The organism is Paenibacillus sp. (assembly GCF_048976745.1).
GTDB lineage: Bacteria > Bacillota > Bacilli > Paenibacillales > Paenibacillaceae > Paenibacillus.
In genome coordinates this window covers 57,672-112,562 of sequence record NZ_JBHGUU010000001.1, presented here as the reverse complement: position 1 = coordinate 112,562, position 54,891 = coordinate 57,672, and the positions used below count along the sequence as shown (strand labels likewise).

Sequence of the window (54,891 nt, the reverse complement as noted above, 5' to 3'; positions counted from 1 at the left end):
CGCGTTTGGTGGCGATGGCGGAGGGGTTCCACACGTACCCATCCCGAACACGACCGTTAAGCCCTCTAGCGCCGATGGTACTTGGACCGCAGGGTCCTGGGAGAGTAGGACGCCGCCAAGCAATTGAAAGACACACTTGATGATATCGAGTGTGTCTTTTTTTGTGTTACTATTTTCTGCCGACAAATAAGACTTCTGATTCTTAACTCCTTCAGCAACCTTTCAGTTGAATTTAACGTATGTTTCAGTGCGATAGGGTATAGTGAAGCCATGTAAAGAGGAGGAGAACTATAATGAATATATCTTCTGCAGCCAGCTCCACAACATCATACATATCCACATCTTCGAGTTCGGACAATTCAAGTAGCTTGGAGAAACAAAAGACGAAACTTGAAGCTCAACTGGAGAAAGTGCAATCTAGCAAGGACGATGAGCAAACCAAGGAGACAAAGACTAAACAGCTTGAACAGCAGATCAAGCAGATTGAGTCACAGATTGCACAGCAAAGCTCCCAAGGTGCCAGTACAACCGTTGCTAAGGAGGCACCATCTGCCCAACCTCCATCCAATGGAAAGGGCGTAGCTACCCCTAAGGAAATTGTGAATGCAACAACAGATAGCAATGGTCGATTTGATATACGCATCTAATTACTCTAACGTAGGATAAATACAAGCCCTGAAGATCTATATTGATCGTGCAGGGCTTGTTTTTTTGTCTGTTAGATTATTTATGAGGTCTACTTGGATGCTACCTTCGTATCATTTATCTGTTATCTGAAACCGCTATAACATCTGTTAATGTTATTCAGCCTGTAACGCGTTTATTCGATCCGTAAGGGATCGTTTTCTATAGTACACCGCTATGGTTGCGAGAACCAGCATTTCGGACAGCGGTACGGCAAGCCACACACCCGTGACACCAAAGAAGTAAGGCAGGATTGCAATCAATGCAATCATAATGATCATCTCACGTGCAGCGGTAATCCAGATGGCCATTTTGGCATTACCTACAGATTGGAAATAGGTACTCATGACAAAGTTAACACCCATGAACACATAGGCAAATGTAAATATGCGTAGTCCGTATACGGCATTATCTGTTACGCTGCTACTGAAGTTTCCAAAGATTTGAACGAAATAAGGTGCACCAATTTGAACAATTAGTAATAAAAGTAGACCGCATGCCAGAGCTGTTTTGGTGGCTAAACGTAACGTTTGTTGTACCCGTTGAATCTTTTTCGCACCGTGATAATAGCTAACCAGAGGTTGGGCAGCAGACGCCAGGCCCAGGAACGCTAATAGTACAACACCATGGATATAGTTCAACACGGTAAAGGATGCTACGCCATCTGTACCCGCTATGCGGTCCATCGAGATGTTATGGGAGACAGAGAAGACTGACATGCCAAGTTCAGCCAGAAAGCTGGGGAAGCCAATGAGCAGCAGGGAGGCCAGCAGTTTGTTATTCCATTTGAACCGGGTGAACGTGAGATTATTTGTTTTTTTGAAAAAGTGAGTGAACAGGACAAGCAGTGCAAGAGATGCCGATACGATTGTACCGATGGCTACACCGCGGACCCCCCACTCGAGTACATACAATGTTACATAGTTAATAATGATATTGGCTACAGCGAAGGTAATCTGAGCGTACATGGATGTGTTGGGATTCCCATCGTTTCGTACAAAAATAGAGAGTGCATTCTCAATGGTGAAGACGAACCCAAACAACAACATGATATTCATGTAGTCTGAAGCAAACGGGAAGGTCTCAGCGTTAGCACCTAGGGAGTATACCAGCTTTTCTTTGAACGTATATGCAGTATATCCAATGGCTATCGTAACGAGTGTAATGAGCATAACGGATTTGGTGAAAATTTGTTTGGCTGATGTGATATCTTTTCTACCCATCGCGTTGGAGTACAAGGTTGCCCCGCCCATACCAATCCACAGCGACATGGCAACAAAAAGCGTGTAGACAGGAGAGGCAATGCCGATTCCGGCCATCGGGGTAGAGCCCAGTTTGTGCCCAACCATAATGCCGTCGATAATAAAATTAAAAGCAACTACCAGCATCCCCAATACGGAAGGCACAAGGTAACTTATAAAAGCTTTACCTACAGATTGTCCTTCCAGTGGATGCGTCCATTTCGTATTCATATTGACCTCCGTTAGTAAACTGAATGTTCATTCTGCATTAAATAATACTGAACGTTCGTTCTGTATGATAACACGGCTTGAATTCTCTTGGCAACTTTTGCGTTTAAATATCGTTTATGTGGTAAAGTAGGGTGGATATTTATTAGGCTGGAGGAATCGCTTCATGAAACAAAATAAATACGATGAAGTTGAGTTTTTTGATAGCTATAGTAAGATGGCCCGTTCTATTCAAGGACTGGATGCAGCTGGGGAATGGCATGAACTGCAGACCCTTTTGCCTGATTTGAAAGACAAACGTGTGCTGGATTTGGGATGTGGTTTTGGTTGGCACTGTCGGTATGCGCGCGAGCAACAAGCCAGTTCAGTAATCGGAGTAGATCTGTCTGAAAATATGCTCCAGCGCGCTCGTGAAATGACGGTTGACCCACAGATCCAGTACGAGAAGCTGGCGATTGAAGATATTGAATTTGCAGCTGGACAATTTGATGTTGTGATCAGTTCACTTGCCTTGCATTATATTGAACGGTTAGACACGGTGTACGCTAAGATCAACGATTGTCTTGTTGAAGGGGGCACATTTGTACTATCCTCCGAACATCCCATCTTCACCGCTCGCGCTGCGCAGGATTGGCATTACGGACCTGAAGGTGAGATCTTGCACTGGCCCGTGGATGATTACCACGATGAAGGGAAGCGTGTGGAAAACTTTCTGAATCAGGATGTGGTTAAATATCATCGTACACTGGCAACACATATGAATGAACTCATTAAGGCCGGGTTTGCCATTCAAAAGGTAGCTGAATCCAAGCCATCACCAGAAATGATTGAACAGGTTCCTGGCATGCGAGACGAGAATCGAAGACCCATGTTTCTAATGATTAAAGCCGTCAAAGTATGATATAGAAAGTGCCTTGTTAGACGAGATGTCTAATGAGGAAAATGCTTAAAGCGAACAGCGTGTTCAGCGAGGTTGAACACGCTGTTTTTTTATTTTGCTACAATAATTAAGAAATAATGTCCAAAACAGGGAACCAAACCACAGTGGATTCAGTCATATTAAGTGAGGTGAACAACAGTTGGACTATCAATTTCTGGCACAGGCTCAGACCATAGACAATTACACACTTTGCAGCATGATGGATGACTACGGAAACGATGTGTGGAATTACGCTTATTTTCTGACCAAAAGTGCCGAACAGGCAGATGAATTGTCACAGGAGGTATTTATTCGGGTATACTCGGGGATCGCCCAATATCGCGGTGAGTGCTCACTGAAAACATGGCTGTTGACGATTACTAGAAACACCACGTTTACATATCGAAAATCCAGATTCTTTCGTAGCAGTCTGTGGGGAGAGACACTTTCTATGGAGACAGAGCGGGAGCATTCAGGACAACGAGTAATGATCCAAGAGAAAACTTCACATCCTTCGGCCGAGATGGAAGTGATACGTAAGGAGCATGTCCATGAAATTTGGGATATTGTTCTAGCGTTGCCGAGGAAATTCCGGGAGATTCTTTTGCTCAACCTAAAGTATGAGCTCACGACGAGTGAGATTGCAGAGATGTTAAAAATTAGCTCAGGCACAGTGAAATCCAGACTTTCCCGAGGGAAAGATAAGGTACGGAAACAATGGGAGGAGCGAAGCCAATGACACACAAGGATGAGCAATGGGAAAAGGAGATCCGGAAGGGACCGTTTGCATCGTCTCCTTTTACAGATGATCACAAGCGGAATGTGCTTCAACTGGTGGAGTGGATGAAGAAGTCGGAAGAACGAAGCAAGGGAGATAGTTCAGAGGACAGTTCCAGGTCATCCAGGCCGTTTAGACCACAAGTAGGCAACGCTTCACATAAACGTCGCACTAGAAGAGGGCCTCTTGTTGCAGGCATGGGTGCGTTGGTTATTGCTGCGGGATTGTTCCTATGGATCTGGGATGATGGACAGCTGGTTAAGCCGGTGATTGAGCAGGTCTATCCGACAACAGCGTTACAGTTATCCGATAATCTGAGCACGGATCTGTTAACCGACAAAATGAAAAGAAATGTTGCCACGACGATGCGAGACGATCTGGGTAAACAGCTGAGGATTACAAAAGTGGAAGACTTGCCTGTGTCCGGCAGAATATATGTAGAGGCTGGAAAAGAAAGTGAGAAGGAGTACGCGCAGATATGGCTTGATGCGGCAACAGGCAATCTGCGAGAAGTGGAGATGAGAGGTGAGATGCGGCCCAGTGAGTTGGAGCACCGCTATCTGCGCCAGGTTCCATCGCTTTTGCAAAGTATAGGCAGTACTCCAACACTTAAACCTTTATCCGTTCAACGTTATGTGAGTATGAAGCAAGGCGAATTGGAGCCGATATCGTATACTACATTAGCGTTAGAGAATGAGACTGGTTATGGGGAGATTGTATGGCAGCAGGACCAAGCCGTATCCATCTCAGGCGAGCTAAGTGTTGATCAGGTATCTGTGACTGCTCTGGCGGATGCCAAGAAAGCGGTTGAAGCATTGTCGGGAAAAACCACACTTGATCTGGTAAGTGTGCATCGAACCAAGGATGATGAACTTGGGAAAGACACGGTATCTCTTAGTTTTGAGAATAACTATTTTGTGCAGATGACCGAAGGAAAAGAGGGCTTGGGTTACACGGTTGGGGATGCTAATCACTATGAGCAAGACTTTGCAGACTGGGAGGAAATAGAGGCTTATTATCAGAAATTATATAATATAGATGAATCTCTTCTTAGAGGAAAAGTGGAACCGATCATTAAACAAATATTTAAAATGGATCTTCAAGCATACAAACTTCACCGTAATCCTGATCATCCAGGCATGGTCACATTTGAACTGGAGTCGAGCAAGGATGTTTTTCAGGTTGAATACAGGGAAGATGGACGGATCAAGATGATCACCAGAGGCGAGATATAGGGCTTGATCTTATATGTTACAATTTATTTCATACGATGGAATGAGCATAAGGAGATAAGGATGAAATATTGTTGAGTTCATGTCTGGCGGGGGTAGCCTGCCGTTACAATGGAACAGCAAGCCAGGATGAGAAAATTCAGGAGCTTGTGGAGAAGCTGTCACCTCAGCATTGCTGCGACAAGAAGGATATACCGTCATTTCCGAAAATGAATGGGTGGAGCAATTATAAACTTCATGTGTGAGAATAAGCCGTCTAGGAGAAGATTTATGTCCTGCAGTGGCTATTTTCCTTGTTAGGATACAATACTTACTTATAGAAACTGAGAAACAATAATGTGCGTACTTTTCATTTTCGGATATAGATTCTAAACTAATACTTAAGCAAATCAAAAACTGGATACTGACGATTCAACATAAAAATATAAAAAAGAGGACGTGGAGCTTCATGGAAGTTACAGCAAAGTCAAAGACTAAAGAAGACATCATAAAGGCTTATCATTTCCGGCATGCAACGAAGATCTTTGATGATACCCGCAAAATCTCGGATGAGGATTTCCAATTTATATTGGAAACAGGCAGATTATCTCCAAGTTCCATTGGACTTGAACCGTGGAAGTTTCTGATTGTACAAAATCCGAACTTGCGTAAGCGTCTGTCCGAAGTCTCTTCTGGTGCTCAAAAGCAATTGGCTACAGCAAGTCATTTTGTTGTTATTTTGGCCCGGTCAGATGCCAGTTATAATTCTCCCTATGCAGAGTACATGCTGAAGGAAACCAAAGGAATGCCGGATGACGTATTTAAGTTAACAAGTGAGGCTTATGGAAAGTTCCAAAATAACCAGAGAATTCTGGAAAATCCACGATCATTATTCGACTGGGCATCCAAACAGACGTATATTGCACTCGGTAACATGATGACGGCGGCAGCTCAAATCGAGATTGATTCTTGTCCGATTGAAGGTTTCAGCCGTGTGGATGTTCATCGAATTTTGGAAGAAGAGGGCTTGCTGGAGGATGGGGCATGGGATGTCTCTATGATGGCAGCCTTTGGTTATCGGGTAGAGGAGCCTACGCGTGAGAAGTCCCGACAATCGGTTGAGAAAATTACCCAATGGATTAACTGAACTCAGCAAGAATTCAACATGAATCCAAAAATGATAATCTAAGATCTACATTATAAAACCCAGGATCAGTAAAACTAAGCAGGATCGAAACAGCCCGATATTTTCCACAGGTACAAGGATGGAAAGGGCTGTTTTGCTTTTTTAATAATAAGCACTTGAAAATACATAGATATCTATGTATAATGAGGTCATGCCAAAATACAACGCAATTGCACTGATTGCAAGAATCAGAGACCATGTTAACAAGCGGATTGTTCACGAATTGGAACAGCATGAAGTGACAGGCATTGTACCTTCTCACGGGGATGTATTGATGTTTTTGTACCGGGAAGAGACGCTGTCGATCAAGATGTTGGCTGAACGTATTCTACGAACGCAACCCACGGTAACGGTACTGGTCAACAAGCTGGAAAAGCTTGGATATGTTGAACGTAGCAAGAGTGCCGAAGATAGCCGGGTGACGATGATTCGCCTAACCGAACAGGGAAAGCGACTCGAACCGATCTTCCATCAGGTGTCAGAGCAGATTAATGACATCATCTATAGTGACCTGTCGGATGAACAGTCGGAGCAATTGGAGAGCTTGCTGTCCATTATTGTCCGAAAGTTATAATGAATGAACTCTTCTGTCTGCAACCCTTCCAGATTGGAATGGGTGAAGGCAGAGGAGACTAAATATTTTTTTAACCACATACATAGATATCTATGTATGTGGCGTATCAATGCAACCCCATTTTCGCAAGCTAACTCAAACCAAACCTGGAGGGATTAACACTATGAAACATCTTATCGTATATGCTCACCCGCACACAGACAGCTTGAATAACGCAATCCTCAATACTGCTGTAGAAGCTCTCGAAGCTCAAGGCCACGAAGTGGTTGTTCGTGATTTGTATAAGCTTGGATTCCAACCCGTACTGACAGAGGCCGATACAGCTTCCATGCGTGCAGGACAGACGCCACAGGATATCGCGACAGAGCAACAGTTCGTTACAGATGCAGAAGCCATTACATTCATCTATCCGATCTGGTGGACAGGTCTTCCTGCCATTATGAAAGGGTATGTTGACCGTGTATTTGCCTATGGTTTTGCATATGCAGCAGGTGAAGCGGGAATCGAGAAATTGCTGACAGGCAAAAAAGGACTTATCATCAACACACATGGTACACCAAGTGAAATTTACGATCAGATTGGCATGACTACTGGATTGAAATTAACTTCAGACGTAGGTATCTTCGATTTTGTAGGTATTGAAGCTGTGGATCATCTGCTCTTCGGTAGCATTGGATACCTGGATGCACCCGCATATCAAGCCATGTTGGACCAGGTTAAACAAACGGTTACAACCAAATTCTAATATGGATGTTGATTTCAGATCCGAATTCCATATGATTCCAGACCGACTCGATCATGAGTCGGTTTGTTTGTTCATGTGTTTGCAAAATGGTTGAAAGGGGGTATAATCGTACCCATGGAACCTATACTTATATTCAAAGCTTTATCGAACGAGACACGTAGGCAAATCTTGTTGTGGCTCAAAAACCCGGAGCAACACTTTCCACCGCTGGAACTATCTCAGCATCCTGATGGTGGCAAGAACGGTATCTGTGTTGGCACGATTCAACTGAAGGCTGGACTGGCTCAGTCGGTTATATCCAGTTATCTGCTGACTATGCTCAAGGCAGGGTTGTTGCTCTCCGAGCGCAGAGGACAATGGACGTATTATCGGCGCAACGAAGAGACGATCCGTCAGTTTGCCGAGTACGTGCAGAACGAGTTATAAGCCGGATGCCGGAACGGAAGCTAGGATGCACATGCAGGCAGGGATTCCGTCCGGATGCAAACGGCTAGTTTATCAACAACACCATATCCAATTTCGATTTAATTAATCTATATATCTGGATATACAAAAATATAATCATCGAGGAGATTAAACGATAATGACTACAGAAAATACGGCTTCATCCCATAAAGAACACATCAATGACGTTAAGCTTTCCATCCTGGATCTGGCTCCCGTCGTTGTAGGTGCAACACCAGCTGATGCTTTGCGCAACAGTCTGGATCTGGCACAGCATGCTGAGCGTTGGGGATACCACCGTTACTGGGTAGCTGAACATCACAACATGCCGGGGATTGCTTCTTCCGCAACTTCGGTTGTTATTGGATATCTGGCTGGTGGAACAAATACGATTCGTCTGGGTTCAGGAGGCATCATGCTGCCCAACCATGCACCGCTTGTCATCGCTGAGCAGTTCGGCACTCTAGAGTCCCTGTATCCTGGCAGAATCGATCTGGGTCTGGGTCGTGCACCCGGCAGTGACCGCCGTACATCGCTCGCGCTACGCAAAGATCTGAACAGCGGGGAAGATTTCCCGGAACTGTTGGCAGAGCTTAGAGCATACTTTGATGCTTCAGCGACATCTTATCATGCACCTGTTCGCGCAGTTCCCGGAGAAGGATTGAATATTCCAATCTATCTGCTGGGGTCCAGTGATTTCAGTGCACGTCTGGCAGGTCAGCTGGGATTGCCGTTTGCTTTTGCCAGCCACTTCTCGCCTGATTACACACGGATTGCACTGGAGACGTATCGAAACAATTTCCAACCATCTGACAGTTTGAAGGAACCACATGTGATTGTTGGGGTTAACGCTGTTGTTGCGGATACAGACGAGGAAGCAGCATGGCTGGGCACAACGATGCAACAGCAGTTTCTGAATATTATTCGCGGCACAACGGGATTGGTACAGCCTCCAGCAGAGATGGAAGGCAAATGGACGGACCGTGAGAAGGCTGGTGTGGAGCAGACGCTGAAGGCTGCCGTTAATGGTTCCCCGGAAACCGTACGTGGACAGCTGGAATCCTTCATTCGGCAGACACAAGCAGATGAGCTGATTATTACGTCAATGATCTATGATCATAAGGCACGCCTGCATTCCTATGAGTTAATCGCGCAACTGGCGGGTAAAGCTTAATCTTCATTTTCAGCATAAAAGCTGGCTTAATGGCAAGGTATAGCTACAAATTTCGGTTCGTCTCCCAGTGAGGCGGGCCGTTTTTGAATAGGGAGAATTTGCAAATAATTTGTGTGGGGCAGAAGACTCATTTTGGGGTAAAATGACTTTACCGTTTTAATTTGAAACGGTTAATCAGCACCATACGTATAAATCCAGAGTGTTATACATATGTTGGCTTGTACAAGGGATTTTATTTATTCGTGTGTAAGGGGCGTTTATCTAGATTTGAATTTTGATATTTGATTAAGGATACATAAGAGAGGACGACACGCCTATGGAGCAACCTGAGCAACCCCGCGTTTGGCCGGAGCGGTTCAAGCGATTTTTTCTTAATAACAAGTTTGTGTTATTTCTGCTAATTCTGCTGTTGGTGGGACTGAACGTCATGGTTCTGACCAAAGTATCCTTTGTTCTTCATCCGCTCGCAGTACTCATCAAAACCATTGTGTTACCTATTATTCTGTCAGGCATACTCTATTATCTGCTGAATCCGGTTGTGGATCTGATGGAGAGGTGGAAAATTAAACGCGGCTGGTCGATTCTGATCTTGTATCTTGCAATTGGAGGCATTCTGACGGTTGTAGTATTGGCGGTCATTCCGGTTGTACGTAACCAGATTGTGGGGCTGATTGAAAATTTCCCAACGTATAGTGAGACGGTGAAACAGCAGTTTGAGGAGCTTACGGGCAGTAAACTGTTCGGTCAGTTCCAGGAGACGGTGAATCTGAATTCTCAGGATTGGTGGGGAACAATCTCCCAAAAGGCTACTGAAATTCTGAACTCGACCTGGAACAAATTGGGCGGATTCCTCGGAGCGTTCACGGAGACCGTGCTGTCCATCGTAACAGTTCCGTTCATCCTGTTCTATTTGCTGAAAGATGGCAAGAAGCTTCCTTCGAAGATTTTGTCTTTCCTGCCAATCAAAAGTCGTACGGGTGCAATGCATGTGCTGGAAGACATCAATCACCAGATCAGTTCATTCATTCGTGGACAGATTATTGTCAGCTTCTGCATCGGTATCCTGCTCTACATCGGTTATATGGTCATTGGTCTGGATTATGCACTGATTCTTGCAATTATTGCATCGTTCACAAGTGTTGTTCCGTATCTGGGACCTGCAATTGCGATTACACCAGCATTGATCGTAGCACTCGTCACTTCGCCGGTAATGCTGCTGAAGATGGTCGCCGTATGGACGATCGTACAGTTAATCGAAGGTAAATTTATCTCGCCACAGATCATGGGTAAAACGCTGAAGATTCATCCCATCACGATTATCTTTGTCATTCTGACTTCCGGTAATCTGTTTGGAGTCGTAGGTATTCTGCTCGCTGTTCCAGGATACGCGGTGCTGAAAGTATGTGTATCGCATATCTTCAACTGGTTCAAGGACAGATCCGGCCTGTACGATCCAAACAAGAACAATCTTTTGTAACCGAAGTGTCAAGCTCCATTCGATCGGTAATCAGAAGGAATAGTCACGTTGTATTTTGTACAAAACGGTACCCTTACCAAGAAGAACCCCCGTCCATCGGCATATAGCCGAGAGGCGGGGGTTCTTCTTCATGAACAAGCTTGGCTGCTGCCTAGCTGTGTTTAATATGCTGGAGCGTTTGCAGGAAAATCTGCTCAATATGAGTATCATCCAGAGAGTAGTACACGGTCTTGCCTTCCTTGCGCCGCTTGACGATCCGCATGTTGCGGAGTGAACGCAGCTGGTGTGAAATGGCCGACTGTCCCATGTCGAGCAGAACCGTCAGGTCATGAACACATAATTCCTTCTGTAACAGCGCATCAATAATACGTAGACGTGTTGGGTCGCTGAATGCCTTGAACCAATCTGCCATCTCGGAAGAGGTCTCCCGATCTATGAGTGAAGTGCGAATCGTCTGCACATCCGCTTCAGTACCTGAGCAGGCTGCATCACATTCGCTTGGTGCTTTAACCGGTTGTTCCATTTCCTATCACCGCCTATGTTAACTCAACATTTTGCTATGCAAAAGTTTAACTATAGCTCTATTATATCCAAAACCCGCCTAAAGCGAAATAATTACTATTAGCATAATCTGTATGAAAAATCAACATCGATTGTTGACACTCATGTTTAGGCGTGCATATAATAGGGGTAACCAAACATATGAATGAGTGCTCATATATTGAAAGTAATTGGATGATAACATTGTTTTTGTACTGCAAAGGGGAGAATTCACATGGGAACCGGACAGGAACAGGTGAAAAGGGAACTGCTGCTTGATGGGTTGGACTGTGCGAACTGCGCATTAAAGATCGAGAATGGCGTCAAAAAAATTAAGGGCATTAACGAATGCTCCGTCAATTTTGTTACCAAAACATTATCGCTTCACACCACTTCGGATATGGATGAACAGGTAGTCGAAGAAGCGAAGCGCAAAGTGCTTCGGCTGGAGCCGCATATTCGCATCTCGGAAAAAGGAAAACAGGTAAACGGACATGTGCATACCCGTACAGGGAGTGCGGCTGGTTCACACGACCATGGTCATGACCATGCCGGACAAGATCATGGACATTCACATGGTAATCACTCGCACACTCATGATCATGGAGATTCGCAGGGTCAACTACACGAGCACGGAAGTCATGCTGGACATAATCACGATCATAGCCACACCGATGATCATGATGCTCATGCAGGCCATTCGCATGAACATGGTGCAGGCCAGACAAAAGTATTGCTTGCTCGTCTTGCTGCCGGTTCTGTATTGCTCGCAGCTGCGATCTGGTCGCCGCTGGAGGGCTGGGCACAGTTTACGCTGTATGCGCTCGCGTATCTGATTGCCGGGGGAGATATCGTGCTCCAGGCGTCCAAAAACATCCTCCGAGGTCAGGTGTTCGATGAATACTTCCTGATGTCCGTCGCTACCTTGGGTGCCTTTGCCATTGGAGAGTATCCGGAAGGGGTAGCGGTCATGCTTTTCTATCAGCTTGGAGAGCTGTTTCAGGGCATGGCGGTTAATCGGTCACGCAAGTCGATTCAGTCCCTGATGGATATTCGCCCGGACTACGCGAATATCTTGACGGGTTCGGGTGACGAGACCCGGCGTGTATCTCCGGAAGACGTACGGATTGGTGATCGTATTGTCGTGAAAGCAGGAGAGCGAGTGCCGCTGGATGGTATCGTTAGAACTGGGCGTTCCATGGTGGACACTTCTGCTCTGACAGGTGAATCGGTACCTCGTGAGCTGGAGCCCGGAAGTGATGTACTGAGTGGATTTGTGAACAAGAACGGCTTGCTGACAATTGAAGTTACCAAAACGTTTGGTGAATCAACGGTATCCAAGATTTTGGACCTGGTGCAGAACGCGAGCAGCCGGAAAGCGAAAACAGAACATTTTATTAGTAAATTTGCCCGTTATTACACGCCGGTTGTTGTGATCCTTGCAGCCGTGATAGCATTTGTTCCGCCGTTGATACTTAGTGGTGCAACATTTGCCGATTGGATCTATCGAGCATTGGTCTTCCTGGTTATCTCATGCCCTTGTGCGCTGGTGGTCTCTATTCCGCTTGGATTCTTTGGTGGTATCGGAGCGGCTTCACGTAACGGGATTCTTGTCAAAGGCAGTAATTATCTTGAAGCATTGAACGATGTGAAAGTCGTTGTTTTTGATAAAACGGGTACACTAACCAAAGGTGTATTCAAAGTAACAGCCATTCGTCCTGAAGGGGGACGAACGGAAGAAGAACTGATGAAACTCGCAGCTATTGCTGAAGCCAATTCCAATCATCCGATTGGCGAATCCATTCGCGCAGCTTGGGCCAAAGTTATTCCCACGCAAGGTGTGGAAGGTTATGATGAAGTTGCCGGACACGGGATCAAGGTGAGCGTGGATGGTCGGGAAGTGCTGGCAGGCAACGCCAAATTAATGAAGCGGGCAGGTATATCCTATACCACACCAGAGACGGCCGGAACGATAGTCCACGTGGCTGAAGCTGGCACGTATGTTGGTCATCTGATCATCGCCGATGAAGTGAAGGACGATGCAGCTGCTGCGATTCAGGCGTTGAAGAAGCTCGGCGTCCGCAAAACGGTCATGCTGACAGGTGATGCGAGAGCCGTGGGTGAAGCGGTAGGACGTGAGCTGGGTGTGGATGAGGTCTATGCTGAATTGCTGCCACAAGACAAAGTCGAACGGCTGGAGCAACTGGAAGCTGCCAAATCTCCGAAGGAGAAAATGGTGTTTGTCGGTGATGGCATCAACGATACCCCTGTGTTGGCACGCGCCGACGTGGGCGTGGCGATGGGGGGACTCGGCTCGGATGCTGCGATTGAAGCGGCAGATGTGGTTATCATGACCGATGAACCGTCAAAACTGGCGAGTGCAATCCGCATTGCAAAGCGTACACGAATGATTGTGTGGCAAAATATCGCGTTTGCTCTGGGGGTTAAGGCGATCTTCCTGCTACTCGGCGTGTTCGGCATAGCCACCATGTGGGAAGCGGTATTCTCCGATGTGGGTGTCACAGTGCTTGCTGTTCTGAACGCCATGCGTGTACTTCGTGTGAAGGATATTTAAGTTTACGAAACGATTCAGGAGGCTCTTCGTATATACGTAGAGCCGTTTTTATATTTTTTATGTAGAAAAGTCTTACTAGACATTTACACGAGAACGGAGAGGACAGAAATAACTTGGTATAACAGTGATCGGAAGGTTATTCTGTCATCGAAGTGCCAGTGTAAGCAGCGATGGAAGACAACAGTGAAGGGGAGAACATTTTGGCAGGAGCAATAGTTGGGATCATCATCGGAGTGTGTTATTTCATTCTGGGGTTCATGGTGTTCAAAAAACCACCGAAAATGATTAACGGAATATATGGATATCGTACTCCGCGCGCAATGAGTAATCCCGAGTTGTGGAACGAAGCGCAAAGTTATAGCGCCAATCTGATGATGCAATTTGGTGTGATTATCACAATATTCGGCATTATCGGTTTCTGGCTTACAGATGTACGAGCTTTGGTGCTGAGTCTGGTTGCTACAGGGTTTTATACGTTCAGACTGTTTACCAGAGTTGAAGGCCGGTTGAAGCAAATGCAGCGTGCTCAACAGCAACAGAATGAGCAGGACGTTTAAGGTAAAATGAATGAATCGTGTAGAGAGGAAGACTCGCGTGTGAAGCGGGTCTTTTTTTGTTGAAGATAGAGAAGTGGAGAGGCTGTAAAACTTTCTAGGACTAGAGGCGTGAAATCTAACGTTGACGTTAACGTTAATATTATATATAATTATATACATAACAATAAAGACATATGAGAGGGGTGAGGGAAATGAGTTTCTATAAAATCGATGACGTAGCCAAGGAATGTGGTTTGACCAAGCGAACCATTCGGTATTATGAAGAGATTGGTGTCATGCCTTCACCTCAGCGGACAGACGGTGGGACGCGGTTGTACACTCGGGAAGATATCGATTATCTGAAGAAGGTAGTTCGCGCCAAAGAGGTACTTGGTTTCTCCCTTCAGGAGCTACATACCTATGTGGCAACGGCAGATGCATTAAACGAACAACGTTTTGACTACCAGCAGACAACCGAAGTGAGAGAACGGATTGAGAAACTCACCACAATGGAAACAACGCTGGATGGTCAGCTGCAACTGATTGAGCAGAAACTTCAGAGCATACATGCGGTACAGACTGAACTGGAAGAGCTGCGTGAACGTGTTAGGAGTGGTATTCAGAAGTTACAGGCACATGATCCGCAGAGTGATGAAGACGGGTAAGCGTATTAGATCTAATGTTTAATAAACAAAACTGTATACACCTCATCGCTACATGGAATGAGCACCATAGTACCTGTGGCGATCCTGTACAAACACCGGATGTTTCGGTGTCATTTGTGCCGTTTTGTTACCTCTAATTATGAAAATGTATAGAACTTTTTCATTGTTTTCACTTCATTTTCAAATAAAAAGTTTCACCATATAAATTATTCACAGGAGGAATTACGTATGAAAAGAGAGCCATCCTTACCGGACGAATTGCCGTCATCCCGTGGGGGCCTGCTGTCTCAACCGAGAGCGGTATGGGCCGTCGCCTTTGCATGTATCATATCCTTTATGGGTCTGGGTCTGGTTGACCCGATCCTGCCGGCAATTGCAGATCAGCTGCATGCTTCCAAAAGCCAGGTGTCGCTGCTATTTACCAGTTATAACGCTGTAACCGGGGTAGCGATGCTGATTACAGGGGTCGTATCCAGCCGCATCGGTGTGAAATGGACATTGCTTAGCGGCATATTGTTGATTATTATCTTCTCGTTCCTCGGCGGTACCTCAGACACTGTAGGCGCACTGGTTGGTTACCGTGGCGGATGGGGACTTGGTAATGCCTTGTTCATCGCAACGGCGTTATCTGCCATTGTGGGACTGTCCACGTCGGGGACAGCCAAGGCCATTATTTTGTACGAAGCAGCACTTGGTCTCGGGATTGCGGTGGGTCCGCTGCTTGGTGGTGAGTTGGGTTCCATCTCTTGGCGTGGCCCGTTCTACGGGGTAGCTGTTCTGATGGCTATTGCATTTGTCAGCATTACATTTATGCTTCCCAAAATGGCCAAACCGAAAACACGCAGTTCGTTGTCCGATCCGTTCAAAGCTTTAAGTTATCCTTCACTGAAAACATTGGCGATTACTGCCTTCCTGTATAACTTTGGATTCTTTACTTTGATGGCTTATTCACCATATGTCATGAATCTGGATGAGCACGGCCTGGGATATGTATTCTTTGGTTGGGGATTGATGCTGGCAATTACGTCGGTATTTGTTGCACCAAGACTGCAACGCCGATTCGGATCGGTTCCGTCCATGAGTGTCATGCTTACATTGTTCGCGATTGATCTGGTTGTTATGGCGATAGGTACTGTAATGGGTTCGCCAACTACCGTTATTGTGGCAGTCATTGTGGCAGGGATTTTCCTCGGGATTAACAACACATTGATTACAACAGCGGTTATGGAAGCTGCACCTGTGGAGCGTTCGGTTGCTTCTGCTGCATACAGTTTCGTTCGTTTCCTGGGTGGTGCACTTGCTCCATGGCTTGCAGGTAAATTATCTGAATGGTTCCTGCCGGAAACGCCGTTTTATTTTGGCGCACTCATGGTTCTGATTGGTGTCGTGGTGCTGCTGGTACGTCGTCGTCATCTGCGGGATATTGATTCCGCCATTACATCTCATTAATTCAGAGGAGGAATTGCAATGCTGAAACGTATATTGGTTGCTGTTGATGGTTCGGATCATGCGCATCAGGCTTTGGAGCAAGCCCTGATTCTGGCTGAGGATATGAAACAACCCGCAAGTCTGATCATTGTGCATGTTAATCCTGCCATTTCCATCAATGAACCTGCCTTAGGTATTGATCTGGAGGCTCGGATTGCCGAAGAAGGGCAACATATTATCGAACCGGTGACCAGACAGTTGTCTGGACGCGATGTAGCATATGAAACACTGCTAATTGCCGGTGATCCCGTTCATGAGATCTGCCGTGTGGCACGTGAACGAGAGTGTGGAATGATCGTGATGGGTACAGGTGGGAAGGGTGTGCTTGCAGAGATGATCATAGGCAGTGTAAGCCATGGTGTGTTAAAACATGCAGAGTGCCCCGTCCTGACGGTGAAGTAGGCGCTAGAATCTTTGTATCGCTGCGGCTCAAGATCGCAACAATGTCTTATCAGGCACGTTACAAGCCATGATTGCCGAATACCGTATTGGGTTGATGGCACGGAAATAGTGTATAAATAGATAAGGTAATATACCGTCATATTTTTGTAGTCATTATTGGATGGAGGATGCAGCATATGAAAAAACAACATCTGTTTATCGGTGGCAAACCGACCGAATCCGTAGATTATAAATCACTTCAAGCACCATACTCCGGGGAAACGCTGGCAGAAGTCTCGTCGGCCTCAGCAGAGGAAGCGGAGGCTGCTGTTGCAGCTGCGGTTCAGGCTGGGAAGGCAATGCGCAAGATGCCTGCACATCAGCGTGCAGATATTCTGTACAAGTTGTCCTCCATGCTTGAAGACCGCAAGGAAGAAGCAGCGCGAATTATTGCGCTTGAAGCGGCGAAGCCAATCACCGCAGCACTGGCCGAGGTTGACCGTACGGTGGAAACGTATCGTTTTGCCGCCGAAGAAGCCAAGCGGCTGACCGGTGAGACGGTACCGATGGATGCAGCCAAAGGGGGAGAAGGACGCATCGGTTATACGATGCGGCAACCACTGGGCGTCATCGGTGCGATCACGCCGTTTAATTTTCCAATGAACCTGGTAGCCCACAAGGTAGGCCCAGCGCTTGCAGCAGGCAATACGATTATTCTCAAACCTGCGGAGCAGACACCCCTGTCCTCCTATTACATCGCTAATCTGCTTCAGGAAGCCGGATTGCCGGATGGTGCACTGAACGTGGTGAGTGGTGACGGCAAAACCATTGGGGATGTGCTTGTTGAACACCCTCGTGTTGCCCACATTACGTTTACAGGCAGTCCAGCGGTAGGCACGAGCATTCGTAGCAAAGCAGGACTAAAACGTGTGACATTGGAGCTTGGGTCGAATGCAGCGGTGATCGTGGATAAGGACGCAGATCTGGACAAAGTGGTTCCTCGTTGTGTGACGGGTGCTTTCACGTATCAGGGACAGGTATGTATCTCACTACAGCGAATTTACGTACATCGTGATATCTCGGAAGAATTCATCCGGCGTTTCGCTGAAGCGGCCAAACAAGTGGTGGTTGGAGACCCGCTGAGCCCGGAGACGGTGGTCTCTGCGCTGATTAGCTCCAAGGATGTACAGCGTACACTCGATTGGATTGAAGAAGCCAAACAGGCCGGGGCAGAAGTGGCAGCAGGCGGTCAAGCTGAAGGAGGCGTTCTCCGTCCAACGGTGCTGGTTAACGTTCCACGTGATGCCAAGGTATCCTGTCAGGAAGTGTTTGCACCCATCGTGGTGATCAATACGGTGGATTCCGTTGAAGAGGGTATCGAACATGTTAACGATTCTATATACGGGCTTCAGGCAGGGGTATTTACAAACGATATTCATACGGCCCTCCATGCTGTCGACCAGATCGAAGCAGGCGGAGTTATGATTAATGATATTCCCACGTTCCGAGTGGATCACATGCCCTATGGTGGTGTGAAACAAAGTGGGATTGGACGTGAAGGTGTTAAATATGCTGTTGAAGAAATGACGGAATTGAAGTTTGTTATGTTTAACAAAGGGTGATTCTCTTCCATTCTTTTGCTCAATATACGTATGCTAATGGAAACATAACCACACACGCCTGTGCCAGAATAATGGCACAGGTTTTTTTAGATGAAGATCATGGAAAAAAGTTTCAAAAATACATACGGATTCTTCACTGACTGCGGGTTCACATCTGATGAGACGGGTATAACATAGTTACATACCGCAACTTAACTGACCAAACGTCGCTCATATCACCGAAGCATGATGTACCGATCCAGAGCACGAGCGGAATGAAGCGGTACGGCACTGCCGAAAGTCTTATATTCTCTCATTATTCAAATAAAATGCAGTATGAAATAAGCCTGAACTCTGGAGTTCAGGACAGGCAGGAGGTGTATTCAATTGGCATATTCCATGGTTGACGTATCGGGAATGTCAGGCGTAAGTCTGAACAAACTGAGCCAGTATGCGCAGACAGGTCTTCTAAATCCGGCCTTCGGGGATTTGGATGAGGATATCTATTATGAAAAGCAGGAATTGCTGAGACTCCAACAAATCCTTTTTTGTAAGGAAGTGGGTATGGAGGAGAACGAGATTGGCCCTATGTTAAGGGATGATCCTCAGGGTGTCATCAGCATCATGAAGCAACATCGCATTGAGATTCTGGAGAAGGCACTACGTCTGCAGGGATTGATTCAGACACTGGACAAAACGATCTCTCATTTGCAAGGTGAACAGGAACTTGATGAACATGAGCTGTATATCGGTTTTGTAGATAAAAGGCGTCACCATTTGTTGAATGAATCGGGTTCTGACCATGTAGTCAATAATGATGTGAAACGAATGCAGAAAGAGGGCGTTCAGAAGTCAAACCAGGAGATGAAATCCAAAGAAGATTATCTGGATTCCCAGGCCAAAATTGATCAGGTTCATCTTGACTTGCAACAGGCCATTGAAGATGGACTGGAACCCGGTAGTGCGAAAGTGCAACGGATTATTGGCAGGCATCTTGAATGGATCAAAGGTTATTATACACCCACTGCTGATATCTATCGGGATTTGGCCAATCTGTATGTAGAGCATAAAAATTTCCGCCAGATGTATGATGGTTACCACCCGAGGCTGGCTGAATTCCTGCGGGATGGGATGATGATTAAAGCGGAACACGATTTATCCTAGATGCATAAAGTAACATGGGCGAGCAAGAACATGGGTGTGAAACAACTTGGATAACAAAGAGCGCACACCTCTAGGAGGACTGCGCTCTTTGTTATTACAGGTCATTCACCATCGTGTGTGATGAAGTCTCTAATCACCTTGTTCATCATTCCCTAAATAGATACGGTTGCTTCCAACTGCTCTGTGAGCAGGCTTACGGCTTTCTCCAGGAAGACGCGATCTTCGTCGTCAAAACGGTTTTTGATCGGGCTGTCGATATCCAGCACCCCGTACAGTTCACCGTTTTTGATAATAGGTACGACAATCTCACTGTTCGATGCTGCATCACAGGCAATATGGCCTGGGAAGGCATGAACATCGTCAACGACCAGGGTACGTTTTTCCGCAGCAGATGTGCCGCATACACCACGTCCCAATGGAATTCGGATACAGGCAGGCAGTCCTTGGAATGGCCCGAGGACCAGTTCTTTTCCATCATACAGATAGAAGCCGACCCAATTGGTGTCGGTCATAAATACATTGAGCAGCGCAGCAGCGTTCGCCAGATTGGCAATCGCACTGGGTTCATCGCGGATCAGAGCACTTAACTGTCCCAGGACGGCGGTGTGCTGCTCACTTCGTGTTCCTTCATAGGAAACAGCTTGAAACATGGTAAATCACCCTCCCGAGCAAAATGGTACTTATTTTCAAGATAGTGCAGAGGATGCGGTTAGTCAAGCGGAGGATTTCGGAAAGGGAAGGGAATACCAGAAGAATCCTCCTGTTTCTCAGCTTCTCACGTGGGGTAATTACTTAGCAACCACGGAGGGCTACAACCCGGGAAGGAGCTTGGCTTATGCATGCAGAGGTACAGAATCTTTTTGTACGGATTCATCTACTATATTTCGCCCAAAATCAGGATTTGAACGTTAGCGAGGCGCTACCCCTATTGGAAGAACGGGGATATCGCGTTGGAGAGCGGGAGATCAAGCAGGAGCTTGAACACCTGACACAGGAGAACTTCCTGACCGCCCACGGGGACCAATGGAGCCTAACCGGGACTGGTATTGAAGAATTCAAGGAAATCACCACCGTACTTGGTCGAGTTAGTGATGAATTGCTGGCGAAGGAAAAGAAAACGTCCAAAGCCTAAAATTCATTCGGACAAGCACAATGACGTGATTCATTCAAACTTGAATGGATCCATACGGACAACAAGACCGGGAGCGATATTGGCCCGGTTTTTTGACGTGTGTCCATGACTGAACAGTTGCCATTCGGCGCAGGTTATGATTAGATGACTAGTGAATCTTATGGTCTGCGGAGATGGATCGGATCGGAGTGTCTTTATATGTATAAATGCAAAGGAAGAATTCCAGAAATGGAGACTGCGCGGCTTCGTCTGCGTAAAATGCGTCGCCGGGATGCGGCCCAGATGTTCGCATGCTGGTCAGATCGCGAGGTGACCCGTTACATGAATCTTGCACCCATGATTGGGACAAGCGAAGCGGCGGACATGATTGCACTGCTCAACCAAATGGCAGGAGAAGAGGATGCGATCCGTTGGGGGATCGAACTCAAAGAAACAGGCAGGCTTATCGGCAGCTGTGGATTTAACACTTGGCAGCTTGAAGGCGCATTCCGGGGTGAGATCGGTTATGAGCTGGGACGTGACTACTGGCGACACGGGTATATGACGGAGGCTTTCTCGGCATTGCTGCCGTTTGGATATGAGACCATGGGTCTTAATCGGATTGAAGCGCTGGTTGATCCGCGCAATCTGGCTTCCGGCGAGTTCCTGACAAATCGCGGCTTCACACGAGAAGGGCTCCTGCGACAGGTACAACATACGTCCACCGGATACAAGGATATGGTGATGTATTCGATGTTGTATGATGAGTTTCTTCGTAAAAAAGGTAAGTAAAGAGACAGTATATATTTGTTTGTAAACGAAGAAACAGAACAAAGCTGGAGAAGCACCAATTATATAGAGAACAAAGAGAGAAGGGTTTTTGTGAATGCAACTGGAGGATTGAAGCGCAGTTTCATCTTGACGGGGCTGTTACTCGCGACATTTCTGTCCGCGATTGAAGGTACCGTAATTGGTCCGGCAGGGCCAACCATTGTCAGTGAGCTGGGAAGTGTGCAGCTGCTGAGCTGGATTTTCACCGCATACCTGCTGACGATGGCTGTGAGTACGCCCATTTTCGGCAAAATCAGTGACTTGTATGGACGTAAGCCTGTATTTCTAATTGGCTGTGCCTTATTTTTACTGGGTTCCCTCTTGTGCTGTCTGTCGCAGAATATGGAGCAATTGATTATTTTCCGGGCTATTCAGGGGATTGGTGCGGGTGCGGTAGTTCCTGTTACATTTACGATTATTGGGGACATCTACTCCATTGAAGAACGTGGCAAAATCCAGGGCTGGATCAGCTCCGTTTGGGGCATTTCCTCTCTGGCGGGACCGCTGCTTGGCGGTTATTTTGTAGACAATCTTGGCTGGCAGTGGATCTTTGGTTTTAATGTGCCGTTTGGTTTGCTCGCGATGTGGTTTGTATTTCGTTATCTGAAGGAAGATATCTCTCCACGTACAGCCAAAATTGACTATGTCGGTGCGCTGACCTTCACGGTGGGCATTACCGCATTGTTATTTGTCCTGTCGGCGGGTGGGCAGTATTATGCGTGGAGTTCTCCGTTGATTGTAGGGCTGAGTGTGGTTGCCGCCCTGTTTATTATTTTATTTTTTGTGGTGGAAAAAAGAGCTCAGGCCCCAATGGTTCCACTACATCTGTTCCGAATTCGGGACATCCGTGTGGCGAATATCGCCGGACTGTTAACCAGTACGCTGATGATCGGCCTAACCAGTTATTTGCCGCTCTGGGTGCAGGGGGTTCGGGGAGGAAATGCGACGGAATCCGGGTTGTTACTCGCACCGATGTCGGTAGGTTGGCTCATTGGTAGCGTGTTGGCAGGCCGCCTGCTAATGAAAATTGGATCACGGTTGACCGCATTGATTGGTTTAACGGGCATTGCGATCGGTTCGGGTGGACTCTTTCTGGTGGGGGGTACATCCCCGCAGGCTGTGTTATTTATATTGACCTTTATATATGGTCTCGGCTTCGGATTTGCGTTTACGATATTCACCATTATTTCGCAGTCTTCCGTGGGATATAAGGAACGTGGTTCCTCTACGGCATTGCATACGTTCATGCGTACATTGGGACAGACGATTGGTGCAGCGGCTTTTGGGACATGGTTGAATTATCGGATCTCCACGTTATCCAGCGAGCAAAATCTGGCAGAGGCCGGAATATCGGAGAGTGATCTGAACGAACTGCTCGCACCACATACGGATGCAGCACTATCGGATGACAAGTGGGCGCTACTACGGAGCGTGCTGGAAGGAAGCTTGCATTCCCTGTTTGTCATTATGTTTGTCATTGCTCTGGTATCGTGGGTAACGACGCTTGCTCTACGCAAACGTTTAATTGTACCCGAAGATGCAGATGCTCCACCGCAACCACAAGGTTCGAAGTAAAAAGTGGATGTATACGAAAAACCGGATTCGCCGATGTCAGGCAGATCCGGTTATTTTTGTTGATGGTACATGTGCAATGAATAGTCTAGCTGTTCGATGATAAGCGGTCTGCAGAATGCGCAAGCCTTCCCAAAAGTTCGGACAGCAATTCCTTGTCTTCCTCGCTCAGTCCACTTACAGCACGATCAATCTTCAATGCATAACCTGGATAGATGTCATCCATGGTACGCTTTCCATCTTCGGTCAGTTCCACAAAGATGATACGTCGGTCTTGCGGACAATGTTTGCGGTGTAACAACCCTTTTTGCTCCAGCTTATCAATTACATAGGTCACATTACCACTTTGCAGCAGAAGTTGTGCGCCAACCTGTTGTATCGGCTGTGCCCCTTTCATATATAACACTTCGAGCACCCCGTATGCGGTAGGGTTGAAGCCATGCACTTTGCTTCCGGATACAGCGTGTTCATTCACGCTCTTGAATGTCTGGGCCAAGGTGCGGTACAGATGAAGTGAACGTTCGGTTCCGATTTCTTCTAATTCCAGCATGCTGATCCCGCCTTTTCAGATTAATTTTATAAGTTGAAATGATGAAGAGTAGTCCTCTTCGTTATGCTGTTCATGTAAAAGAGTATTTCAACTTATATGAGTTGGTTGGTTATGGTTGACGATTCAGGTTGTCGCCATGGTTTAATTGTAAACTTCTATTTCTACGAAAAACATGCGATATGTCACAAGATTTGCATTTTTAGCATTTAAAATTTGATCATTCATCATGCCGAAAAATCATCCTTGAGGTGCCGCGTCTTCTCCGCCTCCGGCAGGAGGTTGGGTCAAGCCCCATTCTCTTATAATGAGTTCATATCATGAATTCGGAAGGTAATGGAGGAGAAGAAGGATGACAAGTGATTTAACGTTTGAAGGACATCGACCGCTGAAGAATAACCGATCTTTTGTAACATTGATGGTGGCACAGGCCATTTCCAATCTGGGTGATTGGCTGCATTTGCTCGCAATCCTGACCCTCGTGGGTATCCGCTGGAATGCAACGCCATGGGAGATCACATTTGTCACACTATCCGCCGCACTACCCATTCTGATGACAGGGCCATTCGCAGGCACGCTTGCAGATCGCCTGAACCGAAAATGGCTGATGATTGTAGCTGATGGCGCACGGATCATCATCGTGGGTGCGTTGATTTTTGCTGATCAGATCTGGCACGTCTACATACTGCTTGTCCTCAAATCCCTGTTCGATGTAGTGTTTTCTCCTGCCAAAAACGGCAAGCTGAAAGAAATTGTACCTCATGAGCAGTTGGCGCAAGCTGTATCCATTAGCTCGATCATTGAACAGATGTCCAAAATTATTGGTCCAGCGCTTGGTGGACTGTTGGTAGCCGCTTTTGGCATCACCTGGTGTTTTGTTCTCGATTCAGCGTCTTTTCTGATCTCCGGCATCATTTTATTGTGGATTCCTGGAACTCGGGTGATCCAATCTGCAATTCATAACGTAACAGAAGTAGAGGAAGAGACAGCTGGGGGTGTTCGCAACCGTCCTAAAGACTCTTTTTGGAAGGAAACACAGGAGGGCATCCGCATGCTCGCATCTCTCCCTTATGTAGGAACGTCTCTGATTTTGCTTTCTTCAGCCATACTTTTTCTGCAATTTGCCGATTCACAGACAGTGGTGTTATTCAGACAGCTTCCCGGAATTTCAAGTGATCTGCTGGGATGGTGCGTCGCAGCCAGTGGGGTAGGTACATTAATTGCAGCGATGAGTGTGCGGAAGTGGAAGCATGCAGGGCATGTTTTGAAAATGGGTCTGGGTACCATACTCATGGGTCTGGTTATCGGCGGAGCCGGCGCTATTGTGGGGATTTGGCCACATGCCGGACTAGGTGCCAATCTGCTGTTAGTATCTCTCTTTGCCTTGGCAGGTGTCGGAATTGGGTTTGCAATTGTCCCCTTTCAGATCCTGTTGCAGGAACAGACACCTGAGGCAATGACAGGCAGAGTATTTGGAACGGTAGGCAGCGTGATGACAGCCAGTAACATTATGGGCCCAGTGGTGGGTGGATTCATGGTCACCTCATTCGGTGTAGTGCCGGCTTTTGTCTGTTCAGGCATTTTGCTGACCCTGCTCGGTTTGATTTATTTGATGAAACGCAACAGGGAAAAAGCCGATCTGAATGGCTCCATTGCAGCCAAGACCATGGTTGCAGGCGACTAAAAACATGCCGTATCTGTTCAGGTTAGAACAATTGAAATGAAGGTTTGAATTTACTTCAAATTTTAAGTTTTTGATTAAAAAGCGTTTGAGTAAACGCCTTCACGTTTAATGAGGAACAGGCAGAAATCCCTGTATTCTAATTATTCCTAGGGGAAAACTCATATGCCTTGTCCCACCAACGCAGTAGCGGAAAGGGGGTGAAGCAACTTGAATGTAAAGTTACCAAAATCCATAGTACGTCTTGGAAGCATACCACTGGCAATACTTGCCGGGACCTTGATGCTGGGGTTTGGATCGTCGCATGTGTATGCAGATGATGCTCAGATATCTTCTGAAAAACCGTCCAGCGGATTGTCGCTAAATCTGCTCTCACGCGATACGGATGGCGGGTTGAACCTGACTCCGTCGGTATCGGTGTCCACACCATTATTGGATATTGAAGTTCCGTCGATCAAAGCGAATGAATCCACAGGTAAGCTGAGTGTATCTGAGCTAAAAGTAGATACACCGCTTGGATCGGCCGGAACATCAGAGATAGGTATTCATGCGAAGGAGGGAACCGTTGCACTGCCGTCTGTACAGGCGGATACACCGGTGATCAAAGCCGATGTATCAAGCAGTCAGGTGAATCTGAACGAAGGTACAGCTTCGTTGCCCGGGGTTACCGCAGAGGTACCCGAGGTAATCAAGGCAGAGACGTCTGCTGTGAAAACTAACCTTCGGCAGGGTGAGGTTGAATTACCTTCCGTGAAGGTGGATGTACCCGAGGTTACTTCGGTCAATATCTCTTCATCCCAAGTGGATCTGAGTAAGGGGAATGTCCAGCTACCTTCTGTGAAAGCAGAGGTTCCTGTTGTAGACGTATCCGCTGAACTCAATCCTGATCAGGAGAAGGTGGAGATTCCAAGTGTGAAGCCGGAACGGCCTGTAGTCACTCCAGAACAACAGCCGGTCGTCAAAACACCGAATGTTAAAACTTCCAATACGAGTGCACTCGCAGATCCTGTTTCATCACAGAACAACGTGGAAGGGCAGGACGCAGTTCAGGTTACGGGCAACGTGATTGAGGTCACCCCGGAACCAAGAGCACGTCCAGAACAACCTGTTGTCCCGCAGGCACTGCCTGTTGACGGAACCGATCTGACGCAGGATTCCGATGTCAATGCAGATTTGCCTGATAACGAGTTATTCCTCGTGGATCAGAACACTGTTAAACCATCTGTCACTGAACAAGTGCGGAGTAACCTGGAAGCCAATTCGAAACAAGATGATGATAATGCAGCATCTCCATTGCAGCCTCGCACAGAACGACCAACAAGTTGGTCTGTTGCGGCAACTTCTCCCGGAGCAGCTAATGCTTCCGCCGGGACAAGCTCCGGTGCGTCAGGTGTAACTGGAGGTGGAGCAACCGCTCCAGCAGCTGCACTTCCGGGAGCAACAATAGGTCTGGTTACGCCGGATTATGATTTTGCTTTCCGAATGGAACGCCTGGATGGGTTCAGTCAATGGTCACAGGCACCACCGGGACGACCGCCGCAATATACCTCTTTCTCATAGACAACATTGGCGTTAATTCAACCAAAATTGAGAAGGAGTGTATATAATCATGAAAAAAGTGAATCGTTGGGTAAAATTGTCGGTATTGTCGGGTACGTTGGTGGCTGGATTGCTGGGAGCTTCGCAGGCAACTTACGCAGATAGCTATAGCAATAACAGCAGTGGCAATCTGGATCTGAATGCAGGTTTGCGTCTGGAACTGGGGTCTCTTCTGTCTGGACACCGTGACACTGGTTACGGTAACCATGGTAGCTATGGAGGTTCATCCAGTGCAAGCGGAGCATTGAATCTGGATCTTGGACTCAATGCCGGCTTATCCTCAGAGAGCACGAACCGATACAATGATCGTTCTTCCGACCATACTACTGAGCGCAGCAGTTCTGGCAAGCTGGGCCTTGGTCTGAATGCCAATGTGTCGGGAGAAGGTACAACGATGAGCGATTATTCAAGAGGCGGCGATGAGCGTAACGTAAACAGCAGCTACGCGAGCGAAAGCCGTGGAAGCTTGGATCTGGGTCTGAACGCCAAAGCGGAAGGTGAGAGTGCAACAATGGCTCAAACTGAACGCAATAACAGCGTGAACGACCGTGAGCGCAACACGAGCAGTAACTTCATGAATGAAAGCCGTGGAAGCTTGGATTTGGATCTGAACGTGGATGCGGATGCAGAGAGTGAAACTACATCTGTGGTGGAGACAAATCGGTAATATGAGATTTTCACTGTAATATGAAGAAGCAGGGGCTCCGGAACCCCTGCTTCTTTTTTGCTTTTCAAAATTCGAAATATTATGCAAATGGATAAGAGTTTCAGTATAATTGTTATAACAGTTGAATAGTATAACTAAGGAGGGAAATGAATAGGGTGAGTGAGATGGAACGAAAAGTAACGAAATTTGGAAATAGTCTTGGATTAACCATGACGGATGCCTTCAAACAAATTGGTCTTGAGCAAGGCGATATGGTTCGAATCGAGGTAAATCAGTCTAACGGGGAAATTATTATTAAGAAGTCTACAAAAGTCAATTTGCCTAACGGAATTAGTAGTGATTTTATGGATACATTAGCTGATGTGATAGGTGAATACGATCAAACTTTGAAAGGTCTCAAGGATAGATGAGCATGACCCGGTATTTGAGCATACAAGAGGTTATTGCGATCAATGTCGCTATGATTAAGCGTTACAGTCCTGGAGAGCAGATTGGAGTTAAAGATTCTGGTCTGCTTGAATCCCCGATTATAAGAGCGCAATCATCAGCTTTTGGTAACGATGCCTACCCATCTATATATGAAAAATCTGCTGCGATTTTTCAATCTTTGGGCCAAAATCACCCTTTTCATAATGCCAATAAAAGAACGGCTTTTACCGCACTGGTAATCTTCCTGCGTTATAACAATGTGTATCTTAAAATGGATCAAACTTTTGCTGAGGACTTTACTGTCGATATGGTGAACCCCAAGTACACATTTGAAGAACGGGTCTCGATTATTCGTACATACTGTGTTACTGAAAATGAAATATAATAGTAAGCAATAAGTCATACTTTACTATGATTTATTGCTTTATTTTTTTGTGAGAATAACAGCGATCGGAAGGTTGTTCTGTCATCGGAGTGTGCAGTGTAACTGGTCTTTAGTTCAACGGATATAGATTACAATAAAACCTAGAGAACGAATGAAACACCTGATTAGAACAGGGAGTGAATGATATGGGAACGGAATATAACAGTACAGCCATACAGGAGTCCATTTTGGACGTACATATTACAGAGGCTGGATATGAGCCAGGACAATCGACCATACGCAATATTCGAATGAATGTGGCACGAGGAGAGCTGGTAGGTATTATCGGTCCAAATGGTGCGGGCAAAAGTACCACGATCAAAACACTGCTTGGTCTGCTGGAACATGCAAACTATGAAGTGACAATTGGGGGAGATGGTCGCTATGCCTATATCCCGGAGCAACCGGTTTTTTACGAATATATGACCCTATGGGAACATCTTGATCTGGCCGCAGCAGCGTATGAAATGGAAGAAGAGGTCTTTGTCGCCAGAGCGGAGGAGCTGTTGGTTCGCTTCGGCATGGACCACGTTCGGAATGATCTTCCAGCCAGTTTTTCGAAGGGCATGCGGCAGAAAATGATGCTGATGATCGGTTTTCTGTCTTCGCCGGATATCTATATCGTGGACGAGCCGTTCATCGGATTGGACCCCCGTGCAACCAAGGATTTTCTGAAATTACTTGATGATGAACGCCGCCGTGGTGCGGGTGTGCTCATGTCTACGCATGTGCTGGATACCGCTGAACGAATCTGCGACCGATTTATTCTGATTGCTTCTGGCAGATCTGCTGCCGAGGGTACATTGGATGAGATCCGTGAAGTGGCAGGACTGCCGGGAGCCTCTTTGTTCGACTGTTTTGATATACTGACGACTTAGATAGAGAGGGTGAGAGAGGATGGAAACGTTCCGGCGTTATACACCACTTCGTTTATACAAGCGAAGACGCAAAGAGCATTTCAGGGAGCAGATGAAAAACCTCAGACTCGTCGTGGATTGGACGGTGTGGGTATACCTGCTTGTTCCGGGTCTGCTCTATCTGATTGGGTGGTACATGAGTTTATGGACCAAAATGCTGCCTGCATGGGCAACAGGATTACCACTTCCCGTACTGACCGGGCTAATTGACGTGGTCATGCTTACCGGGGGTGTGCTGATATTTGTGGAGGAAGCGGATGTATTGTTTTTGAAATCAAGGTCGTTGTGGATGCGCACCCTAATGAGGCAAGGGCTCTACCGGTCCTGTCTGCAACATCTGGGCAAGATGATCTTGGTTACAGCACTAACTGCTCCTCTGTGGTCCCGTGTCTATGAGATGTCGAATCTCCAGATTGCACTTATGGCTGTCTGGTTCGGCGCAGTAGCTTCATTCCAAGCCATAACACTACATATGATGAAGGTTCGACATACAGGATGGCGGCGCTGGATTCAGATGATCCCTCTCGTCGTCGGCATAGGTTATATGACCATTCATGCAACATCGTGGATGTATGGACAGACGTGGAAAATCAGTTTTGGAATCGTATGTATCATGCTTCTTCTGATTACTATTGGACAGATGAGGCTGTTGATGAAAGGAACGTTTGAAGGGGATGTGCGAGAGGATCTGCGGAGCAAACTCAAACTTACTGCTCTAATGTTAAGTCGGGTGGTGAGCAAGCCGAAAGCCCCACAAACACGGACTATCATCTTCCGCAAACCACGTAAACTGTTACGCAATCGGTCCATTTCGAATCGGACAGCAGAGATTGCGTTCAAGGCATTTTTCAGGAACTCGGCCACAATGAAATTGTATTTGCAGCTTGGAGGACTATCCATCGCAGCAGTTGCATTACCTCCTTTTCCGGTCAATGTTATTGTGTGTGCGTTATTAATCATCATGTTGACGGTGATGTTTTATCGTTCCTGGGATGTTTTTGCAACGTCGGACTATGTTCAGCTTATAACGTATGATTCGGAGGCGCTGCATCTTGCAGGATCAATGATGGTTCGGATGTTGTTTGTCCCGATTGGTATTCTTATGGGATTCACGCTGGGACTCGCTTGGCTCGGCTGGGTTGTGGGTATTCTGACAGCTGCAGGTGCGGTGGCCTTCGGGCTCTGTGTGTTATCTATAGCCGGATGGGTTCGACTGACCCGGGGCTAAAGGAATTCATTTCTGAGTTGGAGCATATCAAGCGTTATATCTGACCATGCTATAGAAGAAGAATCTCATCTATGGATGATGAGAGATTAGCTGTAGCAAGGAGGAAGAGATGATGATGGATGATAGCGAACTACAGGTGCACTTCTCAGACGGTTCAGCGTTGAATGCTGCCAGGGCAACCTTGGAGGAATTGGGATATAAGCCATATCAGTCCGGCCCGCTGGAATTGTACATTCCCACAGATCGCCAAGATCCTCAGTCTGCCGTTGAGATTGTCCAATCTCATGGAGGAAGTGCCGTATTTGCCGCGCAAACGGAAGAACTGGATCAGTTTCAGAATATATCGATTCCTGCTCATCTCGTGAATGAGGACTGGAATGAAGGTTATGAGAGCGGAAATCAGACAAGTCAGGCAGAGCAAGACAGACATAACTATAGCGAGGACCCGGCATACGATGATTCGACAGATGGATTCTCAGGCAGTGTCAAAGCTTAGAGAAGGGCAAAAATTACAAGCTAAGAGTGGTTCGTTCCGTCTTTCTAAAAAGGCATAATGCCCAAAAAACCCGATACTCCACAGATAGTGGATATCGGGATTTTTGCATCTGAAGCAATTCATCATGCGCTTAAAGTGTGTAATAGCTATTATTGAACAACCTCTACTATAAAGTAGCGTGTTTATATTCAGCCGCATGCATGCCAGCCGTATATCCCGTGGAGAAGGCAGCGGTAATATTATACCCACCGGTGTAGCCGTGAATGTCCAGAACTTCACCGCAAAAGAATAGTCCAGGTAGCAGCTTGGATTCCATTGTTTTTGGGTATATCTCCTTTAAGTGGATTCCTCCTCCAGTGACGAAGGCTTCTTTGAGCGATCTTGTTCCGTCTGCACGGAAGGTAAAAGCTTTCATTAGCCCGCACAAGTTGCTTAACATACCTTTGGGAAAATGGTGGAACGTGAGGTCATCGCTGATCTCTGCCCGTTTCATCATTAATGGAATCATGCGCTCTGGAACCCATGTTTTCAGGATGTTTTTGACAGCCTTGCGGGACTCTTGTTCCAATACCTGTTGAACTTGTGCTTCCAATGCGCCTGCAGATAACTCCGGGAACAGATCAATGCTCATAATGACCTGTGGGTTTCCAGACTTCATCTGCACTTTGCGGATAAATTGGCTACAACGCAGTGCAACCGGTCCAGACACTCCAAAATGGGTGAAGATCATATCCCCGCGATGAGAGATGACGGTTTTTCCTTTGGCATCCAATACAGATAAACCGATATCCCTCAAAGACAAACCTTGCAGTTCTTTGGATTGAATCCAACTCTCCCCAGACACAATAGGCACTTCGGTTGGATACAACTCCGTAATCGTGTGACCTGCAGCCTCAGCCCAAGGATAACCGTCTCCGGTTGATCCGGTTTGGGGTACGGATTTGCCACCAGTAGCGATAATGACAGAGCGTCCAAGGATTGTTTTGCCTGACATCAATTTAACACCCTGTACGTGCTGACCATTCTGAATGAGTTCCTTCACCGGTTCTTTGGTCCGAATCTCGACACCGAGGGAGACAATTTTGCCTACCAGCGCATCCACAACGGTTTTTGCTTTATCAGTTACAGGGAACATTCTGCCGTTGTCTTCTTCTTTCAAGGCAATTCCAAGATTCTCGAAAAAACGCATGATTCCCTGGTTGTCCAGATTCTGAAACGAACTATATAAAAAGCGTCCATTACCCGGAATATGCCGGATGAGTTCATCCGTTTCCTTGGCATTGGTTACATTACATCGACCTCCGCCAGAGATGCCGAGTTTACGCCCCAGTTGATCTCCTTTATCCAGTAGAAGCACGGAGGCTCCATGCTCGGCAGCAGCAACACAAGCCATCAGGCCCGCAGATCCACCACCAATTACAATGACATCATACATATGTTATTACCCTCTTTTTTCATTGATTTTGTCTGTTTTTCGTAAACTGTGTCTACTCCTGGCTTTTTCTGAAATATAATGGAGTTATCGGCAGTTCTATTGTGCAGTCTTAGGGGATATATTGTAATATACTGTCGCCTATGTTTTAATCAGAAATACATGAGGGAATGTGCAGGCAGAGGAGGAGATGGGCATTGTGGTTGCGTTAAAAGACATGCTTTTACAAGTACTGCTGGCAGGGTCGGCGGTATTTCTGATTCCCTTATTCCGTCTGGTACTCTCCAAGCGGGCTATTGCCAGAATGGAACATGCCGGAACCGTTCATACCAGTTTTGCTGTGACAAGTGCCCTGAGCATGTTATTGTGTTTGCTGTTTGCGCTCTATGAAAACCCGGTAGCCGTACCCATATCATTAAGTATCGTACCTGTGATCCTTGTTATTTTGTATTGTAAAACCGCCATAGGCGTAACGCTGTCCATTCTACATATTCTCTTCTATTTTCTGTTTGCGCATCCCTATGATCTGTACGGATTTCTCCTTCATACGGGCATTCTTCTCTATCCTATTGTATGGTTGTCTGCCAAACGATTCAAGCATAATACACCTTCACGAAAAATGACGATCCTCATCATCCTAATTACAATGGAATTGGTTGTAACGAGTCTGTTATGGATCGCATCCCTCCAGAATGAATCCACGTACTCTGCGACCTACCTGATACTTACAGCACTTGGATATACCGCTGGAGCCATTTTTGCGGGCAGTCTGAGTCTGCTATGGCTGGAACGGATGAAGCACTATCGCGGGCTGGAGCAGCATCTCTCGGAAGTCCACCACCGATACATAGCCGAAACGGAGAAACTTCATCAGATTCTGAACGCAGTGCCGCTCTCCATTGCCACCGTAGATAAACAAGGCACAGTGATGTTTGTTAACGAGATGATGGAGCAAACCGCAAGAGAGCAGCTTCCTTGTACCTCCACGCCTGATCTCATTGGACAGCCTGCCAGTCAATTTGTTGAACAAGGTCAGGCGGACAAAATGAATAAAAGCATTCGCAGAGCCGTTGTTCATGGTGAGATTAGTGGATTGACCGTTCGTTACGGTGCGCACGTATTTCAGTCCCGAACCGTACCGATCTATGCTTTTTCAACAGAGTCTGCGAGAGAAGTTACAGGAGCCATGCTGATCATTCAGGATATCACGGAGCTTGAGATGTTGCGAAGTGAACTGGATAATGTGGATCGTCTCAGTCTGGTGGGGCAGATGGCTGCAAGCATCACGCATGAGGTGCGTAATCCCATGGCGGTTGTGCGGGGCTTTCTTCAACTCATGCAGGAAAAAAGTCCGGACTCCCTGGATCACTATTACCGGATCGTTCTGGAAGAGCTGGACCGAGCCAACAGTATCATTAATGATTTCTTGTCTCTGGCTCAGAATCGTATTGCCGAGAAAGAGGAGTCCCAGCTGCACGATATCATACATGAACTCAGCCCATTGTTATGGGCGGATGCGAACCTGCGTGGTCAGAGTATTGAACTCATGCTCGACCATAATGTGCCGAAGCTGCATCTCAATTCAAAGGAAATCAAACAGGTGGTGTTGAACCTGGCCCGTAACGGGATGGAAGCCATGAATGAGAAGGGCGTGCTTACGCTGGAGACGCGGATCGTGGATGATAAGGTGGAACTGTGTGTACGTGACACAGGACCGGGTATACCCAGGGTGAAGAAGGAAAAGCTGTTTGAACCTTTTTACACGACAAAAGCCAAGGGAACCGGACTTGGATTGTCCATGTGCCTGAGTATTGTGGAACGACATAATGGAACCATTACTGTGGAATCAGAGGAAGGCCAGGGTACCACCTTCAAAGTGGCATTTGAACTTTAGTCATTCAGCATATTTTGCCAGACATTGAGACATAATATTATGGAAGAAGCCTTTCCGCAGGCGGTTTCTGAATCTTGCTTTCATTGCTTATGGATGTATAATAGGAATAGCACATCATTACATCCATAATGTTCGATATGAATGTAACGTTGTTTTGGAAAGTTATTCGCCTTTAATTTTATCGAGATCATAGAACAACCATTTATAAGGAGTGAAACCGAATGTCGATGTCATTTGATCAATACATGAAAGATATGGTTCAACCGATGCGGGATGAGTTAACTCGTCTAGGAATCCAGGAGTTGCGTACTCCTGAAGAAGTGGAAGCAAGTCTTCCAGATGCAAAAGGAACAGCATTGGTTGTCATTAACTCGGTCTGCGGATGTGCCGCAGGTCAATGTCGCCCAGGTGTGTCTCAAGCACTTCAGCACGATATTACACCGGATCACCTGTACACTGTATTTGCTGGTCAGGACAAGGAAGCAACTGCAAAAGCACGTGAATTCTTTGCACCGTATCCTCCATCTTCACCGTCTATCGCTCTGATGAAAGACGGAGAACTCGTTCACTTTATCGAGCGTCATCAAGTGGAAGACCGTTCTGCAGAGGATATTGCGGCTGATCTCAAAAGTGCATTTGACCGTTACTGCCGTTAATTCGCTCCATAGAACGCCCCGCCCTTCGGATCACCGATGCCGGGGCGTTTCATTTTGGATAGATAAGGTTATTGAACCATTCGGACCTTTCAAGCTGGACATCAAATTTCATTCATTTAGAAACGGGGTGTGTGAACGATGAGTTTGCAACAACAGATCATCGCTGAATTGAAGGTTAAACCAAGCATTAATGAAGAAGAAGAAGTACGCAAGCGTGTTGATTTTCTGAAGACGTATGTGAAAAATGCGGGCGCCAAGGGCTTGCTGATTGCGATCAGCGGCGGTATTGACAGTGCAGTGGCTACAGCACTTTGCAAAAAAGCAACGGACGAGCTTACGCAAGAGAATAACCAAGAGTACAAAACGCTTGGTGTGTTCCAACCTTATGGTGAACAATCCGATATCGACCACAGCTACGCTGTAGCAAAAGCATACGATCTGAAACATGTTGTGGAAACGAATATTGAAGATGCGGTGAACGAGATTGCATTGGAAGTGGAGCAAGGATTCAAATCCTTGGGTAGCCCACGCCATATGACTCACCAAGGCAAAGGTAATGTTAAGGCGAGAACTCGTATGGTGATGCAATATGCGCTTTCGTTTGAAGAAAACCTGCTCGTTGTAGGTACGGATCACGCGTCCGAAGCTATTACAGGCTTCTATACCAAATGGGGCGATGGTGCTGTAGATATCACACCACTGAGCACCCTGAACAAACGTCAGGTACGCCAGCTGGCAGCATATCTGAACGTGCCACAGGCTATTCTGGACAAGGCACCATCTGCAGGGCTATGGGAAGGTCAGACGGATGAAGATGAGCTGGGGATTTCATATGAAGCAAACAGCGACTATCTCGAAGGCAAACAGATCGATCCGGCTGCACAAGAGCGCCTTGAAGCGTTCTATACGCGTACACATCACAAACGCAATGCCATTCCGGGTATCTAATACGGGTGATGAGCATGATCGTTATATAGGGAATGCAAAAAGAGTCGCTGCTCACGCAGTGACTCTTTTTGCATTGTGGAACGAGAAATCGCAAAAATCCAGGTGACTACCATATTAAAGTTGAGTTAGCTATTCCAGTCTTTGATCTGTTGCAGGGTTTGGGTGATGGCTTGCTCCAGTTGCGGAGTTGTTTCTTGAAAAGGATGTACGGTATTAAAGGTGTGGTTGCCTTCATTAATCTGGTGCCATGGGATATCAGGGCGGACTTGAACAAGTGCGGCAGAACCGTCCCGCAGACGCTGGGGATCTTCTGTTCCCTGAATGAGTGCGACTCGCAAAGTTGAAGCAGCCAAGCGGTCAATGATAGCGTAACGTTCGCGATGCTTGTCCAGGTCTTCCAGTATAGACACGTCCAGTGGCATCTGCTGGCCTGTACGTCCGTTAACGACATGGCTGCGGCCATGCGTACGCATTTCTTCTTTTTGCTCCGCTGTGAAGAGATCCAGATTGGTTACGCCATTCCAGGAGATGACACCTGCCACCTGCTCGGGATGATCCAGTGCATAGACGAGACTTACACCCGCACCGCGGCTATGTCCAATCAGGTATACAGGAAGTCCGATGAGTTCAGGTTGTGTAGCCACATGCTCCAGTACCAGGGCCAGATCGGCAAGCTCCCGGCTGTACGTATTCACTGCGAATTTTTCAAGTTCAGAGAATTGCTCCGAATATTCGCCGATACCGTTGTGAGAGAAATTAAAGGTCAGCACATGATGCGTCTGGCTTAGCCGTGAAGCTGCGTAGGGGAACATCCCCCAGTCTTTGAAGCCTTTGTATCCGTGAGCCAGAATGATGACGCCTTGAGCGGGTTGTTGTGCTGGGAAAAAGTCCCCGCGAATGATCGCATCTACGTCAGTGGGCAATTCAAAAGTTATGGGCATATTTCAGACCTCCTAAGAATTTCAAACGATTCCTGATTCATATTTTAGCATATATGGTAATGCGGATAGGTACTCGCTTCTGGGTGCCCCTCCTGCTACAATAGAATACGTGTTCGAAGAGTTACGGAACATGTGATTGAATGGAGATCTTTTACAATGCATGTTCAAAAAGAGTGGTTTTCAGTACCGAGAAGATGAAACTTTTTGAACTACCTTTACAGTATAGAAGATTAAGCGGGTGAACGTTGATGATATATGGCATTGGCAATGATGTGCTGGAGATTGGACGTATGCGCAAGCTGTTGTCCGGTCGCCATGCGGAAGCATTTCTGAAACGAATTTTAACGCCAGCAGAGCTGGAGATCGCGGTTCGTCGAGGGAAGCGAATGACGGAGTTTGTATCCGGTCGATTTGCAGCGAAAGAAGCGGTGTCCAAGGCGTTTGGCTGCGGTATTGGTGGCGTCATGGGCTTTACTGACATTGAGGTGCTTCCTGATGAAACAGGACGTCCAGTGGCCTCGCTGTCCAGTCAAGCCTGGGAACGTCTGCAGCTGCCATATGATAAGCAATATGACATTCATTTGAGTATTACGCATCAGACGGAATTGGCAGCGGCCTTTGCGATCGTCGAACAGATGGAAAAGTAGTTAGCTTGGCAATAGGAGAGGACGGAAATATGGGTTTACAGGAACAGAAACAACATTTCAGCGTGAATTTGCTGGACTGGTATATGATCAACCGACGGGATTTGCCGTGGCGTCGCCACAACAATCCGTATTTCACATGGGTATCGGAGATTATGCTTCAGCAGACTCGGGTAGATACGGTCATTCCGTATTTCAATCGTTTTATCGGAAATTTCCCGACTGTGCAGGCGTTGGCGGAAGCACCCGAAGAGGATGTTCTGAAAAATTGGGAGGGACTCGGCTATTACTCCCGTGCACGTAATCTTCAGGCAGCCGCGAGACAAGTCATGGAGCTGCACGGAGGCGAGATGCCTCAGGACAAGCAGGACGTCTTTGCATTAAAAGGGGTGGGCCCCTACACGGCCGGGGCCATTCTCAGCATTGCCTTCAACCAGCCGCAGCCTGCGGTAGATGGCAATGTCATGCGGGTACTGTCCCGATACTTCCTCATCGATGAGGACATTATGAAGGGCAGCACCCGGGTGTTGATGGAAGAGCTCGCAGGAGAGCTCATTCCGGAAGGGCGGGCGCGTGATTTCAATCAGGCGCTGATGGAACTTGGTGCGCTGGTGTGTACACCCAAAGCACCGCACTGCCTGACTTGCCCGGTCATGGAGCAATGTTCCGGCCGACTCGCCGGAAGAGAGCTTACCCTGCCTGTCAAGACCAAGGCGAAGCCGCCGCGCCCTGAGCAGCGGCTGGTCGCAATTGTGGAGGGCCGCGGTGATCATCGCGGCCAAGTGCTTGTGCGCCAGCGCCCAGAGACGGGCCTATTGGCCCGCATGTGGGAGCTGCCGCATGTGCTGGCGGCGCCCGCCGCAGCCAGCAAGAAGGCGGCGCCGCTGGCGGATGAGCCGGCCATGGCATTGCTGGCCGGCAGTCTGTGGGCGGAAGGCTTCGCTGCCCGCCCGGAAGGGCTGGCTACCCATGCGGAGCATGTGTTCAGCCACATTGTCTGGAGCCTGCAGGTGTACAAGTGTACCGAGCAGGAACAGAGCAGTGAGCTTCCGCTGATCGCAGCGGAAGCCAGAGCCGCCTACGATGCACAGGCGGCCACAAGGGAGGCCGCAGCCTTGTCATCAGCTGTGTCACCTGAGTCAGCCGCAACGGCGCATCTACCGGAGCCAGGCTCGTCTGATACACAGAACATCACAACATCGCTTAACGATGAAGAGATGTTGTTGTCACCCTCTGACGTTAGGGATGTGGCGCTGAACACTCCGATATTGACAGGTAAAGGCGATGGCTTGATCTACCGCTGGATCGGTCCGGAAGACATGGACAAGATGGCATTCCCCAACATATTTCTGAAGCTGATCAGCAGTTATTTTGCAGGTGCGTATGATCAAGTGAATGATTAATTTGGGAGAGCTAACGAACCCCAGAGGTCTTATCATGTGGGATAAACCACAATGATAAATTCTAATGAACTTGAGTGACGTTATCCTAGCCAAATCAACCCAAAAGTTCGCATCAAAGCCCGTATTTGGGGAAATAGCTACTTTGAGATTCGTTAGGTTCGCGATACGATGAAATATGGAGCAATAGCGTGTCCTTGATTCGTTAGAGAAAAATAACCATAACCATAACCAACTATAGCGATGGCGATAGCAAAAAGAGAGCCTGATCACGGTCACGATGACCGAATCAGGCTCTCTTTTATGTTCATTGTTGCATGTGAACAATCTTATTTTGCAGAAGCGTAACGTTTGTTTACTTCATCCCAGTTGATTACATTCCAGAAAGCACCGATGTAATCAGGACGTTTGTTTTGATATTTCAGGTAATAAGCGTGCTCCCATACATCCAGACCCAGAACCGGAGTCAGACCTTCGAAGAGAGGGCTGTCTTGGTTAGGTGTGCTAGTGATGGACAACTTGCCATCTTTGCCAACTACGAGCCAAGCCCAGCCGGAACCGAAGCGAGTTGTAGCTGCTTTAGCGAAATCTTCTTTGAATTTATCAAAGCCACCCAGTTCGCTATCGATAGCTGCAGCGATATCGCCTGTAGGAGCGCCGCCGCCATTAGGTCCGATGATTTCCCAGAACAAGCTGTGGTTAGCATGTCCGCCACCATTGTTGCGAACCGCTGTACGGATGCCTTCAGGTACGCTGTCAAGGTTAGCAATCAGATCTTCCAAGCTTTTTTCTTGCAGTTCAGGAGCACTTTCCAGAGCTGCGTTCAAGTTAGTTACATAAGTATTGTGATGGCGATCGTGGTGGATTTCCATCGTTTGTGCATCGATATGTGGTTCCAATGCGTCGTTAGCGTAAGGAAGTGCCGGTAATTGAAAAGCCATAATGAAATACCTCCTGAGATTTTAGTTTTTTTTGAAAACAGGTACATATGTAATAATACCCTTGCCACTAATATTAAACCGCATTCGGGCTAATTAAGCAACATTTTTGTTTATTAAGTCCCCCGAGGCGTTGATCTAATGATGGGCTAGAGATAACAAACATATTTTACCCTTTATGAAACTATTTATGTGTTTTCAGGCGTTGAAATGGAGGTGAAGTTTAATATTCGTATGTAAACGGTTACAATTAAGCGCTTTCAAAAGAAAATGCGTGTTTTATGGAGAAAAGTATGGTTTAATTGACGAAGAAGCGGTATTTTCTCGTTTTTTGTCATTATATGAACATTGGGTTTTTGGTAAAAGGGGAATCCCTTTTTGTAAAAAACCTCATCTAAGCTAACGAAAAGGGAGATTTAAGACATGCACGTTCGTTCCTTTCAGTTGAGTGATGCAAGCCAGATGACGGAGCTTCTCCAGGTTGCACTATCGGAAGAGTGTTATGAGAACACGATGGGCCCGTTTGCCCGTCAATTGTCATGGGATTCTGACCTGATCATGGTTGCGGAAGAAGAGGGAGACCTCGTCGGCGCTTTGATCGGTACGATTGATCACAATCAGGGTTGCATTTACCGTATTGCGGTACATCCAGACTATCGTCGCCGTGGAGTCGGCAAAACACTTGTCGAGGCTATGGAACAAAGGTTCCAGCAGCGTAAAGTCAGCCAAGTATGGGTGGCGGGTGATGAGCACAACAAAGTAGCCATGCCTCTATATGAAGCTATGGGTTACGGTGCCAATCAGATTATGAGCGCTTTCCAGAATCTTAGTATTTTGTCTAAAGCTTAGTTTGCATGTAAAGAAATAAAAAAAAGATGTTCATTTCATATTAGGCATATCTCTTTAACGTGTAAAAACGTGAGGGATGTGCCTTTCTATTTGTATGAGTGTTCTTTGCGTAATATTCCTCTGTTTTCTCATTCTCTGAACACGCTTCGGTGTCTCCCAATTCGATTAGACCACTGCGCCTATCCCGGCTGTATTCATGTTATCCAAGGTATTGGTGCTCATAACCAATTGTTTCACTCTCCCAAATGAAGTAGACTGAAAGGGAGTATGGTCACCATTTAACAAGTTTAACTTAACTAATTCATAAATGAGGTGTCCCTTTGAATTCCAATAATCATTCAATGGAACATGTGACTTCCGAGCAACTTCATGAACCGCTAGAGCCTGAACAACCGGAGAAATCCTGGGTTGCCGAGCTGTGGGACTGGGTCAAAACGATTGTTGTTGCATTTGTAATCATGATGCTGCTGAACCTGTTTGTGTTTAACCTGTCGATGGTCAAGGGACAGTCCATGCAGCCGACACTGGTTGAGCGAGATCGCCTTTTCGTCAACAAAATCGTATACCATCTGGGTACGCCTTCCCGATCCGATGTGATTGTACTTCGTGATCCAAGCGAAGGTGTGGAGAAGAAGGATTTTCTGGTGAAACGGATCGTTGGACTTCCGGGAGATACAATTGAGGTCAGGGATCACCATCTATATGTGAACGGCGAGCGGCAAGCGGAAACGTACACCGATATTGAGGTGCAAGACCCGGATTTTGGCCCAATCACACTGGAGCCGGATCATTTCTTTGTGATGGGGGATAATCGTCATGAAGGCAAAAGTAAGGATAGCCGAGTGTTTGGCAGTATTACATCCGACCAGATTGTAGGCAAGGCTGAATTTATTTTCTGGCCGTTTTCTGAATTGAAGAAATTGTAAAATGCTGACAGGACAACAACTTCAGACTGCATTTTGCGTTAAACCATATAGACTCGTTCCGTTTGAATTCAAGTATGCAAGGCATATATAGAAATTAACGCCTGTCCTCTTATCGTGAGGCGGGCGTTCACTATTTACGGAATAAGTGTCGGAAGAAGAGAGGGAAGAGAAATGACGAGCGTACAGACCGGGGCAGCACAGGCCTCCGTATGGGAGAAGTTAAAACAGGAGATCAAGGCAGCTGGCCCCGGACTGGGCATTGATGATATCGGATTTGCTTCTGCTGATCCCTTTGTTTCCCTGAAGTCGCTGCTGGAGCAGTCGCGGGACAAGGGATATGCTTCAGGTTTTGAAGAGCCGGATATTGAAAAAAGGGTGCACCCCGCTTTAAAAGATGGTGAGCCCGCTTCACTTATTGCGATAGCCGTGGCATACCCATCCAAAATGGTGAATCCACCGAAATCGGAGCCTGGTGCGTATCGCGGCATTTTTGCCCGTTCGGCTTGGGGCCAGGACTATCACCAGGTTCTGCGTACAGCGATGGACAAGCTGGTGAACTTTATACGTGAACGTGTACCTGAAGCCATGATCGAAAGCATGGTAGACACCGGAGCACTGGTGGATCGTGCGGTGTCCCAGCGTGCGGGGATTGGTTTTAGCGCCAAAAACTGTGCCATTATATCACCCAAATTCGGTTCATGGATTTTTCTCGGGGAACTGGTGACGAATATCCCTTTTCAACCGGACACACCTGTGACCGAAGACTGTGGTGAATGTACGAAATGTATCGATGCCTGTCCTACAGGAGCATTGGTGGGTCCGGGGCAGTTGAATTCACAGCGTTGTATTTCTTTTGTAACCCAGACAAAAGGGTTCGTGGATGAAGAATTTATGCTGAAAATAGGCAACCGTCTGTACGGCTGTGACACATGTCAGATCGTCTGTCCGAAGAACCGGGGCAAGAACTGGGATCACCATCCCGAGTTTCACCCTGATCCGGAGGTTGTGAAGCCACTCTTGCTGCCGCTACTGGATATCGGTAACCGGGAATTCAAGGAACGTTTTGGTCAGAGTTCCGCCGCCTGGCGGGGCAAGAAGCCGATTCAACGCAACGCCGTTATTGCCCTGGGCAATTTCAAAGACAAAAGTGCTGTACCCAAACTTACAGAAGTACTAAAACGTGATCCGCGCCCCGAGTTGCGGGGAACCGCAGCCTGGGCGTTAAGCAGAATTGGAGGAGAAGACGCCATGAGAGCAATTGGGGAAGCTGCCGCTAACGAACAAGATGGGAACGTACTAAGCATGCTGCAGAAGGCCGAGGAGCGACTGCGTTCGTCCGAGACCTTACCCAAACAGCCACAGGCTGGACAAGTGAGTGAGAAGCAGCCAGAGCAACAGAACGAACACAATGCATCATTACGGGCGTTACAACAGGATTTGAAAATGGAAGCGGGGAGTGAACCGGGTGGTGAGCAACCCGCACCGCCTGCCAAACCGGAAGCCGCAGCGTGGAGGCCTTCCGCAGTTACGGGTCTTCATGGCAAGCCCGTTTACTATGATGAAGTACTGACACCGATCGGTACTCTTACGTTATGCGCGACGGATGAAGGACTGTGTCATATTGATTTTGGCGCTTTTCACGTACGCGAAGCTCATCTGCAACAATGGGCACGTACCTGGATTGGCGAGTATCGATATGAAAAGAATGAAGAGAAGCTCAGCGAAGCTGCACAGCAGGTCCAGCAGTATTTTGCAGGAGAGAGAAAAACGTTCGACCTGCAGCTTGATCGGCTTGGAACACCATTCCAGCTACAAGTATGGCAAGTTCTGTCCGATATACCTTATGGAGAGGCCTCATCACACCAACAGGTTGCGGAAACCATCGGCAGACCCAAGGCTGTTCGTGCAGTTCTGGACGCGATTAGCAAAAATCCGATTCCGATTATTATTCCCTGTCACCGCATCAGCGGTAAAGACGGCACCCTGGTGGGTTATGTAGGCGGTCTGCAAACCAAGGAGCAATTGCTCGCATTGGAGCAGCGATCGTAACGTAAGAGCGGGGGACGTTCATGAAGTATGTAAACGTGGAGAGCGTGGAAGCGGGGGAGCTTCTGGGCAAGACGGTATATTCCAGCAACGGCACGGTACTGCTGTCTGCCGGAGTCCAGCTCACCGTATACATGGTCAATACGCTGAAGCGTATTGGCGTGACCATGTTATACATCCAGGATGAAGCGTATAAAGATGTGGAACCAGAAGACATTCTGGATGAAACCACGAAACGGGCAATAATTAACGAAATGAGTGTCACACTCGAATCCATTCGCTCCGGGAAAGACTGGAGTCCCAGGAAGGTTGCCCTCAGTATAGATAAATTGCTGAACGATGTACTGAACGGGCGTGAACTGTTAGTGCAGCTCACCGATATTCGTACCAAAGACAATGCACAGTATGTTCATGCGATGAATGTATGTTTGTTGTCTTCGGTCATCGGACTGAATATGGGACTCAATTATAATCAACTGAAGGATCTTGCAGTGGGGGCGTTATTGCATGATATTGGAAAAGTGGGGGAACCTCCTGGCAGTGGTTCTGCTGCGAATGCTTCGCTGCACCATACATGGCGTGGATTCGAAGTGATTAAGAACAAACGGGAGTTCAGTCTGTTGGTCGCCCATACAGCCCTTCAACATCATGAGCATGTAGATGGTACTGGTATGCCTAGAGGGATCAAAGGCAGTGACATCCATCTGTTTGCGAGAATCGTCAGTGTGGCTAACATCTATGATAATCTCATTAATGGGTTATCCAAGGACAGTTTGTTGCCACATGAGGCCTGTGAAGAGATGATGGCGTTGTCTGGTACGAAGCTGGATCGGGACATTCTGATTGAGTTCAACAAAAGTGTATCCGTGTATCCCAATGGTACAGCGGTACGACTGTCTACCAAAGAGACAGGAGTCATTGTGCGTCAACATCGGGGATTACCCGGCAGACCTGTAATCAGGGTGGCGCGCGGAAGTACGCGTTATTCTCTGGATGTGGTTGAAATTGATCTGGCTCAGCATACAACCGTTTTCATTGAAGCCGTCATGACGTAGCTTGTGTGGGATTCAACTGGAAAATCCGTTTGCTCAAGGCGTGCGGAAATGCTATGATACTTTCAGGAAATCCGGTCTGTGTCAGGTTTGCAACATGTGCGCTTAACATCATGAAGTGACACGGATTATCAGGCTTTTTAGAATGTATACAGAGGTGTCTAAGAGATGGATATTGTTATACCGATTATCACATTGATTGTTGGTCTGGTCGGGGGATTTTTCATCGGGGTGTTTTACTTGCGTAAACAACTTGAGAAAATGCAAAGCAATCCGGACATGCTTCAGAAAATGGCGAAGCAAATGGGCTACAACCTGAATGGCAAGCAAATGCAGCGTGCCCAGCAGATGATGAAGAATCAGCAGCCAGGAGCAAAAATGCCTCAGCCGCAACAGCATCCTGCGCGTAAAAGTTCGGGCCGCCGAAAATAATAGCAGGGAATAACTGCTTAAAGTGCGTGTTCAAAAAGTTGGGTTTTCAGTATCGAGAAGCGGAACTTTTTGAACAACCTCTTACAGTAGTGGTTCGAAAGGAGGCGTTCGGCAGTGGCTGGCGTTAAAGATTATTTGAATTCAAACGTATCCGACAATCGGGAAAAGATCGAGTATCATGTAGAGCAGATCCTGAAATTGATCGGAGAAGATAGTACACGTGAAGGGCTGCTTGAAACGCCTGCACGTGTGACCCGAATGTATGAAGAAATTTTTGGCGGATATGAAGTAGACCCTCGCGATGTGCTCGGTGTGACGTTTGACGAGAATCATGAAGAACTGGTTATCGTCAAGGATATCGTCTACTACAGTCAGTGTGAGCATCATATGGCGCCGTTTTTCGGCAAAGTGCACATTGGGTATGTACCAAGCGGCAAGATTGTTGGTTTGAGCAAAATGGCTCGTCTGGTCGAAGCGGTAACACGTCGCCTGCAAGTTCAGGAACGTATTACTTCACAGATCGCTGACATTCTGACAGAAGCAGTTGAACCTCACGGCGTTATGGTCGTGGTGGAAGGCGAGCACTTGTGCATGTGTTCCCGCGGCGTGAAGAAACCGGGAAGCAAGACGGTAACGTCTGCTGTGCGTGGTTCATTCCGTGAGAATCCGGCACAACGTGCAGAGTTCTTGTCTTTGGTGAAAGATTAAGATCTGGGATGTCCGCTTATTGGACAAGCCGGATGAGTAGGTCCTTGTGGTTTTGGAAGCAGGAGCTTCTGAAACCGCAGGATAGGGTATAAATAAGCCGTGTTCCCAGGGGAACCGGCTTATTTATATAGGGCGTTGTCATTCCTATATATACTGAGTACATACGAATTCGTTAAGCCGGAGGTAATGGAACGATGAGTGCACCTTCCCATTCAGAACACCCGGTTCAGCCGGAACAGGGACTACAAGCGGATAAACATGCTACATTGCGTCTGCAAATCTGGGAGACACCACTCAAGCGACAAGGCAGTAGTGTACTCGAAGCTTTTGCATGGGAAGAAGTCATGTGCAGGCGGGTTGGGGCAGGGCATCTGCCTGTTGCACATATATGGCGACACCCAGATGCCTTTGTAGCGGGTCTGCGTGACCGCAGGTTGCCACAGGCTGTAGAAGCGATGGAACGGATCAGAAGCCAAGGGACAGCAGTTTGTGTTCGACCTTCAGGCGGAGCGGCCGTACCTCTGAATCCAGGGGTAGTTAATGTGTCACTGATTTTGCCTAATCCCGGACATGCCATCAATATTCATGATGATTTCCGGGAGATGGCTTCGATTATTGCGGAGTCGCTAACGCCATGGTCGAATCAGGCGCAAACGGGCGAGGTTCAGGGTGCTTTTTGCCCGGGGGATTATGATGTCAGTGTAGGTGGGCTGAAATTCTGTGGTATTGCCCAGCGCAGGCAAGCTAAGGCGTATATTATTACTGCTTTTATTATCGTGGAAGGACAGGGAGATCAACTGGCAGCGGACGTGCGTCAATTTTATCAGCATGCAGCAGGTGGGGCGAGTGAAGGATATCCTGATGTTCAGCCTGGCACGATGGCAAGTCTGAAGGAGTTGGCAGGTGTCCCTTCTGCGGCGGCATATACGGCCTCTTTGGTTCGGACTCTACGTGATCGCTATCCGCAGGCGGAAGCAAGCAGGGTGCTTAGCGTTGGCTCTGAAGAAGTACGCGTGACAGCTGAGCAGATGAAACGACGCTATGATTGAGTTCTTGATAAACGGACTTGGAATTGGGTAATAGAGATGATATGATGTGATTTCGGAAGGAGAGTGTTAGGATGGAGACGTTGAGATATACGTACTTATATGAGGTTGTATCTACAGGCGAAAAGTCTGAGTTCAGCCAGATGGCAACAAGCAAGGAAGAGGCTGCTGCACTGATCGTCGCTCGTATTGCCGATCTGGAGTTTACAGATGAGGCTGATATCAAGCTGGGCGACCTGATCGCTATTAGCAAACAGGTTGGCGACAACTATGTAGCGTGCGAGGGCTGTGCTTCTTAAGGGAGCATGAGCATTTTGAAATAGGAAGTCTCTCAAAATATAAGCAAGTCTCTATGACAAGAGGCTTGCTTTTTTGTCTTTACCAAAAAGAGATATCTTTCAGTCATTCGGCTGGAGATATCTCTTTTTGCCCTAATCCATCCAAGCTCAAGCCTTAATAAGGCGGCCACAACAACTTGCGTGCCGTTTCGTAACGCTCAGCAACAGCCGGCCAGTAGACCACATTCCACCAATCCTCAATATACTTTTTGCGTTCATTCTGATGTTTCAGATAGTAGGCATGTTCCCACACATCCAGAGGCAGGAGCGGTACAATATCGGACTGGGACAGATTCTGGTGTTTTTCCGCCTGCAAAATCTCCAAACGATGAGCCCTCGGGCTCCAGACAAGCATCGCCCAGCCACTGCCTTCCACTTTGTTCGCAGCTTCCGTGAATTGATTTTTGAACGCTTCATAACTTCCGAAATCCCGCTTGATCTGCTCTGCGAGCATACCGGAAGGTTTACCACCGCCAGCAGGATTCATAATGGTCCAGAAGATCGTATGCAGGTAGTGCCCCGCCCCGTTAAAAGCAAGTTCACGTTCCCAATGTTTGATGAGTTCAAAATTATTTTTTTTTCGCGATTCCGCCAGCTTCTTCTCTGCCACATTTAGTCCGTCCACATAAGATTGATGGTGTTTGTCATGATGGATGCGCATCGTTAGCTCATCAATATGTGGCTCCAACGCATTGTACGCATACGGGAGAGGGGGCAGTGTATGTCCTCCAATGGGAACCGGGTTTTCCTTTACGGAAGGTGCTGTAGAGCCCGGCGTGGCTTGTGTTGTTCCGGTAGAAGGCGGTTGAACGGTTGCGGATTGGATCTGCGCTGAAGCGGCAGGTGCATTTACATTCCCCTCTGGAGAAGTTGGCGCTTCTGAAGCTTGGCGTTGGATACTTTCTGACCCTGACGTATGCAGGGCATTTTCCAGAAAAAGTGGCGGCTCCGGATCTGTATCACGCAAGATACCAGGTTGGCCAAGCGTATCCAAAACGCCCAGAAAATATTCGGATTCGCGGATGAAATGCAGAATAAGTACTTTGGCAAGCGGAACAGCTTGCACCGCAGCACTTTGCTCCAGAAGAACGTACAGCTGTTTGATGAACTCTCTCGATTGCTGCCGAGCTGCCAACACAAGTTGATCGATACAACGAACGATGTAGGGAGCAGGTGGATGGGTTGCGGGCAATAGTTGTTTTACAAGCTGATTCGCTACGCGCTCACTGTTTGCAAAAGTAGCCTCCCATTCCTCCAGTAGTTTGACGTATGGGGGCTCCAGATCAGGAACCAGTGCACGAATGACGAGTGTATGTTCTTTCTCCTGCTCTTTCCAGAAACGGATTTCCTCCAATATCCGCAGAGGCAGCAGGTGACCATATCCATACCAGTTCATCTATATTAAACCTCCTTCAGATGAAATTCATTACATGCAGACTGTCTATTCATGCGTCCCAAGAGTATATTCCGCGAGCCTGTTGTCCTATGAGTGCAAAAAAAAGAGCCCCTGCGGGGCTCAAGAAAGAACGAAAAATTCGATAAAATGAAATTGGTTATTCTCCACTATTCGTGTTCTGCACATCGTCACTACTTGTTTTTGTTACATGACTCAGGAATGTGGACACACGGCGCAGATATTCCTTTGGATGCTCCCGGAAGATCAACTCATGGTGCGCATCCTGGACAATCCATACATCCGAGTACGGATTGGTCTGGTTGGCAGCGAGCTGTTCTGCAATCGGGTAAGGCGCTTTCTCATCTTCCGTACCGTGAATGAAGAAAATCGGGAACGGATAATCTTCCTTTTTCACTTCCTGGTATGGAATCTGTTGCAATCCGGTACCATTCAGAACAGGGAACAACAGCTTCATAATTTCCAGTGTAGGCTGACGCGGGAGATCGATCTGGTTATGAATGTTGTGGTACAGCGTATCCGGCTCAAGCAGGAACGTACTGTCCAGAATCATCGCATCCACTTCCTGTGTAATCAGTCCAGTCTGTAGCGCCGTACCGGCACCCATGGAGAAACCCCAGACAACCAGTTCCTGCGCACCGCGCTGCTTGGCAAACTGGATGGCACCCAGCAATTGCTGTGACTCCGCTTTGCCACCTGTGGCTACAGCTTTGTTCACCTGTGAGGCGAAGCCATAATCGAACATGACCACGTTGAACCCAAGTTGATGGGCATAGTGTGCCAGGTCATACATCGGTACCCATGTTTCTTCACGGTTGGCACCATAGCCGTGACTGAAAATAATTGTTTTGCTTGCATTATCAGCAGGTATATACCATCCCTGCATCGTCCGGCTGCCATCTGCTGCCGGGAATGTGATGTCTTCATACTTCATATTCTTGGCCTGCATCGGATTGGAGAAGACAGGCGCTACCGTTGGATTGGATAATACCCATGCGATGTAACCATGCAGTGCAATAAAACAAAACAGCAGAAAAAATACAACGGAGAGCAGCAACGCTACGATAATATGTTTGAACCGAATCAGCCTAGGTGATAGGGAAGAGGGCAGATCGGACACTTTTGTTTGCAGCGGGGCTTCGCTCTGGGATGTTGGATACATGAATGCCCCTCCTTTGAAGTTCAGTTGAAGATAACAACGACATGAAAAGAGAAATTGTTTATTTCAGAACCTGCTTCAGAGCGATATCTTAATGTAATATATCTTTATCGTATGTTCCAATATAGTCAAAGTCAATTGATTGAGGGCATTTGTTACGCAATTGTTATATAGTTCTAAAGATATATGGGTAACATTACCTTAGTGTGTAAATTACAGGGGATTAAGTCTTATAAAAAGGAAAATTTTACACTTAAGCTTATTTCAATTTTGGCTCTTTTTGGTTTACAGATGAGACCGTTTCTCATATAATTTATGTAACCAAGTTTCATGTGATGAAACATGAGGAGGGCATTATGCCATGGAAGATCGGAAGTTAACCGTCCGGGCTGTAGAACGGGCGCTGGATATATTATTATGTTTTACCACACGTAGTGATCTGGGACTCACCGAAATTGCCAGCCAGATCGGCTTGCACAAAAGTACAGTGCACCGTTTGATGGCTACGCTGGAGGATCGGGGGTTTGTGATCCGCGATGCAGCAACAGAGAAGTACCGACTTGGCATCCGAATCTGGGAGCTGTCGGCTCATATGTCCCGCAGTGATGATCCGGCGATTCTGCTGCTGCCTGCGATGGAACGACTGAGAGATCGATTGGGGGAGACCGTGAGTCTGTACCTGCGTGATGGCAGTGAACGGATACGGATTCAGGCTGTGCAAAGTGATCAGGCGATCCGCCGGGTCGCTCCTGTCGGAGTTAGACTCCCGCTGTCTGTGGGCGCGTCCAGTAAAGTCTTGATGGCGTTTGCCACGGACGAGGATCGTGAAGAACTGATGAATGGGCCGGAATGGCCGGTGTTTATTGATCCGGCGGTGTATTTGGCACAAATGGGAGATATCCGTGATAACGGATATGCGACGAGTTATGAGGAACGTGAGCCGGGAGCTGCCGCGGTATCTGTACCGATTATGGACCGTCGAGGCAATATTGCAGCTGCCCTCTCGGTCTCGGGGCCCGTCAGTCGACTCTCGCAGGAGACTTTGCACGAATACGCACCTGTGTTGAAGGATGCTGCTACGCAGATGGGGCTCATGTTATCCTGATGTTGATGTAAGGTTTTTCTCCAATTGAGTTGGTGTTCTGGAATATAAAGGTTGTTTTTATGTTCCGGTTGCGCTACTCTGTAATGGACGGCCCAGCGGGGCCAGCTTCATTAAATATGAACGGCGGCTTAAGTATGCCGCAACTTTTAACGTTACTGGGGGAGTCCGAATTGTCCGGACTGAGACGGAATCGCATGAGATTCCGGACCCTTTGCACCTGATCTGGATCATACCAGCGTAGGGAAGTAATCGGCGATATGACCACAACCACCACATGTGTGACTTTTGCAGGACTCCGTTATGGAGCTGCATATAGGAGCATTATTGGTGATGGACATTAAAGTCGGTTCCTTCGGGGGCCGGCTTTTTTTATATACAGTGAACGAATGATATAACACACACTCCATGGACTGCTTTTTCAATAACCTGCAAAAGTGGACCTGGATGAATAGAGAATGCACCATAGATCCATGATCTGTGCTAACCTCTGGTCTGTTGTGAACTGTACACGATTAATGTCTCCTTTGGTCTGGTGTAGGATCGCTCTTTCTTCTCTGCGCTCTGCATGATGTGGGACAGGTGCGTAAGTGAGCTGATGACGATACCAATGAAACCAAGTGAACGAACACTAAGGAGGAGACGATCGAACATGAGTACAGGAAATCAAACGGGACAACAAGCGATGGAACAGGAACATAACGGTCAGCCGGTGGAAAAGGAAACAGGAGCGGCCGGACGGATTCAGCCCTTTCCGGGCAGCCGCAAAGTCTACATTCAGGGCTCACGGCCGGACATAGCTGTACCGGAGCGTGAGATAGCCCTTCATGACACGAATACTCCCCAAGGGGTGGAGCATAACGAACCGCTGCGTGTCTACGATACGAGCGGCCCCATGACCGATCCCGCATTTCATGCGGATATCCGTGCAGGTCTGCCAGCTCTGCGCACCCGTTGGATCACAGAGCGTGGTGATGTCGAAGCTTATCAGGGCCGTACGGTTAAACCGGAGGATAACGGACTGAAGCCCGGAGGGAAGAGAGCTGGCGCCGAAGAATATCCCGGACTACGTGGCAAACCGCTGCGGGCACAGCCAGGACGCTGTGTGACCCAGATGCACTACGCGAGGCAGGGCATGATTACACCAGAGATGGAGTATGCCGCTATCCGTGAAGGCGTGGAACCGGAATTCGTGCGGCAGGAGCTGGCGAGTGGACGGGCTATTCTGCCCTCCAACATTAACCACCCGGAGAGTGAGCCGATGTTGATTGGTCGTCATTTTCACGTGAAGATCAATGCCAATATCGGCAATTCCGCTGTATCTTCCTCCATCGAGGAAGAAGTCGAGAAGATGACCTGGGCGGTACGATGGGGATCGGATACGGTGATGGATCTGTCCACAGGCAAAAACATTCATACGACCCGGGAATGGATCATCCGCAATTCACCTGTGCCGATTGGTACGGTGCCTCTCTATCAGGCGCTGGAGAAGGTGAATGGCGAAGCGGAAGCGCTGACCTGGGAGTTGTACCGTGATACGCTCATAGAGCAGGCAGAGCAGGGTGTGGATTACTTTACGATTCATGCAGGCGTGCTGCTGCGTTACATTCCGATGACCGCCAAGCGGATGACAGGCATTGTGTCCCGGGGCGGTTCCATTATGGCAGCATGGTGCCTGGCGCATCATCAGGAGAATTTTTTGTACACCCATTTTGAAGAAATCTGCGAAATTATGAAAAGGTATGATGTGGCGTTCTCGCTGGGAGATGGACTTCGTCCAGGCAGTATCTACGATGCCAATGACGAAGCACAGATGGCGGAGCTTGCTACACTTGGGGAACTGACCCAGATTGCGTGGAAGCATGATGTGCAGGTGATGATCGAAGGCCCGGGTCATGTACCCATGCATAAGATCAAGGAGAATGTAGATCTTCAGATGGAGATATGCCAAGAAGCACCGTTCTACACACTGGGGCCACTGACGACCGACATTGCCCCGGGATACGATCATATTACGTCCGCTATTGGTGCGGCCATGATAGGTTGGTTCGGTACATCCATGCTCTGTTACGTTACGCCAAAAGAACATTTGGGGCTTCCCAACAAGGATGATGTGCGCGAAGGGGTTATTGCCTACAAGATCGCGGCCCATGCCGCGGATCTGGCGAAAGGACATCCGCGTGCCCAGCGCCGGGATGATGCACTTTCCAAGGCACGCTTCGAGTTCCGCTGGCGGGATCAGTTCAACCTGTCACTGGACCCGGAACGGGCATTATCTTACCATGATGAGACGTTACCGGCAGAAGGTGCCAAAGAAGCCCATTTCTGCTCGATGTGCGGACCAAAGTTCTGTAGCATGCGCATTACGCAGGACATTCGTGCCTTTGCGGCGGACAATGGATTGTCCGAGAATGAGGCTGTAGCAGCGGGTATGCAGGAAAAGGCAGAAGAGTATCGGGCACGTTCCTAAGTGCAGGTACAGCGCAAGCTGGGAAGTCTGACATCATTTGAAGGTGAGCATACTGCTATTATATCTTCTTTGTCTTATTGATCAGCTTCCTGATACTTTTTATCAGTATTATGGTTGATTGTCTGACAGATGTTTAATAAAATGAATGTAAGTAAACACAAATAGGAGTAGCCAGGCCAATGGCTACTCCTGCACAGCATTTTGCGGTGGGTATTCCTCCGAGTGCAGCAAGTTCAGATGAAGTGACCCGTCAGGCCGTCAACCTGTGGCGGGTCACTTCTTTTTACGATCGATGTATGTCAGGAGCGCAATAATTAACATCGCGAACACGATTACGTCGTTAAAAGAGAAGTTCATAGGATCACCTCCCACTGGAGGCAAGCCTATTTCCCACCACAAATTGGCTGTACATAGTGATTATACCATTTGAAATGCTCTTCTTCGAGAGCATTTTTATTTTGCAAAAGGAGCCTAGCATTCACTTTTTTACATGTTTTTATTGATTGTATGTCTCACTCCAAATCAAGCCACTACTGTCGAGTCACTCCCAAATTCATCTCCAAATACGCCGCAAGCAATGCCAATGGGCTATGGATCGCAATGCCTGTGTCTGCTGTAACCTGTGCGGCTGCGGGAGCCATGGACAGTTGGGCTGCCACTACCATTGTACCCGGATGCTGCTCAGCAATCTGCTGTAATCCTTCACGTACCGCTTCGAGATACCCTTGCCGATCTCCACGCATAATCAACTCAAATGTCCCAGGGATGCATACCGCTTCCGTCTGATATGTCTTGGCAACGTGTAGTTGCCCTTTCTCATCTTCTTGCTGTAAAGCCCGTTTCACCCGTACCATCGTTCCTTCAATGGTTGCCGGGTTAGTGAAGGCTATTATGCAATCTCCCTTTACTCGCCGCATCTCCTGCAATAGCGGATCATCTATGCCAATCACAGGCACAGGGATCTGCGTGGCTTCCTGCTCCAGTACTGTCGCAAACAGGGTACACGTGACCAGAATGGCATCGGCATGACACTCGGCGATCCATCGGAGCGTCTGGGCTACTTTCTCGTGGATGACGACATCAGAAAAATCAGCGTCATGTTTAAGACGATCCAGACCTGGATCGACGTAATGGACCAATTCAACTTCATAAGCAGCAAGCGTCTCTTCAATTAAAGCAATGTTGGAATAGTGAGCGTGAAAACAACCGATGGTGATCATTTGCTAAATCCCCTTTTCCAGTTCGTATGTGTCATGGATCTCGTAGATATTTAAATCATTATAGAAACATGCCTGAGAACTGTACAGTTGTTTGCTGCTCAACGCCAATAACCGCCCTCCCGCCAAGCTGCGGAAAGACGGTTTCGAAATGGCAATCGTCAGG

General features: G+C 47.5%; 55 protein-coding genes, 1 rRNA gene and 1 riboswitch. Of the genes, 46 read left to right on the top strand and 10 right to left on the bottom strand.

Features of this window, described 5'->3' with window-relative positions; genetic code table 11:
• Window positions 1-4 precede the first annotated feature (4 nt).
• Together rrf and ACE3K2_RS00530 are read left to right on the top strand one after the other, a co-directional pair.
• Window positions 5-121, top strand: a 5S ribosomal RNA gene (gene rrf / locus ACE3K2_RS00535).
• Between the two features lie 172 nt (window positions 122-293).
• Window positions 294-647 (top strand): FlxA-like family protein, encoded by a 354-nt coding sequence (locus ACE3K2_RS00530; RefSeq protein ID WP_421885485.1) that lies wholly within the window; start codon window positions 294-296, stop codon window positions 645-647.
• 153 nt (window positions 648-800) lie between these two features.
• Here ACE3K2_RS00530 and ACE3K2_RS00525 read toward each other — a convergent pair whose 3' ends face one another.
• On the bottom strand, window positions 801-2,156 hold the full coding sequence (locus ACE3K2_RS00525; protein WP_421885482.1) for an MATE family efflux transporter: 1,356 nt from the start codon (window positions 2,154-2,156) through the stop codon (window positions 801-803).
• A 163-nt stretch (window positions 2,157-2,319) separates the two neighbouring features.
• Between ACE3K2_RS00525 and ACE3K2_RS00520 the strand changes: the two genes are divergently transcribed.
• The 10 genes from ACE3K2_RS00520 (at window position 2,320) to ACE3K2_RS00475 (ending at window position 10,661) form a co-directional block, all read left to right on the top strand.
• Window positions 2,320-3,054, top strand: coding sequence for a class I SAM-dependent methyltransferase (locus ACE3K2_RS00520; RefSeq protein ID WP_421885479.1), 735 nt, complete (start codon window positions 2,320-2,322; stop codon window positions 3,052-3,054).
• A gap of 178 nt (window positions 3,055-3,232) precedes the next feature.
• Window positions 3,233-3,811, top strand: a complete 579-nt coding sequence (locus ACE3K2_RS00515) for an RNA polymerase sigma factor (RefSeq protein WP_421885476.1) — start codon at window positions 3,233-3,235, stop codon at window positions 3,809-3,811.
• Window positions 3,808-5,085, top strand: coding sequence for a hypothetical protein (locus tag ACE3K2_RS00510; RefSeq protein ID WP_421885474.1), 1,278 nt, complete (start codon window positions 3,808-3,810; stop codon window positions 5,083-5,085). Before ACE3K2_RS00515 ends, ACE3K2_RS00510 begins: the two co-directional genes overlap by 4 nt.
• A gap of 71 nt (window positions 5,086-5,156) precedes the next feature.
• Complete coding sequence (locus ACE3K2_RS00505) at window positions 5,157-5,327, top strand: hypothetical protein (RefSeq protein ID WP_421885471.1); 171 nt, start codon at window positions 5,157-5,159, stop codon at window positions 5,325-5,327.
• Between the two features lie 203 nt (window positions 5,328-5,530).
• A complete protein-coding gene (locus tag ACE3K2_RS00500; RefSeq protein WP_421885468.1) occupies window positions 5,531-6,208 on the top strand; it encodes an NAD(P)H-dependent oxidoreductase in 678 nt (225 codons plus the stop codon).
• Between the two features lie 190 nt (window positions 6,209-6,398).
• Complete coding sequence (locus tag ACE3K2_RS00495) at window positions 6,399-6,821, top strand: MarR family winged helix-turn-helix transcriptional regulator (protein ID WP_421885465.1); 423 nt, start codon at window positions 6,399-6,401, stop codon at window positions 6,819-6,821.
• A gap of 163 nt (window positions 6,822-6,984) precedes the next feature.
• Window positions 6,985-7,566, top strand: coding sequence for an NAD(P)H-dependent oxidoreductase (locus tag ACE3K2_RS00490; protein WP_421885462.1), 582 nt, complete (start codon window positions 6,985-6,987; stop codon window positions 7,564-7,566).
• 114 nt (window positions 7,567-7,680) lie between these two features.
• The gene (locus tag ACE3K2_RS00485) at window positions 7,681-7,992 is read left to right on the top strand and encodes an ArsR/SmtB family transcription factor (RefSeq protein ID WP_017690814.1); all 312 of its coding nucleotides are present in this window, start codon (window positions 7,681-7,683) and stop codon (window positions 7,990-7,992) included.
• A 157-nt stretch (window positions 7,993-8,149) separates the two neighbouring features.
• The gene (locus ACE3K2_RS00480; RefSeq protein ID WP_421885455.1) at window positions 8,150-9,184 is read left to right on the top strand and encodes an LLM class flavin-dependent oxidoreductase; all 1,035 of its coding nucleotides are present in this window, start codon (window positions 8,150-8,152) and stop codon (window positions 9,182-9,184) included.
• 316 nt (window positions 9,185-9,500) lie between these two features.
• Window positions 9,501-10,661, top strand: coding sequence for an AI-2E family transporter (locus tag ACE3K2_RS00475; RefSeq protein ID WP_421885452.1), 1,161 nt, complete (start codon window positions 9,501-9,503; stop codon window positions 10,659-10,661).
• Between the two features lie 151 nt (window positions 10,662-10,812).
• Here ACE3K2_RS00475 and ACE3K2_RS00470 read toward each other — a convergent pair whose 3' ends face one another.
• Window positions 10,813-11,184: an ArsR/SmtB family transcription factor gene (locus ACE3K2_RS00470; protein WP_100526808.1), complete on the bottom strand. Its 372-nt coding sequence runs from the start codon at window positions 11,182-11,184 to the stop codon at window positions 10,813-10,815.
• A 252-nt stretch (window positions 11,185-11,436) separates the two neighbouring features.
• Here ACE3K2_RS00470 and ACE3K2_RS00465 point away from each other — a divergent pair, with 252 nt between their 5' ends.
• From ACE3K2_RS00465 to ACE3K2_RS00435, 7 genes are all read left to right on the top strand, one after another.
• Complete coding sequence (locus ACE3K2_RS00465) at window positions 11,437-13,776, top strand: heavy metal translocating P-type ATPase (protein WP_421885448.1); 2,340 nt, start codon at window positions 11,437-11,439, stop codon at window positions 13,774-13,776.
• Window positions 13,777-13,976: 200 nt separating this feature from the next.
• Window positions 13,977-14,333: an SdpI family protein gene (locus ACE3K2_RS00460; protein ID WP_421885445.1), complete on the top strand. Its 357-nt coding sequence runs from the start codon at window positions 13,977-13,979 to the stop codon at window positions 14,331-14,333.
• Between the two features lie 191 nt (window positions 14,334-14,524).
• The gene (locus ACE3K2_RS00455) at window positions 14,525-14,977 is read left to right on the top strand and encodes a MerR family transcriptional regulator (protein ID WP_339304296.1); all 453 of its coding nucleotides are present in this window, start codon (window positions 14,525-14,527) and stop codon (window positions 14,975-14,977) included.
• 228 nt (window positions 14,978-15,205) lie between these two features.
• Window positions 15,206-16,426 carry an MFS transporter gene (locus tag ACE3K2_RS00450; protein WP_421885442.1) on the top strand — a complete coding sequence of 407 codons (1,221 nt, stop codon included), beginning with the start codon at window positions 15,206-15,208 and terminating at the stop codon, window positions 16,424-16,426.
• Window positions 16,427-16,444: 18 nt separating this feature from the next.
• Window positions 16,445-16,867 carry a universal stress protein gene (locus ACE3K2_RS00445; RefSeq protein ID WP_421885438.1) on the top strand — a complete coding sequence of 141 codons (423 nt, stop codon included), beginning with the start codon at window positions 16,445-16,447 and terminating at the stop codon, window positions 16,865-16,867.
• Window positions 16,868-17,043: 176 nt separating this feature from the next.
• Window positions 17,044-18,468, top strand: coding sequence for an aldehyde dehydrogenase family protein (locus ACE3K2_RS00440; RefSeq protein WP_421885435.1), 1,425 nt, complete (start codon window positions 17,044-17,046; stop codon window positions 18,466-18,468).
• A 366-nt stretch (window positions 18,469-18,834) separates the two neighbouring features.
• A complete protein-coding gene (locus ACE3K2_RS00435) occupies window positions 18,835-19,611 on the top strand; it encodes a MerR family transcriptional regulator (protein ID WP_421885432.1) in 777 nt (258 codons plus the stop codon).
• Window positions 19,612-19,763: 152 nt separating this feature from the next.
• Here ACE3K2_RS00435 and ACE3K2_RS00430 read toward each other — a convergent pair whose 3' ends face one another.
• On the bottom strand, window positions 19,764-20,261 hold the full coding sequence (locus ACE3K2_RS00430; protein ID WP_421885430.1) for a GAF domain-containing protein: 498 nt from the start codon (window positions 20,259-20,261) through the stop codon (window positions 19,764-19,766).
• Window positions 20,262-20,446: 185 nt separating this feature from the next.
• Here ACE3K2_RS00430 and ACE3K2_RS00425 point away from each other — a divergent pair, with 185 nt between their 5' ends.
• The 3 genes from ACE3K2_RS00425 to ACE3K2_RS00415 all read left to right on the top strand — a co-directional run bounded on the left by ACE3K2_RS00425 (window position 20,447) and on the right by ACE3K2_RS00415 (window position 23,128).
• A complete protein-coding gene (locus tag ACE3K2_RS00425; protein WP_421885428.1) occupies window positions 20,447-20,743 on the top strand; it encodes a hypothetical protein in 297 nt (98 codons plus the stop codon).
• A 228-nt stretch (window positions 20,744-20,971) separates the two neighbouring features.
• A complete protein-coding gene (locus tag ACE3K2_RS00420) occupies window positions 20,972-21,514 on the top strand; it encodes a GNAT family N-acetyltransferase (RefSeq protein ID WP_421885425.1) in 543 nt (180 codons plus the stop codon).
• A gap of 108 nt (window positions 21,515-21,622) precedes the next feature.
• A complete protein-coding gene (locus ACE3K2_RS00415; protein ID WP_421885497.1) occupies window positions 21,623-23,128 on the top strand; it encodes an MDR family MFS transporter in 1,506 nt (501 codons plus the stop codon).
• A gap of 85 nt (window positions 23,129-23,213) precedes the next feature.
• On the opposite strand, the gene ACE3K2_RS00410 is transcribed toward ACE3K2_RS00415, so the two are convergent.
• On the bottom strand, window positions 23,214-23,675 hold the full coding sequence (locus ACE3K2_RS00410) for a MarR family winged helix-turn-helix transcriptional regulator (protein WP_421885422.1): 462 nt from the start codon (window positions 23,673-23,675) through the stop codon (window positions 23,214-23,216).
• Between the two features lie 349 nt (window positions 23,676-24,024).
• Here ACE3K2_RS00410 and ACE3K2_RS00405 point away from each other — a divergent pair, with 349 nt between their 5' ends.
• From ACE3K2_RS00405 to ACE3K2_RS00370, 8 genes are all read left to right on the top strand, one after another.
• On the top strand, window positions 24,025-25,356 hold the full coding sequence (locus tag ACE3K2_RS00405; protein ID WP_421885419.1) for an MFS transporter: 1,332 nt from the start codon (window positions 24,025-24,027) through the stop codon (window positions 25,354-25,356).
• 207 nt (window positions 25,357-25,563) lie between these two features.
• The gene (locus ACE3K2_RS00400; protein WP_421885417.1) at window positions 25,564-26,913 is read left to right on the top strand and encodes a hypothetical protein; all 1,350 of its coding nucleotides are present in this window, start codon (window positions 25,564-25,566) and stop codon (window positions 26,911-26,913) included.
• A gap of 49 nt (window positions 26,914-26,962) precedes the next feature.
• Window positions 26,963-27,619: a hypothetical protein gene (locus ACE3K2_RS00395; protein WP_421885414.1), complete on the top strand. Its 657-nt coding sequence runs from the start codon at window positions 26,963-26,965 to the stop codon at window positions 27,617-27,619.
• A gap of 146 nt (window positions 27,620-27,765) precedes the next feature.
• Window positions 27,766-28,029 carry an AbrB family transcriptional regulator gene (locus tag ACE3K2_RS00390; protein ID WP_421885411.1) on the top strand — a complete coding sequence of 88 codons (264 nt, stop codon included), beginning with the start codon at window positions 27,766-27,768 and terminating at the stop codon, window positions 28,027-28,029.
• Window positions 28,026-28,433, top strand: a complete 408-nt coding sequence (locus ACE3K2_RS00385; protein ID WP_421885408.1) for a type II toxin-antitoxin system death-on-curing family toxin — start codon at window positions 28,026-28,028, stop codon at window positions 28,431-28,433. Before ACE3K2_RS00390 ends, ACE3K2_RS00385 begins: the two co-directional genes overlap by 4 nt.
• A gap of 185 nt (window positions 28,434-28,618) precedes the next feature.
• Entirely contained in the window at window positions 28,619-29,350 is a 732-nt protein-coding gene (locus ACE3K2_RS00380) for an ABC transporter ATP-binding protein (protein WP_421885405.1), read from the top strand.
• 19 nt (window positions 29,351-29,369) lie between these two features.
• Window positions 29,370-30,617: an ABC transporter permease gene (locus ACE3K2_RS00375; protein WP_421885402.1), complete on the top strand. Its 1,248-nt coding sequence runs from the start codon at window positions 29,370-29,372 to the stop codon at window positions 30,615-30,617.
• Between the two features lie 109 nt (window positions 30,618-30,726).
• Complete coding sequence (locus ACE3K2_RS00370) at window positions 30,727-31,113, top strand: hypothetical protein (protein WP_421885399.1); 387 nt, start codon at window positions 30,727-30,729, stop codon at window positions 31,111-31,113.
• A 166-nt stretch (window positions 31,114-31,279) separates the two neighbouring features.
• Here the strand turns inward: ACE3K2_RS00370 and ACE3K2_RS00365 are convergent, their stop codons facing one another.
• Complete coding sequence (locus ACE3K2_RS00365; protein ID WP_421885396.1) at window positions 31,280-32,548, bottom strand: NAD(P)/FAD-dependent oxidoreductase; 1,269 nt, start codon at window positions 32,546-32,548, stop codon at window positions 31,280-31,282.
• A 169-nt stretch (window positions 32,549-32,717) separates the two neighbouring features.
• On the opposite strand from ACE3K2_RS00365, the gene ACE3K2_RS00360 reads away from it, so the two are divergent.
• The 3 genes from ACE3K2_RS00360 to nadE all read left to right on the top strand — a co-directional run bounded on the left by ACE3K2_RS00360 (window position 32,718) and on the right by nadE (window position 36,043).
• Window positions 32,718-34,439 (top strand): two-component system sensor histidine kinase NtrB, encoded by a 1,722-nt coding sequence (locus ACE3K2_RS00360; RefSeq protein WP_421885393.1) that lies wholly within the window; start codon window positions 32,718-32,720, stop codon window positions 34,437-34,439.
• Window positions 34,440-34,660: 221 nt separating this feature from the next.
• Window positions 34,661-35,095, top strand: coding sequence for a BrxA/BrxB family bacilliredoxin (locus ACE3K2_RS00355; RefSeq protein WP_091038991.1), 435 nt, complete (start codon window positions 34,661-34,663; stop codon window positions 35,093-35,095).
• Window positions 35,096-35,233: 138 nt separating this feature from the next.
• The gene (gene nadE, locus ACE3K2_RS00350) at window positions 35,234-36,043 is read left to right on the top strand and encodes an ammonia-dependent NAD(+) synthetase (RefSeq protein WP_047841401.1); all 810 of its coding nucleotides are present in this window, start codon (window positions 35,234-35,236) and stop codon (window positions 36,041-36,043) included.
• Between the two features lie 125 nt (window positions 36,044-36,168).
• Here the strand turns inward: nadE and ACE3K2_RS00345 are convergent, their stop codons facing one another.
• Entirely contained in the window at window positions 36,169-36,984 is an 816-nt protein-coding gene (locus ACE3K2_RS00345) for an alpha/beta fold hydrolase (protein ID WP_421885390.1), read from the bottom strand.
• Window positions 36,985-37,232: 248 nt separating this feature from the next.
• Here ACE3K2_RS00345 and acpS point away from each other — a divergent pair, with 248 nt between their 5' ends.
• Entirely contained in the window at window positions 37,233-37,631 is a 399-nt protein-coding gene (gene acpS, locus ACE3K2_RS00340) for a holo-ACP synthase (protein ID WP_421885387.1), read from the top strand.
• 29 nt (window positions 37,632-37,660) lie between these two features.
• Entirely contained in the window at window positions 37,661-39,031 is a 1,371-nt protein-coding gene (mutY, locus tag ACE3K2_RS00335) for an A/G-specific adenine glycosylase (protein ID WP_421885384.1), read from the top strand.
• 326 nt (window positions 39,032-39,357) lie between these two features.
• Here mutY and ACE3K2_RS00330 read toward each other — a convergent pair whose 3' ends face one another.
• Complete coding sequence (locus tag ACE3K2_RS00330; RefSeq protein WP_150364015.1) at window positions 39,358-39,969, bottom strand: superoxide dismutase; 612 nt, start codon at window positions 39,967-39,969, stop codon at window positions 39,358-39,360.
• Window positions 39,970-40,389: 420 nt separating this feature from the next.
• Between ACE3K2_RS00330 and ACE3K2_RS00325 the strand changes: the two genes are divergently transcribed.
• The 8 genes from ACE3K2_RS00325 (at window position 40,390) to ACE3K2_RS00290 (ending at window position 47,324) form a co-directional block, all read left to right on the top strand.
• Complete coding sequence (locus ACE3K2_RS00325) at window positions 40,390-40,815, top strand: GNAT family N-acetyltransferase (RefSeq protein ID WP_145326471.1); 426 nt, start codon at window positions 40,390-40,392, stop codon at window positions 40,813-40,815.
• A gap of 341 nt (window positions 40,816-41,156) precedes the next feature.
• Window positions 41,157-41,741 carry a signal peptidase I gene (gene lepB, locus ACE3K2_RS00320; protein ID WP_421885494.1) on the top strand — a complete coding sequence of 195 codons (585 nt, stop codon included), beginning with the start codon at window positions 41,157-41,159 and terminating at the stop codon, window positions 41,739-41,741.
• A 171-nt stretch (window positions 41,742-41,912) separates the two neighbouring features.
• Entirely contained in the window at window positions 41,913-43,790 is a 1,878-nt protein-coding gene (gene queG / locus ACE3K2_RS00315; protein WP_421885381.1) for a tRNA epoxyqueuosine(34) reductase QueG, read from the top strand.
• Between the two features lie 20 nt (window positions 43,791-43,810).
• Window positions 43,811-44,842, top strand: a complete 1,032-nt coding sequence (locus tag ACE3K2_RS00310; RefSeq protein ID WP_421885378.1) for an HD domain-containing phosphohydrolase — start codon at window positions 43,811-43,813, stop codon at window positions 44,840-44,842.
• Window positions 44,843-45,007: 165 nt separating this feature from the next.
• The gene (locus tag ACE3K2_RS00305; RefSeq protein ID WP_017690778.1) at window positions 45,008-45,271 is read left to right on the top strand and encodes a YneF family protein; all 264 of its coding nucleotides are present in this window, start codon (window positions 45,008-45,010) and stop codon (window positions 45,269-45,271) included.
• Between the two features lie 114 nt (window positions 45,272-45,385).
• On the top strand, window positions 45,386-45,979 hold the full coding sequence (gene folE / locus ACE3K2_RS00300) for a GTP cyclohydrolase I FolE (RefSeq protein ID WP_421885374.1): 594 nt from the start codon (window positions 45,386-45,388) through the stop codon (window positions 45,977-45,979).
• Between the two features lie 194 nt (window positions 45,980-46,173).
• Window positions 46,174-47,028, top strand: coding sequence for a lipoate--protein ligase family protein (locus tag ACE3K2_RS00295; RefSeq protein ID WP_421885371.1), 855 nt, complete (start codon window positions 46,174-46,176; stop codon window positions 47,026-47,028).
• Window positions 47,029-47,099: 71 nt separating this feature from the next.
• Window positions 47,100-47,324, top strand: a complete 225-nt coding sequence (locus tag ACE3K2_RS00290; RefSeq protein ID WP_091039003.1) for a hypothetical protein — start codon at window positions 47,100-47,102, stop codon at window positions 47,322-47,324.
• A gap of 154 nt (window positions 47,325-47,478) precedes the next feature.
• On the opposite strand, the gene ACE3K2_RS00285 is transcribed toward ACE3K2_RS00290, so the two are convergent.
• A complete protein-coding gene (locus tag ACE3K2_RS00285; RefSeq protein ID WP_421885368.1) occupies window positions 47,479-48,759 on the bottom strand; it encodes a Fe-Mn family superoxide dismutase in 1,281 nt (426 codons plus the stop codon).
• A gap of 157 nt (window positions 48,760-48,916) precedes the next feature.
• Entirely contained in the window at window positions 48,917-49,939 is a 1,023-nt protein-coding gene (locus ACE3K2_RS00280) for an alpha/beta hydrolase (protein ID WP_421885366.1), read from the bottom strand.
• Between the two features lie 358 nt (window positions 49,940-50,297).
• Here ACE3K2_RS00280 and ACE3K2_RS00275 point away from each other — a divergent pair, with 358 nt between their 5' ends.
• The 3 genes from ACE3K2_RS00275 to ACE3K2_RS00265 all read left to right on the top strand — a co-directional run bounded on the left by ACE3K2_RS00275 (window position 50,298) and on the right by ACE3K2_RS00265 (window position 53,822).
• On the top strand, window positions 50,298-51,041 hold the full coding sequence (locus ACE3K2_RS00275) for an IclR family transcriptional regulator (protein WP_017690772.1): 744 nt from the start codon (window positions 50,298-50,300) through the stop codon (window positions 51,039-51,041).
• Window positions 51,042-51,188: 147 nt separating this feature from the next.
• Window positions 51,189-51,302, top strand: a riboswitch (TPP riboswitch).
• 421 nt (window positions 51,303-51,723) lie between these two features.
• The gene (gene thiC / locus ACE3K2_RS00270) at window positions 51,724-53,508 is read left to right on the top strand and encodes a phosphomethylpyrimidine synthase ThiC (protein ID WP_421885491.1); all 1,785 of its coding nucleotides are present in this window, start codon (window positions 51,724-51,726) and stop codon (window positions 53,506-53,508) included.
• Between the two features lie 179 nt (window positions 53,509-53,687).
• Complete coding sequence (locus tag ACE3K2_RS00265; RefSeq protein WP_421885361.1) at window positions 53,688-53,822, top strand: hypothetical protein; 135 nt, start codon at window positions 53,688-53,690, stop codon at window positions 53,820-53,822.
• A gap of 216 nt (window positions 53,823-54,038) precedes the next feature.
• On the opposite strand, the gene ACE3K2_RS00260 is transcribed toward ACE3K2_RS00265, so the two are convergent.
• Window positions 54,039-54,728, bottom strand: a complete 690-nt coding sequence (locus tag ACE3K2_RS00260) for a hypothetical protein (protein WP_421885358.1) — start codon at window positions 54,726-54,728, stop codon at window positions 54,039-54,041.
• Between the last annotated feature and the right edge of the window lie 163 nt (window positions 54,729-54,891).

What these genes read in the sequence shown, in the direction of transcription:
- ACE3K2_RS00530 (WP_421885485.1), top strand. Translation starts at nt 294, where the DNA reads ATGAATATATCTTCTGCAGCCAGCTCCACAACATCATACATATCCACA.
- ACE3K2_RS00525 (WP_421885482.1), bottom strand. Translation starts at nt 2,156, where the DNA reads ATGAATACGAAATGGACGCATCCACTGGAAGGACAATCTGTAGGTAAA.
- ACE3K2_RS00520 (WP_421885479.1), top strand. Translation starts at nt 2,320, where the DNA reads ATGAAACAAAATAAATACGATGAAGTTGAGTTTTTTGATAGCTATAGT.
- ACE3K2_RS00510 (WP_421885474.1), top strand. Translation starts at nt 3,808, where the DNA reads ATGACACACAAGGATGAGCAATGGGAAAAGGAGATCCGGAAGGGACCG.
- ACE3K2_RS00500 (WP_421885468.1), top strand. Translation starts at nt 5,531, where the DNA reads ATGGAAGTTACAGCAAAGTCAAAGACTAAAGAAGACATCATAAAGGCT.
- ACE3K2_RS00495 (WP_421885465.1), top strand. Translation starts at nt 6,399, where the DNA reads ATGCCAAAATACAACGCAATTGCACTGATTGCAAGAATCAGAGACCAT.
- ACE3K2_RS00490 (WP_421885462.1), top strand. Translation starts at nt 6,985, where the DNA reads ATGAAACATCTTATCGTATATGCTCACCCGCACACAGACAGCTTGAAT.
- ACE3K2_RS00485 (WP_017690814.1), top strand. Translation starts at nt 7,681, where the DNA reads ATGGAACCTATACTTATATTCAAAGCTTTATCGAACGAGACACGTAGG.
- ACE3K2_RS00480 (WP_421885455.1), top strand. Translation starts at nt 8,150, where the DNA reads ATGACTACAGAAAATACGGCTTCATCCCATAAAGAACACATCAATGAC.
- ACE3K2_RS00475 (WP_421885452.1), top strand. Translation starts at nt 9,501, where the DNA reads ATGGAGCAACCTGAGCAACCCCGCGTTTGGCCGGAGCGGTTCAAGCGA.
- ACE3K2_RS00470 (WP_100526808.1), bottom strand. Translation starts at nt 11,184, where the DNA reads ATGGAACAACCGGTTAAAGCACCAAGCGAATGTGATGCAGCCTGCTCA.
- ACE3K2_RS00465 (WP_421885448.1), top strand. Translation starts at nt 11,437, where the DNA reads ATGGGAACCGGACAGGAACAGGTGAAAAGGGAACTGCTGCTTGATGGG.
- ACE3K2_RS00455 (WP_339304296.1), top strand. Translation starts at nt 14,525, where the DNA reads ATGAGTTTCTATAAAATCGATGACGTAGCCAAGGAATGTGGTTTGACC.
- ACE3K2_RS00450 (WP_421885442.1), top strand. Translation starts at nt 15,206, where the DNA reads ATGAAAAGAGAGCCATCCTTACCGGACGAATTGCCGTCATCCCGTGGG.
- ACE3K2_RS00445 (WP_421885438.1), top strand. Translation starts at nt 16,445, where the DNA reads ATGCTGAAACGTATATTGGTTGCTGTTGATGGTTCGGATCATGCGCAT.
- ACE3K2_RS00440 (WP_421885435.1), top strand. Translation starts at nt 17,044, where the DNA reads ATGAAAAAACAACATCTGTTTATCGGTGGCAAACCGACCGAATCCGTA.
- ACE3K2_RS00430 (WP_421885430.1), bottom strand. Translation starts at nt 20,261, where the DNA reads ATGTTTCAAGCTGTTTCCTATGAAGGAACACGAAGTGAGCAGCACACC.
- ACE3K2_RS00425 (WP_421885428.1), top strand. Translation starts at nt 20,447, where the DNA reads ATGCATGCAGAGGTACAGAATCTTTTTGTACGGATTCATCTACTATAT.
- ACE3K2_RS00420 (WP_421885425.1), top strand. Translation starts at nt 20,972, where the DNA reads ATGGAGACTGCGCGGCTTCGTCTGCGTAAAATGCGTCGCCGGGATGCG.
- ACE3K2_RS00410 (WP_421885422.1), bottom strand. Translation starts at nt 23,675, where the DNA reads ATGCTGGAATTAGAAGAAATCGGAACCGAACGTTCACTTCATCTGTAC.
- ACE3K2_RS00405 (WP_421885419.1), top strand. Translation starts at nt 24,025, where the DNA reads ATGACAAGTGATTTAACGTTTGAAGGACATCGACCGCTGAAGAATAAC.
- ACE3K2_RS00395 (WP_421885414.1), top strand. Translation starts at nt 26,963, where the DNA reads ATGAAAAAAGTGAATCGTTGGGTAAAATTGTCGGTATTGTCGGGTACG.
- ACE3K2_RS00390 (WP_421885411.1), top strand. Translation starts at nt 27,766, where the DNA reads ATGAATAGGGTGAGTGAGATGGAACGAAAAGTAACGAAATTTGGAAAT.
- ACE3K2_RS00385 (WP_421885408.1), top strand. Translation starts at nt 28,026, where the DNA reads ATGAGCATGACCCGGTATTTGAGCATACAAGAGGTTATTGCGATCAAT.
- ACE3K2_RS00380 (WP_421885405.1), top strand. Translation starts at nt 28,619, where the DNA reads ATGGGAACGGAATATAACAGTACAGCCATACAGGAGTCCATTTTGGAC.
- ACE3K2_RS00375 (WP_421885402.1), top strand. Translation starts at nt 29,370, where the DNA reads ATGGAAACGTTCCGGCGTTATACACCACTTCGTTTATACAAGCGAAGA.
- ACE3K2_RS00370 (WP_421885399.1), top strand. Translation starts at nt 30,727, where the DNA reads ATGATGATGGATGATAGCGAACTACAGGTGCACTTCTCAGACGGTTCA.
- ACE3K2_RS00365 (WP_421885396.1), bottom strand. Translation starts at nt 32,548, where the DNA reads ATGTATGATGTCATTGTAATTGGTGGTGGATCTGCGGGCCTGATGGCT.
- ACE3K2_RS00355 (WP_091038991.1), top strand. Translation starts at nt 34,661, where the DNA reads ATGTCGATGTCATTTGATCAATACATGAAAGATATGGTTCAACCGATG.
- nadE (WP_047841401.1), top strand. Translation starts at nt 35,234, where the DNA reads ATGAGTTTGCAACAACAGATCATCGCTGAATTGAAGGTTAAACCAAGC.
- ACE3K2_RS00345 (WP_421885390.1), bottom strand. Translation starts at nt 36,984, where the DNA reads ATGCCCATAACTTTTGAATTGCCCACTGACGTAGATGCGATCATTCGC.
- acpS (WP_421885387.1), top strand. Translation starts at nt 37,233, where the DNA reads ATGATATATGGCATTGGCAATGATGTGCTGGAGATTGGACGTATGCGC.
- mutY (WP_421885384.1), top strand. Translation starts at nt 37,661, where the DNA reads ATGGGTTTACAGGAACAGAAACAACATTTCAGCGTGAATTTGCTGGAC.
- ACE3K2_RS00330 (WP_150364015.1), bottom strand. Translation starts at nt 39,969, where the DNA reads ATGGCTTTTCAATTACCGGCACTTCCTTACGCTAACGACGCATTGGAA.
- ACE3K2_RS00325 (WP_145326471.1), top strand. Translation starts at nt 40,390, where the DNA reads ATGCACGTTCGTTCCTTTCAGTTGAGTGATGCAAGCCAGATGACGGAG.
- lepB (WP_421885494.1), top strand. Translation starts at nt 41,157, where the DNA reads ATGGAACATGTGACTTCCGAGCAACTTCATGAACCGCTAGAGCCTGAA.
- queG (WP_421885381.1), top strand. Translation starts at nt 41,913, where the DNA reads ATGACGAGCGTACAGACCGGGGCAGCACAGGCCTCCGTATGGGAGAAG.
- ACE3K2_RS00310 (WP_421885378.1), top strand. Translation starts at nt 43,811, where the DNA reads ATGAAGTATGTAAACGTGGAGAGCGTGGAAGCGGGGGAGCTTCTGGGC.
- ACE3K2_RS00305 (WP_017690778.1), top strand. Translation starts at nt 45,008, where the DNA reads ATGGATATTGTTATACCGATTATCACATTGATTGTTGGTCTGGTCGGG.
- ACE3K2_RS00295 (WP_421885371.1), top strand. Translation starts at nt 46,174, where the DNA reads ATGAGTGCACCTTCCCATTCAGAACACCCGGTTCAGCCGGAACAGGGA.
- ACE3K2_RS00290 (WP_091039003.1), top strand. Translation starts at nt 47,100, where the DNA reads ATGGAGACGTTGAGATATACGTACTTATATGAGGTTGTATCTACAGGC.
- ACE3K2_RS00285 (WP_421885368.1), bottom strand. Translation starts at nt 48,759, where the DNA reads ATGAACTGGTATGGATATGGTCACCTGCTGCCTCTGCGGATATTGGAG.
- ACE3K2_RS00280 (WP_421885366.1), bottom strand. Translation starts at nt 49,939, where the DNA reads ATGTATCCAACATCCCAGAGCGAAGCCCCGCTGCAAACAAAAGTGTCC.
- ACE3K2_RS00275 (WP_017690772.1), top strand. Translation starts at nt 50,298, where the DNA reads ATGGAAGATCGGAAGTTAACCGTCCGGGCTGTAGAACGGGCGCTGGAT.
- thiC (WP_421885491.1), top strand. Translation starts at nt 51,724, where the DNA reads ATGGAACAGGAACATAACGGTCAGCCGGTGGAAAAGGAAACAGGAGCG.
- ACE3K2_RS00265 (WP_421885361.1), top strand. Translation starts at nt 53,688, where the DNA reads ATGGCTACTCCTGCACAGCATTTTGCGGTGGGTATTCCTCCGAGTGCA.
- ACE3K2_RS00260 (WP_421885358.1), bottom strand. Translation starts at nt 54,728, where the DNA reads ATGATCACCATCGGTTGTTTTCACGCTCACTATTCCAACATTGCTTTA.